The sequence below is a fragment of the Paenibacillus sp. JGP012 genome (assembly GCF_014203995.1).
Classification (GTDB): Bacteria; Bacillota; Bacilli; order Paenibacillales; family Paenibacillaceae; genus Paenibacillus; species Paenibacillus silvae.
In genome coordinates, this window is sequence record NZ_JACHKG010000036.1 from 1 (window position 1) to 48,705 (window position 48,705).

Here is a 48,705-nt window from a genome sequence, read left to right on the forward strand (position 1 = left end):
TGGAACCGCCACCTTTCGGAGTTTGTAGGGGTACAAACATTTTACCGAGGTTGCGGTTCTTTTTCTACCTTTTATTGGTTATTCAACACGCGTGAAATCATATATATAAAATTTTCTTTAGCTTCTAAGATTTCTTCTGGACTAAAGTTATAAGAAAAGTGCACAAGTTTGTTTCTTATCTTTTGAAACTTCTCCATTTTTTCTATTTCTTCATTTTTATTAAACTTAAATAGTCTTATACTTTTAATATAATTTTTGAGATTGTCAAAAGGCACTACTCTAAGTGAATTCCTTTGAAATTCTTCGTAAATTGTCTCAATATTTTTTTGGGCTTCTTTTTTTTCTAGTATCTTTTTTATAGATATTGCTCCATTGTTATAGGCCACAGCATACTTTAAAGAGAGCTCCACTGTCATTTGTACCAACACTGATGTTTTTACAATGTTGTTTATTTCACTAAAGTCAGAATTTATTATTTCTTCGATTGTTATATTCAAAAATCTAATGGCGTTTTGAAATATAGCATCTATTATTTCTTCTTCTTTGCACATCTTTTATTCTCCTTGAATTATAGTATTTATTATGTCTAAGTTTAGGGCAGTTACAGCTAACGTTCCTGTATTCATGAACCCCAAATGGGTTGTCTGCTGAAATCCCTCTCCGAAATCCTTCCCGCAGACCCAGGTTCCGTAAGGAGCCGCAGCTTGAATATTATGTTAGACGAATCTAATTCTTCTTTGAAATCACATAAAAATAATTTTTTATTTCTCTTCTCTGATATTTACCTGGTCCTGTTTCTATTTTTACTAAATCTCTTTCATCATTTTGAATCCAATTGTTGAAATACTTATCTATCTCATCAGGATACTTCTTTTTCCCCTTCTGTACATCGTCATTAATAAATGATTGATATTTAATAATTCCATTGTGTAAATCATCAGTTACTCTATTAGTAATATGTGTGAACGTTATAATTTGAATAACGTCAATCAGCCGGCCCAATTTTTCTGATAAAAGATCTACTCTCATTTCATCACTAATTACTGCATTCCAAACTTTCTTGCTTGGTACGTCATGACAATACCAATTTTTTAATTCTATTATCAATACTGGTTCAACATTTATATTGTTTACCCTCTCAAGAATTGCAATATCATATCTTTCGTTCGTATCATCAAGTAAACCGCTTTTATGTAAATACTCTCTCGATACTATCAGTTCTGGATAATTCTTTTGAAAATAAATAGCTAACTTATCCCGAAGATATAATTCACTTTTATTGGTCGCTGAGATGTACGCAAGTTCGTTGAAATCGTCTGAACTAGTGGTTTTAAATTCCTTAATTATTTCTAAAAGGGCATGTCGCACCTCGAAAATCCCTATTTTCCCCATATCTTCACTCCTATTAATTAGTTTCGTCTAACGTTCCGGTATTCACGAACCCCGAAGGGGTTGTCTGCTGAAATCCCTCTCCGAAATCCATCCAGCAGACCCAGGCTCCAGCGGAGCCGCAGCGTGAATATATTGTTATGTGGAGTACCTGGCTTCTTGAATCTACTTATAAATGATCGTTTCTGTATTTTCTTATGTGCTCTTCTAATGTCTCTCTTGCTTCTTCATATGTTCTAATCACTTCATCCACTTCGTTCTTTAATTCTTTATGTTCTTTCCAATATTCTTTCCCTACTCTGAGAACCGAACAAAATAAATCGCCTGTATACAATTCCCCTGATCTTAATGGGTTATCTATTAATCTCTCTAACGCTAGAGGTAAAAGAAAAGTTAGACTCATTTGTTGCCCGATCAATAGTCTTAAATCTTCATCACTCAATTCGCAAAGAGGTTTCTTTCTTAATTTATGCACTTGAATCACTAATGAGGAAGCAAAACTCGGTTCTCCCCAATATTTATCTTCAAGCTCTTCAAGGGTTTTGGTTAGATCCATTTGATGCATCGTTTCACCCTCTCGAATAACTAATTTCTGGTATTTCACATAACATCTAATTTATGTACTTCGTAAATACCACACATTCAAGGTAATATATGAACTACATATATGATAACCTACGAGGCGATATATGCGAAGAAAAATTTGGTGGAAAAGGGAGAAGTTTGTGTTACTTAATCTCCCATATCAATACGATCCAACGGGCTTTGAATACGCTGGATATTTTTCGTGCTGACATGCGTATATCGTTGCGTTGTTTGTGCACTCGTGTGACCAAGAAGCTCTTGTATATAGCGCAGGTCTGTTCCGTTTTCCAGCAAATGCGTGGCGAAAGAGTGCCGCAAAGCATGGGTGCTACACTTTTTTACAATACCGGCCTTTAGTCTGGCTTCTTCAAAAACCTTCTGCACGCTGCGCTCGGTAAGATGTCGATCCGAAGTTTTTCCCGGAAATAGCCAGCGATCGGGTCGATACGCTGCAATGTATTCCTGCACCATGTTCCAAGCAAGATTAGAAAGAAGCGTTCTCCGATCCTTTTGACCTTTTCCCTGCCTTACGATAATGGTCTGACGCTCAATATCCAGATCGCTATAGCGTAGACGAACGACTTCACCGACACGAAGCCCTGCCGAATAGGTTAGATAAAGAATCGTCTTATGCTTGAGATTAGTCACAGCTTTCAGCAATTGGGTAACTTCTTTTTCGGACATGACATTGGGCAGCTTCGTCTGCTTTTTGGGGCGTATGTATTGAATTTCAGCAGGATGATGGAGTACATATTTACAATAAAATCGGATCGCACTAATCGTCTGATTAACACTGGAATGAGAGATTCCACGCTCGAGCAGATTCAAACAATATGTCTGGACATGAGACGCGCTGATCTCTGTATTGATCTGAGGAAGACTGGCCACAAAACGTTCAATCTGATTACAGTATGCTTTAATCGTTTTGCGACTGTATCCTCTTAATTTCAGAGCTTGCTGCAAATCATCTCTTTTCCATTGTGTTTGCTCTCCACTTAACTTCCAGTTTCTCAATATGTCGCTCTCCACCCACAACTCCGCGGAAATCTCTACATCTAGCACATCAAAGTGCTTTGTAAACTCCTGAAGAGATACCTCTGAGTAGGGGATGATCCAGCGTTTTGCATCAGCCTCCCACCTTCTCCCTGTTACCTGACGAATTCGCTGAATATGCACCGTATTATATGGAATTTGCACATATAATGTATCAGCAGAACCTTTAGTTAGTATGATGGTGTTTTCTGCTTTATCTTTCATAAAAACTCTCCTTTGGCTCCATTAGATATATAAGTTCTATTGAATTTGGAAAATAAAAAAGGAAGATCATTTTCATCCCGTAAAGGAATCCAATGATCTTCCGATGCTTTCGGAAATATGGTCGCTGCACCTACATAGCAGCGGCTTCTTCTCCCAGCGGCAGCGTGTAATACTGCGCCTGCTGGTCTTCATGCTGCTGGTATACCACAACCAGCAGCGTCTGGCCTTTCGCGGCGAGCGGGCTGGCACCAGCTAGCACACGCTCAAGCCGGAACGGAAGCACGTCCAGTACGGCGTGCTTCTGCAGTTCCTTTTCGCCGAGTCCCAGATCGGCGAAAGCCCGGGCACCCATGACCGTCTGTGCGGTCATGGCCGAGGTCATCGGCAGCGCACGAGAAGCGCTGCCGTCCCCCATGTCCGCCGCTCCATCCGCGGCGGACAAAACCCCAGCGTCGCGCGCTGCAAGCGACGCTGCATCCCCGGCATGGCTGCCGATCACACCCGCCGCATCCGCGGCAGTGTTCTCTCCGGCAGCCGCCGAAGTTCCCGCAGCGGCCGCTCCACTCATGCCGCTGCTTTCCAGCCATGCCGAGCCAGAGGCACCGGCAACACGCGGCAGACGAACATCCTCTGGACGTTCAGCCAACATTTTCATATAACCCGCCCATTGGTCCTTCTGGAGCGCGTCGTCCCACCAGATTTTACGCGGCTTGTACTTGTGACCAAGGAAATAATCGAGCTTCATCAGGCCCAGCACGATATCCATATGCGGCGTGTTGCGGGACTCCAGGAAGCTGTGCAGACGAGTAAACAAATCCTCAAGCTGGTGACCGATCTTCTGCCAGCCCTGGCCTTCCCAGTAATCGCCGAACGCCTGGAAGAAATCAAACGGCGAATCAAACTCCTGCTCCATCAAATACTTGAGCGTATGATCCATCCGGTGTGCATTCCAGTATTTCTCCAGCACATCCTCCAGGCGTTTCAGGCGAACAATGTCGCTAAACGGCAGCACGTCACTGCCCAGAATCTCATACGGCGCGTGATCCATGTACGTATAGTTGTACTTCTCTGCATCCAGACGCAGACCCGTACCGCGAAGCATTTTGAGGAATCCGAGCTGCAGCTCTTCCGGCCCCAAAGCAAACACATCGTTAAACGTCTTGCGGAACGTATTATAATCTTCCTCCGGCAAGCCTGCGATCAGATCCAAATGCTGGTCGATCTTACCGCTGGCTTTGACCTTGTTCACCGTACGGCTCAGCTTGGCAAAGTTCTGACGGCGTTTCACTAGTTCATTCGTCGGATCATTCGTAGACTGTACCCCGATTTCAAAACGGAAAATACCCGGCGGCGCATTCTCTGCCAAATAGTCGAGCACCTCAGGACGCATGATATCAGCTGTGATCTCAAACTGAAACACCGTACCCTGATGATTCTCGATCAAAAATTTAAACATCTCCATCGCATAATCCCGCTTGATATTAAACGTGCGGTCCACAAACTTGATCAGCTTCGCACCCTTCTCGATCAGGTACAGAATGTCCGATTTCGTCCGCTCGATATCATAATACCGCACACCGACCTCAATACTGGAAAGACAGAACTGACAACTAAACGGACAGCCCCGGCTGGTCTCGAAATAAACAACACGTTTCCCCAGATCAGGGATATCCTCTTCAAAACGATGCGGTGACGGCAGATCGTTCAAATCCGCCTTTGGACGCGCAGGCATGAGAATGACCTCTTCCCCTTTGCGATACGCCAGTCCGTAGACAAAATGGAACTTCTTGCTTCCCTCCAGCTCCGTCAAGAGCTGATGCAGCGTTTCCTCCCCTTCACCCATGACGATAAAATCGACATTAGGAATCCGGTTCATCCAGTATTCGGTGTCGTAGGACACCTCCGGCCCGCCCAGCAAAATTTTCACCTCAGGCATAACCTTTTTTAAATTATCGATCACCTTGATCGTCTCTTCAATGTTCCAGATGTAACACGAAAACCCAATCACATCCGCCCCGCGCTGGTACAGATCCGACACAATATTCATGACCGGGTCTTTGATCGTATACTCCGCGAGCTCAATATCAAAATCCTTCTCACTGTACGCCTTCAAACACCGCAGCGCGAGCGAGGTATGGATATACTTTGCATTCAAAGTCGATAGAATTACCTTCATGATTCACAACCTTTGCCTGGACACCCAGACCATATTTTTTTTGGAAAAGTAAAGCTCCACAGCCATCCTGCCCCGGATGCTGTTCAGACAAACCTCTAATGCAAGTCCGAGCCCTATCTATGTCCGCCCTTGCACAAATTCAAACCAGCACCAGCATCCGCGTCAGCACGCGCATCACGCTCCAACGCACTCGCATAACAAGTTAACCAGTCCTTATGCTATAACCGTCCGCACCTCACAAACAAATCCCCAATTTGTCTTTCAAAGATTGGACACATCTTTTAAAAACACATACCACTCTCCGCCCGACCAAAACCACAATATATAGATCCCCATCCATCAAAGTCACTATATACTGTGCCGACATTCGTTCCCAACACTTTACCTCAATGTCCACCCTTTGAAAGACAATTTCACCCACTTTGTCTACTCAGCAGAGACGCACTTCATGAGATACATATCCTGATTTTTGAATTCGTTTCTATTCTGATCTTGGCTCTGTCTGGTCCTGTTACTGGTTCTAATTCTAGTTGTGCTTCTTGTTGTGCTTCTTCTTTTAATTGTTGCTTCCGGTTCTGGTTCTGTCCATATCTCTGTCTGTATCTAATTTCCCTTTCCTAAACTGTAGCCTTTTATCTAGGACGTGTCTTGAAACCTACTGAAGTGCATCTTTTACCGCCTTTTCGCCCCCTGCTGCGTCAGTTTCCCTTGACGTGCCCCGGCACACCTGCGGAAAACTTCCTGGTTTGGAACGAAATTTCTGCAAAATCTGCCTCCTTCAGAGTTTTCAGGCATGCCCTAGTCTTTAGGTCTAATATTTAGGTTCAGTCCTTAGTCTGCGATCAGATATCACTTATCTCTTGTCATTTATCCTTATCACTCATGACATATCACTATCATATATCACTCATATTCATAAAAAGCATCGTCGTCCGTGTCCACTTCTTCACCCGATTGCTTCTGGAAGAATTCCAGGAACGGCAGACCGTACTTGCGGTACTTAACCTCACCGACCCCTTTAATGGTCAGCATGTCACGTTCCGTCTGCGGACATACCACACTCATCTCGCGCAGGGTGGCATCATTGAAGATGATGTAGGATGGCACATGCTCTTTCGCGGCCAGATCACGGCGGATCAGGCGCAATTGTTCGAACACCGTTTCGTTCACGGCCGAAGGCATCGCATCACGTCCGCGGCGTCCGCCGTAGTTCGTACCGGAGGCTGTAGAAGCTGTTTTGCGTACGACACGCTGCATGACTTCGCGTTGACCTTTCAGCACTTCCACCGCCAGCGGCTGCAAACGTACTACCGGATATTGCCCCTCGGACAGCATCAGGTAACCCTCGGATACCATAACGTTGATGATCTCGGCAATTTCGCGCTCTGTGCGATTGCCCATGACCCCATACGTTGGCAAGGAATCGAAGCCGTAGTCCAGCACTTTTTTGGCACGAGAGCCTTTAAGCACCGAGGCCACTAGCGATACCCCATAGCGTTCACGCATGCGGTGGATGCAGCTGAATATTTTCTGTGCATCAATCGTCATATCCACCAGCTCACGGTCGTCTGTGCAAGAACTGCAAATGCCGCACGGCTTGTCCTCGTGCACCTCACCGAAGTAATCCAGCTGTGCACTGCGCAGACAACGCGTCGTATAACAGTAATCGACCATCTGCTGCAGCTTGCGGTAGTCGTTCGCTTTGCGGTCACCCTCCATCGGGTTCTGCTCGATCAGAAACTTCTGGGTGATGATATCCTGCGCTCCAAACAGCAAAATGCACTGACTCGGCTCGCCGTCCCGCCCTGCACGCCCGGCTTCCTGAACGTATGCCTCCATGTTTTTCGGCATGCTGTAGTGAAGCACGTAACGCACGTTCGACTTGTCAATCCCCATTCCGAATGCATTGGTCGCAATCATGACCCGGATATCATCGTACAAAAACTGCTCCTGGCTCTGGGCCCGTTCATCGTCCGTCATGCCCGCATGATAGCGTCCTGCGGGCAAACCTGCCTGCAGCAGACGCTGATGCAGATCATCCACGTCCTTCCGGGTCGCGGCGTATACAATACCTGGCTCGCTGGCATGCTCGCGCGCGTAGTTCAAGACAAAATCCTTTTTGCTCTCGCCGCGCAGCACGCTAAACGCGAGATTATCCCGCCCAAGTCCGGTCACATACGTCTGCGGGTCCTGCAGTCGCAGCAGCCGCAAAATATCACCCATGACCTCGGGCGTCGCCGTCGCCGTAAAGGCCGCAACCACCGGCCGCTCCGGCAAGCTATCCACAAACGGCGCTACCGCCAGGTAGCTTGTCCGAAAATCATGGCCCCACTGTGACACACAGTGGGCCTCATCCACAGCAACGCAGGAGATGGGCAGCTGCCCCATCTCATCGCGGAACCAATCCAGCTCCAGTCGCTCCGGCGCGACATAGAGCAGCTTCAGCTCACCGCGCTGCGCCGCGCGGATGCGCTCATTCACTTCTCTGCCGCTTAACGTACTATTAATATAAGCGGCGGCAATGCCCGCGGTCGTCAGTGCATCGACCTGGTCTTTCATCAACGAAATTAACGGGGAGACCACAAGTGTCAGCCCCGGATATAACAAAGCGGGAATCTGGTAACAGATCGACTTCCCGCCCCCGGTTGGCATAATGCCCAGCGTATCCTCATATTCGAGCAGGCTGGAGACGATCTTTTTTTGACCCTCGCGAAAATCGGGGTATCCATAATATTTTTGCAGAAGACCCTGCGCTTCTTCTAAAGAAGGGGTTTGCACACTCATGTAAAGACTCCTTACTTGTCACCGGTGTTCCTGCACCAGCTTGGTTCTATCCGATTCTGACATGCGAACACGACATGCTCGCCGCATCCTTGACAACAAAATGGCGTTCTCATGACTTGTCCGTCAAGCAAAACGCCGCTCCCTTTAGTTTAACGGGCCAGCCCCGAATGAGCAACCGCGTTTTAATGTAAAAAAGGTTGACCCTTTCGAACGCAATCAAACAGCCGCTTTTTATAACAAATCATTTGGATTAATTTAACTTATTTGTAATCTTTACAACAATCACTATGATATGATCAGGAATGAAAATGACAATAACGATGAAGCTTTAAGAATCAAGTTACAATCGTTGTACACGTATTAATTCACATCTTTCTTGTATTCTCTAATTCTATCTTTATTCATTTGTTTATTTATTTTTCAACTTCTACATTTCTTGTTCGAGCTTCTAAACCGCAAGGGAGGACTACTGTTTCCATGGAACATTCCGATCAATCCCAATCCAAATCAACATGGTCTAATAATTCTTCACGCAAACCTTGGGTTCGTAAGCATCCTGTTGCTTCAATAGTTTTTCTCGTGTTTGGGCTACCTATCTTGGCTTTGACGCTCTTCTTTACGCTTCGGCCCTACCTTTCCACATTTGATCGTGCAGATCAGGGCGAGCTGAGCAATTCGATGTCATCACCCACTGGGGAATACACTGCCGAACTATACGGTGTTCCCTACGGCGGTGCAGCAGGCGGGGTGACGATCTGGGTTAATGTGAGGAAAACAGCGGATACAGACTCTTCGGAGGCCAAAAGCATCTATCGCGCAGAGTTTCATGGCGGAAATCACCTCGAATGGGAAAGTGACAATACTCTCCGCATTGAAAACTGGAGCGAGTATAGTAACGAGACGGTTACCTTGAATATAAATGAAGAAATTTATGATGGATGGGGCTGGGCTTGCAGCAGCTTGCGCACAAAAGAGCAGTATGTACGATGCTTGACACCTGAGTCGTAAACAATGATAAGAACCCCGTTAACCTCTTCTCTCGTTATTACGGGGTTCTTATCGTTGCAAGTATTCGTAAAAAGACCACAGCGCTACAATTAACTTTACTATTAAACCACTTTCCTCTCTTTCAACTTCTGTTTCAATCTTAATTCCTACGAGTATTATCCTTCTCTCTCTTTCCTCTGTTTACGAATCATGGCTTCGAGCTTCTCCCGGTTACCAACCAAACCAGGATCATTCGGCAGGTATTCACGGGCTTTGCTGTTGTGGCGAAGCGACTGCTCCCAGTTGCCCAGATGCGCATAGCAGATCGAGAGCCGGGCATGTGGCAGCCAGGTCCGGCAGGCCGCTGGTACGGGGCGCATACCCGGATCGCGGCTGCTCACATCCACCGCCTGCATGTACCAGTAGATGGCGGAGATCACCTCCTGCCGTTCATGGAAGCAGGCGGCAATCGCGCAGCAGAAATCCGCATGCGGCAGGTCGAACCGGAACGACTGCAGCAGTGCGCCCAGCTTGCGGCCCGGCTCGCCAAGCCGCTCATAACATTCCGCCAGCCTTGCGCAGGCAATGAGCCGGTCCTCGCGGTAACCGCTAGGCTGCTCCAGCAGCTTCGCGTAACCGCGTGCCGCCGCCGCATAGCGCTGGCGGTCATAACATTCGCCTGCATAATAAAATAGCAGGCGTCCCTGGGCTATGCCCTCTTCGGCGATCCATTTGCGCAGGATGCGCACATTTCGCGCCGAATGGTTCCCCACCTCGCGGCGATGTGTGACGGCAATATCTGCCGTAATGACCTCGCCTTGCGGGAAGCGCAGCTGCTCGTGCAGCCGGCCATGCCAGCGGCACCCGGCATCCCGCTTGACCAGGCGAAGCCGGCGGTCCGCCACCAGCGGACTCCCCTCCGGCCCCTCGGCCAGCGTATAGCTCATCACCACACCCGCCGTCTCTCCACCGGCTGGCAGCTGCTGCTTCAAAACAGCAAGCTTCGCCCGTTCCGCGGGCAGCAGCACATCATCCGCATCGAGCCACAGAATATATTCCTGGGTGGCTCTGGCGAATGACTCATTCCGCGCCGCGGCAAAGTCCTCGTTCCACGCATACGTGTATACCCGGTCAGTGTACGTCGCGGCAATCTCCATCGTTCGATCCGACGAACCCGTATCCAGAACGATGATCTCGTCTGCAATGCCAGCTGCCGAATCCAGACATCGCGCCAGTGTGCGTTCCTCGTTCTTCACAATCATACATAAACTGATGGTGATCACGTTTCAAGCCCTCCCTGCAGCGGCTAACGATTCCAGATGACGCTATTTCATACATTTCAGGCATTTTAAAAATGTAACGATTCTGAGAAACGCTATTCTCACATTTCATGTGTAAATTCAGGACATTTTGCCTGATTTTTATGAAATAGCGTCACTAGGAATCGTTACAATTTTCAACCACGCAAAATGGTACAAATAAGGTGTCTGGGAATCGTTAAAATGCAATTGCTCTCGTAGTCCCTTAGTCTCTCGCTTACTTACCTGCCAACTCCTTCACTTACTCTCTTGTATGCTCACTACCTTCCATTCTCTTCTGCTCACTTTCTCTCGTGTCTTTTTCTTCTTGCTCACCTGCCCATACTAGCTCCCATTCATTTTTGCTCTTTCCGTTACTTACTTACTTACTTACTTACTTACTATCCCACCAACTACTATTCATGCTTGCTCTCCAATTACTTACTCATCGACTCACCAGCTATCATTCATTGCTGCTCTCCTGCTTGCTCCCTTCTTCTTACTCTTGATACATCCCCTTTAATCCCGAACAGGTTCATTTCTCAACCAACGTTCATGGCACTATACTTCCTCATTCCCCTGACGACGTAACCGTTTCAGTTGCTCCACCGCACTGTCCAGCGCTTTTTTGCGCTGTTTCATGGAGCGTAGATGCTGCTGCTCTACCTGGACAAAATGGGTATGATCCAGCTTCATCCAATCCAGCACCTGGTTCAGAGGCGGTTTTACGTCGAGCTGTATTTTCTGCCGTTTACGCGCCACACAACATAGATATTTATGATGTACTTCCAGTTTCATTACTTCAAAATACGGGATCAGACACATCGCCAGATTACTCGCATAGAACGTCTGTTTATGATCGTAGAAAGGATGGTAGCCGTAGGGAACGGTCACGATGAGTGTACCTTCCTCTACGAGTAGACGATGAATCTGCAGCAGCAATGTCTCCGGATGCGCAAAATGCTCCAGCACTTCTCCCAGCAGTACGGTGTCAAACGTTGTTCTCGCGTTCCATTGCGTGATGTCCAGCATGCGGAAATCCACATGGTTGCGGACAGGCTTGGATTCTTTAGCGAGTTCCTCTTGCGCATAACGGATACTTTCTTCCTCCAAATCCACACCTGTCACACGAAACCCTTCACGTCCCAGTAAAATAGACGTAATTCCCTGACTGCACCCCACATCCAGAATGCGTTTGCCTGTGGTCTCCCGGCACATCCAGTGCACGCGAGTCCTCGTCGCTTCATGAGAATCTTCGGAATTGATCTGTCCGTAGTAACGTTCGTTTACCCGATCATGATTCGCCATAGCCATCTCCCGTTTTCCCGTACACATTTTTCACATCTTGATCCACCCGTGCAGCGTCTTGGCTTCCATACGATTCACCGTTCTCGTTTTCTGCACCTTCACCCGAGGGAACGCTCTTGCGTTTCGTATCCGGATATTTTTCATGCTGTCCTTTTAATTCTGCCCCTGCCGAATCTGCCTCTCTCGTGACCTGACCGCTGTTACTATGACCTTCCAATCCTGCCGCTTTATGCTCTGTATCTTGAAAACCCTCTTTCTCTATCCCTTGTGCCACACGTTCTACATGATTTACATGGTCTGCAAGTTCCACATCTTCTACACACTCCACATTTTCTGCATGTTTTGACTGCTCAAATGTTTTCCCTCCAGCACCCTTCTCCTGTCCAAAGCTTTGTGTTGTCCCTCGGTCATGCAGTACCGGCTGACCGAGCACAACGATGTTGTCTCCGCGACATCCGGCCGTGGCGTTGCGTGTATCAAAAATCAGCGGTGCATGATCCGCCATCTCCTGGTAATCAAACGCGGAATGGTCTGTCGTGATGATCACCAGATCAGCCCATGTCCATAATTCGGGCGAAGCAGGCCGGGACTGGAGCATTGAACCATCATCCTGACGGAAAACAGGTACCATCGGATCGGTGAAAACGACTTCTGCACCCGCCGCGCTCAGCAGCCGGAAGACGTCCAACGCAGGTGATTCACGCAGGTCGTCAATGTCTTTTTTATAAGCCATACCTGCCAGTACAACGCGCGCTCCCCGCACAGATACACCATCCTGCTCCAGCAGCTCCACTGCACGTTGCACCACTCTCCCTGGCATCTGCCGATTGGTTGCATCCGCCAGCTGGATGAATTGCAGCTCCGATCCCTGACGGCTTGCAGCCCAGGACAGATAGATCGGATCGATCGGGATACAGTGTCCGCCGATACCGGGGCCAGGATAGAATGGCATATAACCAAAGGGCTTGGTTGCCGCAGCACCCAGCACTTCCCAGATGTTTACACCCATCTGTTCACAGGCTGGAGTCAGCTCATTCACGAGTGCAATGTTGACACTGCGAAATGTATTTTCGAACAGTTTGGCTGTCTCGGCAACGGTTGTCGAGCTAACCGGCACGACTTCGTTCAGAAAGGAGCCATAGAACTGTGAACCATAACTCAGACATGCGGGAGTCGAACCGCCGATGATTTTAGGCGTATTTTTCACACCATAATGCACACTGCCCGGATCGACTCGCTCTGGAGAATAACAGACATAGAAATGTTCACCTGCTGTCCAGCCGCGCGCTGCCTCTACAGGCTGCTTCACATGCTCTTCCGTTGTGCCCGGATACGTGGTGCTCTCCAGAATGACAAGGCTGCCTAGCTGAAGATAGGGGGTCATGCCCCCCACAGCTGATGAAATATAGGATATATCCGGCTGATGTGCATCCGTTAACGGAGTCGGTACACAGATTACAATGACATCCGCATCAGCGACTGCTGCATAATCTGTACCTGCCGTCAACAAATTCGCTTCCAGCAGCGTTTGAAGCACCTCATCTTCAATGCCAATAATATACGAATGGCCTACGTGGAGCTTTGCCACTTTGCCTGCATCGATATCAATGCCGTGCACCTGGTAACCGGACTGTGCCATCTCAACGGCCATGGGCAGACCCACGTAACCAAGACCGATGACAACAGCCTTCAGGGAGCGGTCATGAATGCATTGAAGCGTGGTCTTCTGTGGCTTCGGGTAGAGCTGCTTCAATCGCTGCTGCTTCCGGCCTCGGTGCTCTGCTGGAGCCTGTGCCTGCTTCTCCTTTTCTTCTTGACCTTTCTCTTCGGGATACAGGCTGTTCTCACTCATCTCTTCCACCTCCAAACGTTCCGCCTCCCTTCCGTTAGTCGATATATCCTCCTGCACGCAAAAACGCAGCAATCGCCGGTTTGTTCATCATTTCACTGTCAGAGCGATACTGGTCAAATTTCACACGTGGCAAATGATCATAATGATTCGTTAGTCCTTGATCGGGATGTTCCGGCAAAATGACATAATATTGCGCATCATACTTCCGTGTACGCGGTGCTTCAAATGGCGAGATCAGCACTTCGTGCAGCTTCTCCCCGGGGCGGATACCTGTCACTTTGTAATCGCCAGATGGGCGACCTGCCTGTTCCAGCATGACAGAAGCCAGTTCGGTCATGTTGCAAGCTTTCATTTTCATCACAAATGTCTCGCCGCCCACTGCTGCTTCAGCTGCTTTGAGCAATAAATGAATGGCCTCGGTGCGGGTGAGGAAAAAGCGCGTCATGCCTTCGTCCGTAATGGTCAGGCTTTTGCCTTCATCAATCTGGCGTCGGAACAGGGGCACCACACTGCCGCTTGTGCCCAGCACGTTGCCACCGCGGATGCATACAAACCGGCTTTTCTCGCTCAGCCAGTTGGCACGAATCATCATTTTTTCACCTAACGCTTTAGTCATGCCGTATACGTTAATCGGATCCACCGCCTTGTCGGTGGACACGTCAATGACCTTGGGAACCTTCATGCGAATTGCAGCCCGGATAATGTTCTGCGTCCCGATCACATTCGTCTTGAACGCTTCATCCGGCTGGTCCTCGCAGACCGGAACATGCTTCAACGCTGCCAGGTGGAAGAGCACATCCACGCCTTTGCACGCATCTTCCACAGCCGGATAATCCCGGATATCCCCAATGACGAATCGCAGACGCGGGTCATGATTGAATTCACGCTGCATCGCAATCTGGGCATATTCGTTACGAGAAAGGAGGCGAATCTCTGCCGGGTCCTGTTCCAGCAACACCTCGGTCAGCTTTTGACCCCAGGAACCTGTGCCCCCGGTAACCAGAATCGTTTGTCCTTTAATCATGCATATACCCCTCCCTGATCAGATCATGAATTCGCGTAATACCTGTGCCATCTCTTCGTGGCTTAACCGGTCTTTGGGTGGTACCTTTTTGACTGACGTATTGCTCGAATGTACAATGTTGACGTAATTGCGCGGCGTCAGCAGCTCATGCGGCAGATCGATGACATTACCATGCGTACCTCGGCCCGGCAGCTTCACCCGATACCCGGATGCGTACTCCGCTGTTTTATACAGGTAGACATAGAATTGCGGAGAACGATGAAACGCAGGTGCCATCTCGTTGTTCACGCTATCCCAGAGATAGCCGTTCTGGTTAATCAGGGCCATCGTTTGCGGCTGTGGCTGCACGTCATATAGCTGCTGTACAAAGGTCCGGTGATACAGGTCATCCGAATCGAGACGGGCAATATAGATGTGCTCTACCCCTTCAGCAAATGCCAAAATCGCCCGCACACTCTCAATATGGGTTCCAAAACGAATGTTGGCAGGCAGCGGCTCCTGTTCCGCGAGAATCTCCTGCATTAATTCTCCCGACTCCTTGGATAACTTCACCACCGTCAGGAAATCTTGATTCGTCTGAGCTTTAAGGCAGTGCAATGTAAATGTGCGAAAAATGCCCATCCGCCGCTCCAGCCATTCTCTCGTCAATCGCTGTGGGTCGAACCCATAATTGTTGAAATTAATCTCAATAACCACTTTCCTGGACATAATATTCCTCCTCATGAACTCTGCCATTTTCCTTCAGCGAATACAGATCATTTTCATAGTTTTCAACGTCGTTTCCATGCTCAACACAACCTCAGGCGGTCTAGAAGCCGATAATCCGACCGGGTCTCGCTTGCGAATCCTGCCGACTCTATAAAGTATGAAATGTTAATAGAAGCGGTACGGACATATGCACTGATTTTGAACGAATTAGATTGATATCCCTCCATAGTTTCTCCCTCCGGGTCGAACGTACAAAACATTTTCGGATTTGCATCATAGAATAGAGCAGTTGAATTTAAAAGGGGGCCTTATCCAGGCATGAATCCGATCTATCTTGAAATGGATGGTGTGCTTGACCAACTTGAGGCGGCGCTCAAAGAACAGCGCCCCTTCTCTCTTGTCCGGGTGGGCGATGGAGAGAATATTGTCATGTCCCAGGACGTCGTCTGGACCACGGAAGAGGTACTTCAGGAACGCTGGGCCATTAAGGCCAATCGGGGTCAAAAGGGGGTTCGCCTGCCCAATCTGCAGCTCAGGGATGAGGTTGCTGCTTCCCTGCAACGGGCCAGTATGGTGGGTGTGCTTCCACCCGCTGACCTTACAATTAATGCTCCGGATTATCTCAAAAGACCGCTAACTGACATGTTATTTGCGCATTTCGGCATCTATCCAGCGCTCACATGCCATGCCTGTGTGAATCGGGAAATGGTCCAGATGCCTCGCTTCTGGAGAATTCTTGCAGGTAAACGAGTGCTGCTCGTTACTCGAGAAATCGAGAAACTTCGAGCCGCGCTCGTGCAGGAACCTTATCATCTGAACATTGCGGCTGCTCTTCCCTTCGATAACTATGATCAGATGATGGAAACGCTGCAATGGATTCAGACGAACCAGCATTCCTTCGATGTGGCACTCTTCTCCTGCGGGGTCAACGCCGTTATACTCGCTGAGCGCACGGCAGCACTTGCGGGCAAAGTCGCCATCGACTTCGGCAAAGCCAACAGCATCATCTTGAATGGCCGCGCCAACTAATCGGCGGTCAGATTCCTACAATCTCGATTTGCCTTGGCATCACTTTCATATGTTTGGATAGTAAAAAAATCCCGGACTCACTTGAGCCGGGATTCCTTATCTTGACTTCTTTGTTGACTGAACTAGTTTGTAGATGCAATACCATAGAATACTTCTGGTCCGGTTCGTGTAGCTGTGGAGACCCCCGAAATGAATGAAGAATACACACTCTCCAGGGCAGGAGGGGCGGTCAGATCAGTTGCCGCAAACGAATGGAATCCGACCTCACCGCTTTCATCTACAGTACCTTCAGCCCGATAAATCACGTTCGCCGGAGCATAGACGCTCCCACGTACGATCTCAACAACGAACGAATCTCCAGGTTCACCGATAACGCCGATTGTACCATTCAAGGTAATAAGCGGATTGGAAACTCCCTGGGTCTGCAATCCAATAATGCCGAACAGTACCGGGGAATTTGAAATGGACACACCGGGCAGTCCTGCAAATGCTGAGTTCATTGAACTTCTCATGTCTAGAAAGGTACCCATGAGTAACACCTCCAATACTATAGGTTACGTTATTCTATGAGTCCCCACTCTCTCTTGATTGGATGAATGCCAGATTCCAGAACCTATTTTTATTTGTGCACTGTTAGTGGTATATTGAACTGCATAACGAAAATGAACGGATCGTATGCACACAAGCGGTACAGGCTGTTCAGAAGGAGATTACTATTCATGAATAAACGCAAACGTCCAACAGGCAAAACATCGGCCTCGGCCAAGGGAAAATCATATGCTGGCTCATCCACAGCACGTTCCAGCAAGTCTAACTTCTCATCTGCAAAATCAACAGGTGCTTCCGCATCACGCAATACGGAAGAGAATAAGAAGCCAATGGCTGCGAAATCGTCGGCCGCACCCAAGAAAGCCGGAGGTAATAAATCCAAAAACGCCAGCGCGTCCAAACGCCCGAGTAACGCCTACTATCGCAAGCAAGAACCACCACGCCAGTACAAAGTAACGGAACCGGATGAGCTGCTGAATTTCCTGTTGCAACATCTGAAGTCCGGACGTAATGCCGTCAAGTCCATTTTGGGACGCGGGCAAGTCTCCATAGATGAGAAAGTCGTGACCAAGTTTAATGAGCCGCTGCAGCCCGGACAGATCGTCTCGATCAGCAAAGAAGGAGCGGTTGCCGCGCCTTCCCTGACAGGCATCAACATTTTGCATGAAGACGACGACATCATTGTGATTCGCAAGGAGGCGGGACTGCTGTCCATCGCGGCTGACAAAAGTGACGACCTGACCGCCTATCGTCAGCTAATGGCGCATGTGCGCCGCAGCAATCCATTGAACCGGGTGTTTATCGTACACCGCCTGGACCGAGACACATCTGGTGTGATGATGTTTGCCAAGAGCGAAGAGGTGCAGCAGCAGCTTCAGCAAAATTGGAAAGAGAACGTACAGGATCGCGTCTATGTCGCTCTCGTTGAAGGCAAGGTAACGCAAGAGGAAGGCACCATCTCCTCCTGGCTGAAGGAAACCAAAACGCTGAAGATGTACTCCAGCTCCCGCCCGAATGATGGGCAACATGCGGTTACCCACTACAAACGTTTGAAAGCAAACCGTGAATTCTCGCTGCTTGAGGTTCGTCTGGAAACGGGCCGCAAAAATCAGATTCGGGTACACATGGAGGATATTGGACACCCGATTGCCGGGGATCGCAAATACGGTGCACGTACAAGAGATCTTGGACGTCTCGGACTGCATGCACGCCTGTTATCCTTCAACCACCCGACAACAGGCAAATTAATGACATTTGAGACGGATATTCCGAAGCCCTTCCTGTATCCATTCCGCGGAGAGACTACATCTGCACAATAACGTGCTCGTACGAAGACGGACTGGAAGTTATGATGCTTCACCACACCGCAGCTCTGTCCGTCTGAAAAGGGGGTTATCACGTTTGCAAAACCTGTTGATCACCGGGTATCGCGCCCATGAGCTTCAGATTTTTGGTCAGAAACATGAAGGCATTCCCTTCATCAAAAAAGCAATTGCTTCCCGCCTTACTCCTCTCGTAGAGGATGGACTGGAATGGGTGCTTACGCCCGGTCAATATGGCGTTGACCTGTGGGCCTGCGAGGTTGTGCTGGAGTTGAAACAGACTTATCCGCATCTGAAGCTGTCGATCATTACTGCTTTTCAGAACCCGGAGGAGCAGTGGAAGGAAGACAAGCAGGAATATTACCGCTCCATCTTGTCCGGGGTCGATTATTATGGTGCGATCAGCAAACAGCCTTATATCGGACCCTGGCAGTTCACCGCTCGTGACGACCTGCTGCTGCGCAAAAGTGACGGTTTGCTGCTTGTCTATGATGAGGATGCCGGCGAAGGCAGTCCGCGTTTTGTGAAGGAGAAGGCAATCAAAAAACAGCAGCACGAGGATTATCCTATTATCACGATAACTTCGGAGGACATCCAGTCTGTTGCAGAGGAAGAGCGCATGAGTGAATTTGCTTATGACGAGGATATGCCCTTCTAACACTGGATGGATGCTGCACAGCAAATGCTGTGCAGTTTTTTTTGTCATTTTACTGGACTCCGTTTTATTGGACTGTACCTTGTTATCGGACTGCACTCGGCTATCAAAAAACGTGATACCTTATTCTTAGACTGTGTGAATCCGTCTTTAAGTTGAACTCAAGCAGAGTCCCCCGCTCGCCACGAATGGGATACTCATGTTTTTTTTCGGGCAAGGTTGGGTATAAGTAGTATTAAAACTGCGATTTTTATGTCGTATGGGACAAAGGGGAACGTCAACCATGACTTTAACGCCAGAGCAGCGCATTCAGCTGCACGGGTTCAACAATCTCACCAAGTCGCTCAGTTTCAATATGTACGATATCTGTTACACCAAAACCAAAGAAGAACGCGAAGCGTACATTGAATATATCGATGAACAATATAATGCCGATCGGCTGACACATATTTTGAAAAATGTATCGGACATCATCGGAGCACACGTCCTGAACGTAGCACAGCAGGATTACGTACCGCAGGGTGCAAGTGTAACCATGCTGGTATCCGAAGGCCCCATCGTGGAAGTTCCCGAGGAATCCTTCGACGAATCTCCCGGCCCCCTGCCGGATAATGTAGTCATGCAGCTGGATAAAAGCCACATTACGGTGCACACTTATCCCGAATTCCACCCCAGCGAAGGCATCAGCACCTTTCGTGCAGATATTGATGTCTCTACCTGCGGCGAGATTTCACCGCTCAAAGCGCTGCATTACCTGATTCATTCCTTTGACACAGACATTATGATAATGGATTATCGGGTACGCGGATTTACGAGAGATACAAGCGGACGCAAGCTGTTTATTGACCATGAGATCAGCTCGATTCAGAATTATATTCCGGATGAGATCAAAAGCGGCTTTGATATGATCGACGTGAACGTCTATCAGGAAAATATTTTCCATACCAAATGCAAGCTGAAGGATTTTGATCTCGATAATTACCTGTTTGGATATACCAAGGACAAGCTCAGCAAAGCCGAACAGCAGGAGATCACCGAGTGGCTGAAGCTGGAGATGGACGAGATTTATTATGGAAAAAATATCAACCGCTCTCCTTGACAGTGTGCGTGCGAATTTCTTAAAATAGAGAGAACTGCTTGTACATGCGGTGAAGGAGGATCGAAGCATGATCGAAACCCAGACTTCCAAACGTAATGAATCTCTTTTACAGGCTTTAAACGCACGACATCAAGCCATCACCAACAACATTGCGAATGCAGATACGCCCAATTACAAAAGCACAACGGTCGAGTTTCAGGATGAGCTGAGACGAATTATCGAGAACGGCAAATCAGGACAGCTTCAGATGCAGCGAACACATGAGAAGCATTTTCCGATCAGCAATCCGAACGCTTCCATCGTCCAGTACCGTGTAATGCAGAACAATGAAACAGCGATGAATAACAACAACAATAACGTAGATATTGACCGTGAGATGGCATTACTCTCCGAGAATCAGCTCTTGTATAACTACATGGCTGATCGGGTCAGCGGACATTATAAAAAGATGAAAAATTTGTTGAATGATTTAAAATGACGGATTATCGCGACAGCCCCTTGTGGCTGTTTTTTTTGTGACTTAACGTCTTTGTCAACTGCTGCCTGCTTCTTCTCTCACCCGTTCTGCTGCAGAACCGGGTATGTTCGGTATTATGCTCGGGCTGTAGTATAATGGTAAAAGCAAAAATGTATATTACGTAAAAGAGGTGCTACATGGCTCGTCATTACAATGCTTTTCAAGGCTCCAAGGTCAGACTTACTGCACCGTGCCCCGAAGACCGTGTGCAGATTGCACACTTCACGGAACAGTATGAATATATGCGCAACATGGATACCGATATTGCTACTCCGCAAACATCAGATGAAACAGGAAGCTCTTCGGTCCGGAATGGTCAGGATTTCGAATTTGCACTGCGAACCATTGAAGATAACCGTTTCCTTGGCTTTGTTGCGATCTATCGGATTGAATGGAACAACCGCTCCGCCCAGCTCGCGATCGGAATCGGTGAAGCGCGTGATCGCGGCAAAGGATATGGCAGTGATGCACTTGCACTCATTTTACGCTACGCCTTCCATGAATTGAATCTGAACCGGATTGCTTTAGATGTAATCGAGTACAATGAAGCGGCAAGAAGAGCATACTTGAAGGCCGGATTCCGCGAGGAAGGAAGGCATCGGGCAGCCGTGCTGCGAGACGGTACACAGTATGATCTGATCTCGATGAGCATACTGGCAGCGGATTGGTCCGCTCAGACCGGATACCCGATTTCTTTTGGGCCGGCGGCCGGGTTCCGTGAGCATGATGAACATGGTGAGCATGTAAACTTGTTTTCTGATGCTCGAATGTCCCCCCCTTCCTTCCCCGATTCTGCAAGTTCGATCCGATCGGGTGGTGCCACTAGCAACTCAGATGTCTCTCCCCGAATCGGTGTAGGTGCCGTAATTCTGAATGAACGCGGCGAGGTGCTGCTTGCATGGCGTAATCGCGCACCCGAGCAGCACACCTGGAGTATTCCCGGCGGAAAAGTAGATGCATATGAAACGCTTGAGACAACAGTCATTCGTGAGATCAAAGAAGAGGTGAATCTGGATATCGCCATCGACGAACTGCTTTGTACAGCCGAAACGATTCGCCCTGAACAGCAGGAGCACTGGATATCCATGCTCTATTCCACCAGAGTTATCGGCGGGGAAGCACGCAATATGGAGGAAGGTGGTGCAGTTGGCGAGATCGGCTGGTTCCCGCTGCATGAGCTGCCTGCTCCGCTCGCCAGTTTTGCCATCCCGGCACTGGAAGCAGCGAAAAAGCGATATACAGGCAAGCCGTATAACCATGATGCGCAGTAAAGCTGCAAGAGATTTCGCCCCCGCCCTTCATTAAAGCAACACTTATAACCTTCATTAAGGCTACACTTATAACCGTCAGAATCTCATTGGAGCAGCAGTGCCCTTTGGAGCATGACGGTTTTTTTGCTGTATCATTGAATGAACTTGAATCTATATAAGTTATATATAAGTTGAACTGAAGAATTTACACAAGCCACTCCGATGACAGAATAACCTTCCAATCGCTGTTATCCCCAGATTTTTTTGATTCCCCCTTTCTAAACGGAAAATCCGGTGATAAAGGCGAACGCTTTCGCTTTTTCAGGTTTTTTCTGTCCTCTCCGTTAATGTGTAAAAAAATAGTTTAACTTATATCGTCAGTGAATGAATGAATTTCAAAAAAAAACGAGAACCGTTCGGTCGCTTTCCCTGTCTAATACGAAACAACATCCTGAAAGGAGGCCCCATGTGACCCCTGCCGAACTTACCCTCGCCGCACAAAAAGGGGATGCTGAGGCTTTTGCAGCCTTAATGGAAATGCATCAGAGCCGCCTGTACCGAATCGCCTATGCTTATCTGCATAATGAAGGAGATGCACTGGAAGCGATACAGGAATCCACCTACCGCGCATACCGTAATCTAAAAAAACTGAAAGAGCCCTCTTACTTCGGTACGTGGCTGATCCGTATTCTTCTCAATTATTGTGCTGACGAACGGAAACATAAGCATCGCTTCAGTCCCGTATCCGCAGTTCAGGAAACAGGCCGTTGGGACCGTCCCGAGGACCCCGATCTGGCCGCTGCTGTATCTGTACTGGAGCCGGAATACAAACAGATTATTATTTTAAGCTATTTTGAAGGTTTCTCACTCACCGAAGTCGCGGATATCCTCGACATTCCCGCTGGAACTGTCAAATCACGACTGCACCGTGCGCTGGGAAAGCTCCGCGATCAACTTGAACCGAAAGGAGAACTTTCCTCATGACCGATAAGCATAATGCATTTGAAAACCTGGAATCACGACTTCAGGCACGCAAGAATGAATATGATGCGATAAGTGTGCCAGAGGCAGCTGCAATCCAAGCGGTACAAGCTGGCATCCGTCAAGTCTCCCGTAAACGAAAAACCAGGCTGCGCTGGCTGACCAGTTCGATCTCGGCGGCTGCACTTGTGCTACTGTTTACCGGCTGTATCCGGGTATCTCCTGCTTTTGCCTCCTTTGTAGAGCAACTGCCTGGCATGGAAAGTGTCGTCAGCTTGATCCGTCAGGACAAAGGACTTATGATGGCTATCGATCAGTCCCTGTTGCAGAAGGTCGGGATCACCGATGAGCATGATGGGGGTTCTGTCACCGTGGAGGGTATTATTACGGACGAGTCACGCATGGTTATTTTTTACAAGATGAAAGGCATGAAAAATACGGAGAAATTTGATTATGACATTGATCTGCTCGATGGGAGCGGCAAACAGCTTCCGGTTAGTTTTGGGTATGCTACTCTCCATTCCGATTCGGATGCAGAAGATCAAGTGTATGAAAACTATATTGATGTCACCTTTCCCAACGAAACGTCCCCTCCGGATGTGTTAACCGTAGTATTCAAATCCAGAGACGCAGCTAAACCAGGTGTATGGAAAGTAACCTTGCCTGTAGATAAAAATCTGACCAAAGGAATGAAAAAGGTCATACCTGTTCATCAGTTGTTAGTCATCGATGGACAACGTATTCAGGTGAAGCAGGCTACGATGTATCCAACACGTGTAGTGCTTGATGTACAGCTTGATTCGAGCAACACCAAAAAAATCTTCGGTCTCAGCGATCTGCAACTGGTCGATGAACAAGGACGGGCTTGGAGAACGGACACTTCCATGGGTGAAGATACACGTTCCATCTATTTCGAGAGCATGTACTTCTCCAAACCCAAAAAGCTGACCTTGCAAGGTTCGGGCTTCTCAGGTCTGGATAAAAAGGAACTCGATTTCACCCTCAACCTGAAAACCCATGAGATTACTGGTGGTCCTCCTGGACTTCAAATGCTTGGCAGCAAGGTCGAAGGTAAAGATCTGACGATTGATTTCTCCGTGCCAGACAGCATGGAAAATAGCTTTGTGCTCTCCTTCAGTAAAGTGAAGGACAGCTCAGGTCATTCTTATCAGGTTCCAGGCTCTAGCTGGAGTCCCGGACACGGGAAAGACCAGAATCATACTACAGTTTCATCTACAATTGAAAATGGCGGAAAATTACATGGTGAGCTTCGGATGCAGATTTCTACCTACCCTTACCGAGTAAAAGCACCATTTTCACTTGAAATTCCTATTGATAATTGAAAGGTGGTCATACCATGAACCTACGTTCAGTCCGATATCCACAGCCGCTTTTGCAAGGCGATACGATTGGTGTAACCGCACCCTCCAGTGGTGTAAAAGAAGCCATGCATCACTACCTGGAAGACAGTATAGCTCAGGTGCAGCTCCTTGGCTTCAACGTCAAGGAAAGCTCTTCACTTCGCCACAATGCCAAATGTGTGAGTGCTCCCAAAGATACGCGTGCTGCTGAACTGAACGCCTTTATGCTAGATTCCAGCATAAAGGCTGTCATCCCGCCATGGGGCGGTGAATTTCTGCTGGATATTCTACCCTTGCTGGACTGGGATGCGCTAAAGCAATCACCGCCCAAATGGATTATTGGCTATTCGGATATCAGTACGTTCCTCTTTGCTTATACGCTGTTAACGGGATCGGCTTCAGCGCATGGTACCAATTTTATGGATATTCGGTCGGCCCAGCTGGATGCTGTGTCTGCCCGCTGGCTTGATGTGTTACAAACCAGCGCTGGGGAAGAGATTACACAGATATCCTCTACTCATTGTCAATCCGATTGGAACATGAAAGTGCCCGGCTTCAATCTGGACACACCATCGTGCTGGAAGCTGCTTGGAGCAGCAGAAAACTCAGCTTCCTCTGTTCGATTCGCTGGTCGGCTGCTTGGCGGCTGCTTGGACACAATCACTTGTCTTATCGGTACCCCGTTTGCACCTGTAGAAAACTACCTGCAGCAGCACTGTGCTAACGAAGGAAGCATCTGGTATCTGGAAAGCTGCGAGATGAATGCAAGTGATATTTATCGGCGGCTATGGCAGATGAGACAGGCAGGGTGGTTTACCGGGGCGAACGGTTTTCTCATTGGTCGGCCCGCCGGGTATTCCGACACAGCTGATTTTACATTTACGGATGCCCTTTCCAGTGCTCTTGGTGATCTGAACGTGCCTGTGCTGTATGATGTAGACCTAGGACATATCCCACCCCAGATCACCTTTGTTAATGGAGCGATGGGGCAAGTCAGTTACGAAAAGGGCAGCGGATCACTCAGGATGGTATTTGTGTAATCACCTTTTCTAGGCAGATGCATACCTTGTAGCAAGAAAGATTTTATTTCAAGGAAGGGTTGTGCATCATGTCTGAATCACCAACCACAACATCCGCCCGCGTTGTATATCAGGCCAATCAGCCAATGCTGCAATCGGTGCAAAGTGTACGGAATATGCTGCATCATACCGTTCGTCAGCATGTCGGCAAGAAAGTACAAGTTCAGAACATCGACGGTCAGGTCTGGGAAGGTGTCATCATTAATGCAGATCGCGGAATTCTGTATCTCCAGGTGACACCGATGCACGGTTATCCTGAACCGCGTGCTTTGTTTGGTCCAACCATTCTGCCGCTGGTGCTGTATGAATTGCTCGTGATTACACTGCTCATGTAATACAGAAAGCTTCGCCTTCATCCTTACGAGGAAGAGGACGAAGCTTTTTGGGGTTTACTTGAGGCCATTCTCCATTAATCCAGGCTGTACCCTTATTGCGCCGCACAGGCCCCTTCGGGCAGCTCGATGCACAATGTGGCCTGCGATTGCTTACGAGCGTGTGAAATGTGGTACAATGATGTCGATGCCTTATTTTATATGAAACGGAGCTTGATCCGGTTGAAATACATACATCATGAACCCGATTCTCCTGTTCACCCCGAACCGGAGATCAGTAACCAAAGTCAGCATGCTGCTGAACCAGAGGAGCACTCTCATGTGATTGCCATCTGTCTGCTTGCTGGCAAAATCATGCTGCAGAGCGGCGGCGAAACCTATCGTGTTGAAGATACGATGAAGCGTATGGCCGCAGCGCTTGGCCTGCCCCATTCACAAAGCTATGTTGTGCCTACAGGCATCTTTTTCTCGGTGGATGCCACCGAGCCAGCGAAGTTGATTCGCATATCCGAGCGTACGACCGATCTGGATAAAGTGTCTGAAGTCAACGCCGTCTCACGCCGGATCGGACAAGGCTTGCTTACGGTTCAGGAAGCACACGAGCTGCTGCTGGAGATTGAACGGAAACCTTCAGGTTACACGTATGCAGTTCAGCTGGCCGCTGCTGCCTTATCCAGTGCCTGCTTCACGATCATGTTCGGCGGAGGCTGGGGTGATTTTCTACCAGCGCTCATCTGCGGAGGCACAGGTTATGCTGCCGTTATTCTCTTTCACCGCTGGGTGCGTGTTAAATTTTTTGCAGAGCTAACGGCGTCCTTTGTCATCGGCATGCTTGCCTTTTTGCTCGTTTATATTGGAGCAGGCTTTGAACGGGACAAAATTATAATCGGTTCCGTGATGCCGCTCGTACCCGGACTGCTGATTACCAATGCGGTACGCGACTTGATGGCTGGACATCTGGTGTCAGGCTTGTCCAAGGGCGCTGAAGCTTTTCTGACGGCGTTTGCTATCGGCACGGGTATTGCCGTCGTGTTTTCACTTTTGATGTAAGACGGAGGTATGCAGGAAATGCTCCATTTTATCGAGCAAGCATTGACAAGTTTTGTTGCATCGGCAGCGTTTGGCATTATCTTCAATGCCCCCAGACGTATGCTGCTTCACGGCGGATTTGTTGGTATGATCGGCTGGATCATCTATATTGTGCTTGAATATGCAGCGGATGCTGTTCCCGCTACTCTGGCAGCAACAGTCGCCGTAGGTGTCATCAGCCAGCTGTTCTCTCGCATGTTTCGTGCCCCCGTCATCATTTTCAGCGTGGCAGGCATCATTCCTCTTGTGCCCGGCGGCCTTGCATATAACGCCATGCGCAGCTTTGTTCAGAACGATTACAGTGCCGCGATGGAGATGGCTGCCAAAGCACTGATGTTATCCGGTGCTATTGCCGTAGGATTGGTATTATCCGAGGTACTGAATCAGATGATTCGCAGCCTGTCTCGTTCAGGCCGCGTCAAATCCGCATCCAAATGAATAACAAACAACCCACTGTCTGCAAGCTTCGGCTTGCTTCAGTGGGTCTCTTTAATTTTCAGACCTGCATCATAATTTCAGTTACTGGATAAACGTATTCTTTACTCGCACCGATCTGAGAAAATACGGAATAAAGATGCAGCACGCAAGCAGGGATCGAACAATCACCTGAAAGGCCGGCTGTGCATCCAGCACATGCACTTCTCTTCCCATCTCCTGCTGCGCAATCAGAATCCAGGTAACTACACTGATGATCGCATTTACAATGTACTGTATGATCATCATACGGGGAAACAGTCGTTTCTTCCGATATAACAGAACAAGATTTATGATGACCAGTACAGACAGAAGGATGCTGCTGATGAAGCCAAACCACAAGATCGGTCGGATCACTTCGGTATATATTTGCGGATCAACCCCTCGACTGCCTTCCCACCTTGCAGGGTCCATAATTACTGTGACACTTGACAGGTCCGAGAGTAGAAATACCAGCGAAGCCCACAGACTAATCTGGATTAAAATCAACCAGCCACCCAGGCCGGAAATACCCGAACGTTTCGTACGTGCTCCACTTTTATACGAGTAAACATCCCGTTCTTCATTTGAACCAGCAATTGGACGGTTCATGTTAGCCTCCTTATAAACGATCTAGGAGCACCTATTATATCTCAACATCTGTATGAAACGCTATAAAAAGGACTTATTCACCAACCAGGTTGGCTGTACCACTTATTCCCTTCATTACTTCATCTATCTCATCATCTCTTCGCCCGTTTCATCACCGCCGCGAACAAGGCCGCTGCGCTCCCACTTCCTGACTTCAAATAATGCTGCGCATCCGTATAATCAAACCCCATCCATACAACACCAGTCCACTCTCGCGTATACCCGGCAAACCAAATATCCCGGTTCGCCCCTTTGGGCGCATTCGGGAAGGCCGCCTGTGTTGTACCCGTTTTGCCTGCTACTTGCTCCTGAGGCAGCTGGGCACGCTTTCCTGTCCCACGACTAACCACTTGCTGCAGCATATGGGTCATCTCCTGAGCCGTGCGTCTGGATATCACCTGTCTGTGTTCAGAGCGATGAGCATAGATCACCCGCCCGCGTGCATCTCTGATCTCACGTATAAAATGTGCCTTGTTCAGCCTGCCTTCATTGGCAAAAACAGCATAAGCCTGCGCCAGCTTCATTGGTGAAATTCCCTGATGCAATCCACCGAGGGCAATGGAAAGATTCATATCCTCGGCCTGTAATTCAATCCCCAGTCGCTGGGCAAACGCTTTGGCTTCGCTCAATCCGATTTGATTCAGCAGCCATACGGCCGGTGAATTAATAGACTGCTGCAGCGCTTCGGACAACGATACCGTTCCTCGATATCTGCCGCCCACATTGTCTGGTTGATAACTGCCATATCTTATCGACCGGTCAGGCAGCATGCTCTTTGGTATGAATCTCTTTGATTCCAATGCAGGACCATACACAATAACAGGTTTAAACACCGAGCCAGGCTGTCTCGCATCAATCAGCGCACGATTGATATCCCCCTTCGCGGGATTTCGGCCACCCATCATGGCCTTTACTTCACCATTATGCTGATCCAACAGCACCATACTGGCCTGTACCTGCTGATCTTCTCGATCATCCGGAAACCAGACGGTTTCGGCAAAGGTTTCTTCCATGGCCCGCTGCGCGCTTGGGTTTAATCCCGTTTGTACAACCCAGCCTGCGGAGCGAACCTCGGCTTCACTCTTGCCTGTAAGAAGAGCAGCCTCCTGGATTACTGCATCCACGGCTGATATGTACGCAGGTCCGTGCCCATCCGATGCTGGAGTTGATGACAGGTTCAGCAACGCTGAGCGTGGAGGTTTGTATTCGACAGATGCAGCCTCCTGCATCTGGCTTTTGGTAATGATCCCCTGTTTATGCATTAAAGAAAGCACTACACTCCGGCGCTCTTTGGACAGCTTTTCGTTATCAATCGGATTGTAGATGGAAGGGCCTTTAGGCATGCCCGCCAGCGTGGCGATCTGCCACAGTTCGAGCTGCTTCAGATCCTTCACACCAAAATAACGCAAAGCTGCTGCCTTGACTCCATACTGCTGCTGTCCCATATAAATCTGATTAAGATACATTTCCAGAATGTCATCTTTGGAAAATTTCTTTTCCAGCTCGATTGCGAGAGATAACTCGTTTATTTTGCGGATCATCGTTTTGTTTCCGTTCAGGTACAGATTTCTGGCCAACTGCTGTGTTATAGAGCTTCCACCCTGATTCCAGTTCATATGTATCATATTTTGTACCACTGCTCTGCCCACACCAATGACATCCAAACCAGAATGACGATAAAAGCGCCGGTCTTCCGTAGCTAAAAAAGCCTGAACCAGCATCTCTGGCATGTCCTGCAGACTTGCATACGCTGAATAGCCTCGACCTGATACCTTCAACCGTGTTATTTCCCGTCCATTTTCGTCCAGGATGATCGTTGAGGATACCCCCTGCACTACTTTTGATGAACTACGGACTACCATGTTACCGTATGTGTGAAGGTAAACATATAACATCACCAGCAGAACGGCTGCAATGACGCCAACATCATACGTTCGGTATACCCAGCGCTTGACTTTCGCACTTAACATTTTGCTTCCTCAGCTTGAGCTTGTGTGAAGTCTTGTTCCTGCTGCTTGTTGCGATTGCTCCAGTCGGGGATTTCAAGCGCATGCCGGAGCAGGTTTGTCTGTTCATACGCCATTTTTGCCCAATGCAGCACTTCGCGATCCTTCCCGCCCGGCCCGTTCATCAGCTCCTCCAATGCTGATTGAATGCCGTACAGTGTAAGCTCAACAGGCAAGGCCGTACGTTTACTTGCCACCTGAGGCTGGACATGAGTGACAGCTTCGGCTTCTTTGGGTCTCACACGGGAAACCTGAGGATGCCCGGCTTCCTTTGCCATCAGGGCGGCGATCCCATTGATCTGATCACTTAACTGGCGCAGTTCACCGCTGCTCAACACTCGGATTGGCTCAGGAATCCGTCCATTTGCAAGCTGCTGCGTTCCCCGGACAAGCTGTCCAACATCATCAGCGATTTTCTGTGAGCGAATCCAGAAAAACAACGCAAACAACCCTCCACCTGCCACCAAAAGTATCGGCTTCTTTCCAATGACATTAATGCACCAATGCACCAGTAGAGTAATCCACGCAACCTCATGGAATACGAAACGATACACCAAAATCATCAGCTGGTAACTAACAAAAAGAAGCACGGTGCTCAGAACCGCACTTGCTCCGCAGATATATATGTATTTCATTCGAACTGTGTTTACTCTTGTATCCATATTCGGTATCCTCCCTCATGCTCCAGCAAATGATAGAGGTAGCATACCGAATACTTCTTAAAAGGACTTTGTTAACTTCTTATCAAATTCTTAATTTTCATCCAAACGGATCCATAAAACCTATTCCGCTTCTCCAGCATGCGATGCTGGTGGAGTAATAGCCGGAAAACGGGTCACAAAATCGGTGCGACCATGTTCACTGGTTGCAGCAATGCTCCCTTGGTGCAGTTCGATCATTGATTTAGCGATGGCTAACCCCAGCCCTGTACCTCCAGTATCACGAGAACGTGATTTATCCACGCGGTAGAAACGTTCGAACAGATGTGGCAGGTCCTGCGCCGGAATCGGTTCTCCGTAATTGCTGATACGTACAACGGCCTCTCCGTCTTCAAGTGAAAGTCCAATTTCCATCAGCTTGCCCTGTGCCCCGTAACGAATGGCATTGCTGAACAGGTTCTCATAAGCTCGCACCAGTTCCCCTGGAGCTGCCTGAATCCATAAGGGCTGCTCGGCCCCAACCATTGTATAAGTCATACCTGCCTCCTCCAGCATGGGAGCAAACTCTTCGGCAAGCTGCATGAGGAAGGGGTTCAGATTCAGCGGTTTCAAGGATAAAGGCAGACTCCCTCCACTGACCCGCGTATACTCAAACAAATCATCAATGAGCTTGCGTAAGGTCAAAGATTTCTCATAGGCGATGCTGACGTAATATCGCATTTCCAATTCGTCCTGATATCGATCCTTCTCGATATATTCCAGAAAGCCAAGGATCGAAGTCAGCGGTGTTCTCAGATCATGTGATATGCCTGTAATCAGATCATTCTTGGCAGCTACTGCACTTCGTTCTTCCTGCAAGGATCGCTGCAGCTGTTCCGCCATCTGATTAATACTCGCGGCAACCACGCCGAATTCATCGGAAGTTTTCACCTCGATGCGATGTGAAAGTTCACCTTTGGCTACCTCCTGAATTCCAGCCGTGATCTCATCCAGCACAACCATGACTTTACGGGTAAACAGGAAGAAAAACAGCACAAAACTGATGATCCCAACAGCAATCATCAGCGGAACGGAGCCAATATGATTTACCAGCCATCGAACGGCTTGCCCCGGGATCGTATAATTCGGATAACGCTGAGTTTCCAGAATCGACTCGCCCAGCTTGGATGCTCCATACAGAATGACTGCCGTTAACACACCGCTCAGCAGAAATGCATAAATAAACTTCCATCGTACCGTGTTGATCAGTTTCGAATTCATTAAAGAAACTCCCTGTTTGTATCTTTCATACTGCTTGTATCTTTCAAACTGCATAATTAAATCAAATTACTGTGGTTTAATCATTTTGTATCCGACACCCCACACGGTCTGAATAAATTTGGGATGTTTGCTGTCTGGCTCAATCTTCTCACGGAGTTTACGAATATGGACCATAACAGTGTTGTTGGACTCCATAAACTCTTCCTTCCAGACCTGCCGATAAATCTGCTCCATGCTCAGTACAGAGCCCTGATGACGGGCCAGCAGTTCCAGCACAGCGAATTCACGGGGTGTCAGATGAACAGCTTTCTCATCTACCCATACTTCATGTGTATCCGTGTTGATCACCAGATCATCAATGACCCATTCGTACTCCCTGCTCTCTCTGCCATCATTAAATGTGTGATACCTGCGAAGCTGAGATTTGGCCCGCGCTACGAGTTCAAGCGGATTGAACGGCTTGGTTACGTAATCATCAGCCCCAATGCTCAGACCTGTGATTTTATCGATATCCGTACTCTTTGCAGACAGCATAATAATCGGCATCTTCTGCTGCTCCCGAATCTTCATACAGGCTTCAATCCCGTCCATATTCGGCATCATGACATCCAGAATGATCAGATCAATCACTTCGGTCTCAAGCAGCTTCAGCGCCTGTATTCCGTCATTTGCTTTCAAAATCCGGTACCCTTCATTGCTAAAATAAATTTCCATCAGTTTAATAATATCCTGCTCATCATCGACAAGCAGTATTGATGCTGGTTGTGCCACGGCATAGTTCCTTTCTGTCTCACAAGTGTTACAAGGCTTCATGCAACGTTCATTCCATCTTATCTGTTCACAGTATACCACCTTGGGATCAAGTTGCGAAAATCATCGTGATCTTCACGTACACGGTCAATTTTCATCATCATCTCATCCGTCTCTTCCGGCTTTACGTGCTGAATCCACACCACGGAAGATACCAGAGCCATGGCCATATACAGTGAATACATTCTCCAGAATTCTTCATTTGGTTCATTACCATCAAAATACCCCTGTACCTGTCCGATCGAATAGGGAACACTGGTCTCCGTCGCAAATAAACCCAGCTTCAGAAATTCATGTACAGGGTCTCCCTGGTCTGCACGATTAAAATCGATCACACCGGCCAATTCTCCCTGGTTTATGACGAGATTGGCGGGATGAAAATCATCGTGCTGAAAATAATCAGGACGTCCTTTCATGCAGTCCAGATGGTCCTCAATAAAGCTCAGAATGGCTTGATCCTGCTTCATAACAACAGAACACTCTCTGTATTTGTCCACGTAACGCCGATGTTTCCTGCTTTTGCGGCTGTACCAGGACTCGGCCTGCTTCTCTACAGGCAGCCTATGAATATTTTTCAGCTGCGCTCCTGCCTGCATGCCGATGGACCACTGCTGCTTCTCATTCAGGAGAGGCAGCGCCTCAGAGGCATCCTCGCCCTCCAGATAACTCAGGATCATATACCCGTTGTTCTCATCCAGCTCCCCGATGCCAAGGGGTGCAGAGCACAAAACTCCCATCTGTCTTAACCGTTCCAATAGGTGAACCTCTGTTTGCTTGGATTGCAGTTCACTGTGAGGAAAAACCCGAAGCAGCACCTTCCCCAGATGAGGAGTAACAACTTTAAACTTGTGATCCAGGGAATATCCTTTTGAGATACGTTCAACCTGTACCGCGTTCTGAAGCTCAGGTATGCCTTTCATAAACTCAATTAAATTGACACTTGAAAATGGATGATGGTCATGCTTGAATTCCGCCATTTGCAGCCCTCCATTGATCATTGTATGATGTATAAAATCACCACGATGGATTAGTGACGCTGTATATGCCTTGTTCGCAAACCCTATATTCTAATCAACACAGCTTATATGTATTTGGTTATGTATTCGTTCAAACAAACATGGCCGTCTGAGGCTCTCTGCCGGTGAGTGTCAACATAGTGTAGAGCTGTCCCCTGTGGTGATACATATGCCCCATCATCTCAAGCAGCCACTCCAAACGAGTGTAAGAAGCACCCCAATAGGATGTTGTGACCTGGAGCAATTCTTCTGTCGTAAACTGCATATACCGTTGATACAGACAGTTCCGATTCTCAATAAGCGCATGCTTGATCTGCTGAAGAGTACACACACGATTTTCATTATAAAAATCAGTCATTTCTTGCTCGGACGCACCTTCGGATATGTACAAGTCTGCCCGACAGACTAAAGCCAGGTGGGAAAGCAGCTCTCCTATCGTTCGTTTCCCTTCGATCGGTGCTATAGTTAAATCTTCCTCACTTAATTGATCACAGATTTCCATTAAAGATGTAACAGCCGTATCGATATGTTTAAATGCAGACTGAATCAACGTCACCACTTCCTTTTAATTACATTATACAGAACATATGATCTCATTTCAAGCCAATGAATCCATTTTATATATAAACTTCTCCCTTCCCCAGCTAACATTTTTGCATAAAAAAAGTCCCTGCTCCTTCATATAGACGGAAGCTTGGGACATTTTGTTACAAATTCTGAATATTTATTCACCTAATATATGGAATACAACAATGGGTTAGACTCAACATTTTACACGCGGCCAATCAGCTTGAATAAATCAAGCAGCATGTGCGGTCAAATTGACCAGCCTCCAGGTCCGCACCTCGAACGAAAAATTGAAGCTCACCGCAGTCCAGCCAATGAAAGCCGATGGCATCATGCGTATCTATTTTTAACAGCAGCAATGTATCCGACAGCTCTTCCCAGGTCCGTTCCTCATCACCACCGTAGTGCGCTGTCAGCTTGTTCATACATTCCCGCTCATCGCCATTGTAAGCCTCACCGAGCTCGATATAACTTAATGCCTGGTGCTCTGCATCGGGATGCTGCCCCTCCGGATAACCAAACATACCACCCCAGTTCAGCGGGCTTGGATGATTCCAATCCGATTCAAATTCCAGATAACGGTCAAACAAACTGCCCTCGGCAGCTTCAACAGCAGCCTCTTCCCCGAATTCAATCGCTGGAGCTGCTTGTCGTTCATTTAATGCCGATGCGTCTATATACGGATATGTAGGAACCTCAAGGTTAGGCAATACCGTAACGGCATGAGCTACCGTCGGTTTTCCCCCCAGCGCAGTGTCCCCTTCAGGCTCGCGTCTCACTAAATGATGTGTTGAAGGTTCATAGATCACCTGATGTTCAATCGGGTAGCCAGCTTGCACCTCGCCAATGAAAAAGTACAGCATGCCCCGCTCCGGCAGCGTTCCGCGTCCGTCATTCGGCGTGTATGGAGTCAGATCCACCATATTCAGCTGGGCCAGAAAAGTCATCGGCACCCCGTTCTCTGTCAGCGGCCAGTCCAGATCCTCCGGCAGATCAGGATGCCCGCCTACACGCGAATTCCCCGTTCTGCGATATTGATCCGTTGTGGATACATCCAGACGAATACCCCAGCGTCCAGCATCCAGCACCAGATCGGCAACAGCACCGAGACCGTATTCTTCTTCGAGGGTTTTACGAGCTTTTCTAGTCAGACGTTCACATTGTTCCGGCTTAATCATATAGATCCTCCCTTTTTGACATTACACCTATGCTGAGACTTATTCACGCTCACACCTGTATATTCTTCCGCCTTGTCTTTTTTCCCTGCTTTCTTGTGTAAAAAAGAGGCTGACTCCGTCAGCCCCTATCACTTCATATACTCATGTTATCGATTTGAATCAGGAAACTTCTCCTGATACGCAAGCATATGCTCCTCGCCATCCAGAAACTCATGCGACTGGTGGGCAGCCATCACCCCGTGATAACTGATATCGAGGCCAAGTTCCTCCTCTTCCTCTGTGGAACGGACAGGAACAAGCTTGCCAATCAGCTTGAGTCCAAACCAGGTCATCGCAAATCCCCACAGCACCAGCGCAGTCAGCCCCAGCACCTGAACGCCAAGCAGCTTCCAGCCGCCGCCCATGAACAGCCCGCCATCCGTAGCGAACAGCCCTACTGCGATTGTTCCCCACATTCCCGAGACGGCATGTACAGGAAAAGCGCCGACCGGATCATCAATCCGCATGCGATCCAGCCAGCTGGTGGCGGCCATCATCAGCAGACCGGAGACCGCACCGATGAATATCGCAGCCAGATCACCTACAAAAGCACATCCAGCCGTGATGCCAACCAATCCCGCAAGTGAACCATTAATGACAGATGGCGCATCCGAACGATTAAAGCGGAACAAGGTGTATAGTAACGTAGCCGCACCACCTGCTGCCGCAGACAGCATCGTTACGATAGCTATGTGACCGATTCTGACATCAGTTGCACTCAAAGTGCTGCCAGCGTTAAAGCCAAACCATCCGAACCACAGCAGGAAGGCACCGACTGATGCCAGCGGCAGATTGCTCGGCAGTGCGATCGCACTCACACCAAGCGGTGTGTATTTGCCTTTGCGCGGCCCGATAATAATCGCTGCGGCCAGCGCAGAGAAGCCGCCCAGAGCATGGATGACTGCCGATCCTGCAAAATCCTGCATGCCCAGCTGACTGAGCCAGCCACCGCCCCATGCCCAGTGTCCGCCAATCGGATAGATAATCGCTGTCATTAGAATAATATACAAAAGGTATGCCCTGAAATTGATCCTTTCGGCTACCGCCCCGGACACAATGGATATCACCGCAATCGTAAAAGCCGCCTGAAACAGCCAGAAAGTCTCCAGCGATACCGGCACATCCAGATGGGAAAGATCTCCGTTCAGGAAAAATCCTGTTACACCCACGAAACCACCTGCATCTGAACCATACATCAATCCAAACCCGATGGTGTAAAACAATAATGTACCGATTGTAATATCGGCAAACACCTTCATAATAATGTTCACACTGTTTTTATATCGGACAAACCCGGCCTCCAGCAGGGCAAATCCGCCCTCCATCAACAAGATCATCGCTGCACTGAGTACAACCCAGACGGTGTCGATCCCGGAGCTTAACGTCTCCAAAGTCATGCCTGTACATCCTCCGTTTCACTAAGCTGTCTGATTTCGCGAATCGTCTCGGGTGTAAGCTCGATCTCTTCCTGATGATGCTGTTCAGCGAGTTGAATGCGTTCCACAATCAGATCCAGCTCACGAATGCGTCTGCGAATCTGCTCCATCTTGCGAAAACGCTCCTTCACCTGCACCATATATTCCACCGCCTGGTGGTGAGAAGCCGGACGCCCTGCAAACCATTTGCGTACAGGCGACAAGGACTGGTACGCCACTTCCTCGGCTCGCCGCTTCTGTTCAAACTGTTCAATCTTCTGCTTGAGTGTGTCGATCTCATTTTCTTTTTTGACCTTCAACCGTTCGATAAGGTACAATAGATCGGACGATGATATTTGCAATACTGTATGGTGATACACCTCGTCGATTACTAACATATCATGTCAGGACTCCTTACATATCAAGTTACTTGTTACCGATTATAGTTTGCCGGGGAGTGCCCGTCAATCTTTTTTTCGTTTTACAGACGACGATGTATACGATTCAGCATACCCAATTCAAGGGTATGTTTTTTGTTTTCTCCAAAAATTCATCTAACAAGAGGAAATATAGGTGAAGTTCGCATTTACTCCTTCTATGTTCTATGCTGATTAAACAGGATCCCATATGTTCCGTTGCACATATACAAACCGTAATGTTTATTGTAATAAACCTACAGAGAGGATGTTAATGATGTTTGAACGTAATGACGAAATACGCAATCAAATCTGGGAGGCTATCTCTGGATTAGATGAAGATCAATTGAATCAGAAGCCTTCACCCGAACAGTGGAGCATTATACAAGTGCTGCGGCACTTGAATCTTATGGAAAATGTAATCACCAAGCAAGCTCGTCTTGCATTGGAAAAAGAACAAAATGTGTCCATTGAGAAAAAACCTTATGAAATGTCTCTGGACCGCAGCCGATCCGTTGAAGCCCCTCCTCATGTGCAGCCACCAACTGACCCTGAGGCACTTGCGGATATTCGCAACGATCTGGCTGCGTCCCATCAAGCACTGGAACAGTTTGCACGTGAGCATGATGTTGCCCTGCTACGCAGCAAGTCGTTCCCTCACCCGGCTTTCGGCGAGATGGACCTTGCGCAGTGGATTGATTTCACAAGCTATCATGAGGAGCGCCATCTAGGGCAGATTCTGGAGATCAAGCAGCAGCTTGGCTTCTGATATCATAAAACGAACAAAACCTCCGCAAGCCACGTCATCGTGGATACGGAGGTTTTCCTATGTTTACATTGAAGCCGCACGCAAGCGGCTCCAGTCAGATTTTTTTACCCAGAATGACCAAATCCCGATTCACACCGTCCAGCACAGCCACCTCGGGATAGAACCCCCACTGTTCAAAGCCATGTTTGCGTAATAACCCCAGACTCGGCTCATTGTGCCCAAACACAAAACCAAGAATCGTCGTTACCCCCAGTGCAGGACATGCGTCAAACACCGTCTTCAGCAAACGTCCTCCTGCGCCGATTCCGCGGCAATGCTGATCCACATACACACTTACTTCTACCGTGCCATTGTAAGCAGGTCGCCCATAAAATGAACTCAGACTGGCCCATGCCACCACCTGCCCATCCAGCTTCATTACCCACAATGGACGACGATCCGCCGTATGCTCATTGAACCATGGCAGGCGCTGCTCTACCGTCACCGGCTCCAGATCTGCCGTTACCATGCGGCTTTCGATCGTTGAATTATAAATGGCTACAATACCGGGCAAGTCTTCAAGACGCGCGTATTCGATCTTTACCTTTTCCAGTTCCATTCCGATTCCTCCATCAACTTATACAAGTCAAACTAAAGACTTTACACAATCCACTCCGGTGATAAAGGCTATTATAATGGAAAACGGAAGCTGGCGTACAGCATGTAAAATACCCCGACATCCCAACATCCAATGAATCTGTAAAATGGTAACCCTTGTTCAGATCACTCCGGCAGTCCCTGAACGGTATTCCCCCGCGTCAACTCCTGGCTCTGATCCGCCCAGCGAATATTGAGCGAACGCGAAGTGAACAGGTCTGGACCATCAGATACCTGAAAGTGCAAATGAGCTTCACTAGAGTTGCCCGAATTACCCAAATCACCGATGTGATCACCCTGCTTGACTTTATCCCCTTTTTTCACGGCTACGCTGCCTTTTTTGATATGTCCAGTAATGCTATATTCCTGATTGCCATGGTCAATCACGACATAGTTCCCCGCCGGTTCTTCCGGATTCATCACGCCAGGTACATTATCCTCGATATCATTTTTGATCTCCACTACCGTACCATCCGCAGCAGCATAGAGCGGCTGACCAAAAGCATAATAGCTGGCATTATCCTTGGCGTCTCCCTGATAACTCGCCCCGTCTTTCGTCTGAACAATATCGAGTGCATAGCGCTGTGTTTCATGCTCGTAATGATAATTTTCCAGAACACTATGACCTCCCCAGAAGACATACATCTCTCCTTTCATCGGGAACTGAAATTCGGTTTTGGTTAACTTGTTATCTGTATCCGGATGAGATTCCAGTAGAGTAATGCTTAATCCGGCAATCTGATGATCTTCTGTAAAATAGGCGAGTATCCCCTTGGTTCCTGTATCGTCTGTCCACGCATGTTCCGTCAAACCATTCATCTCAGCATCTACCACCTGCTTCCACGACTTCACTCCTTTCAAAAAGCTGTCAGCAGACGCCTTGAAATCCTCTAAGGATACAGCTTGCTTCATGTCAGGAGTAAACTGATTATAAATTGCATCTTTGGAACCATTCGTCAATGTATCCAAGAGATTATCTGGTGTTACCTGTTGAGCTGTTGAACCATCATTTTGTTCTTTGCTTGTAGTGTCACCGTTATCCTTTTGATCCTGATCCTTTACCTGTTCTGTAGCTTGCTTCTCAGCCTGCACTGCTTCATCAGAGGTAATTTTGTTACTTGTACAAGCAGAGAGTACAGCAAACGCTGTCGCCGTCAGGAGCAGCAGTTTCCATTTCTTATTCATCATTCAACACCCTTTCTATTTATCTTTTCTTTCTTCTGTCAAATCTACATCATGAGTCTTATGCTTCGTCTAACCCTCACTTACATCTAGTTAAATTTATCGCCAGACTTTAAACGTCATAATTAAGGTTCTGTTAAGACAACAACTCTTCCAAGCTGTCCCAAGAATGATATGATATGAACAATATACTGAAAAGGAAATACAAGGGGGCAGTTTAACACCATGGATCACGTCTCGCTGCTGCTTGTTGACGATGAACAAGCGATTCTGCATATGCTCAAAACCGTGCTGCTCAAAGAACAGTTTTTCGATATCGACACGGTGACTACAGGCGAAGCTGCACTCGAGGCCTGCAGCAATAAAACGTATCATTGCATCGTGCTTGATATCATGCTTCCAGGCAGAAGCGGCCTGGACATTTGTCCTTTTCTACGGCAAATTACGGATGCACCTATTCTGTTTCTGACCGCCAAAATAACAGACTATGACAAGCTTACAGGCTTCGCCGTTGGCGGTGATGATTATGTTGTCAAACCATTTAATCCGCTTGAGGTGGTCGCACGCATCAAGTCGCTGCTGAATCGTTATCTGCCTTCCAAAGCTTCAAGCGTCCAACAAAACAACCAGGAATACGTAAAAACGTCATCCTCGAATACACCACAAGGGGTATATAATTACGGTCGTTTTCAGGTGCATGAGCTGGCCGGAGAGCTTCGTGTCGAAGGAAAGGCCGTCACCTGTCCGGCACTCGTGTTCCAACTACTGCTCTTTTTTTGCAAGCATCCTAACCGAATCTTCACCAAATCAGAACTGTATGAACGCGTATGGGGCTCCGAAGCCATCAGCGATGATAACACCGTTATGGTGCACATCCACCGTATTCGGGAACGTATCGAAGCAGACCCGTCCAATCCGGTATTTCTCGTCAATGTGCGCGGTCTGGGATACAAGCTGGTTCAAGCTGGAAGTGCAGTGCAGACATGAGTATTCGCCGCAAATTAATGACCCGGTTTATCGGCATGCTTACGGGTACTGTGCTCCTGATTATTTTGTTAGGCTCACTTGTCACCTTCTGGGTTGTACAGAAAACCAATGAAGTAAATTTGGTGGATGATTTTGTAAACTACGGCTTGGATCAGCTTATTAATACCGCGGAGATCCTGCCGGATAACACCATACGCTACGATTCCAATCTGTTGAAGCAGGTGGATAAAAATAAGGGATGGCTGCAGGTTCTGGATGAAAAAGGGGCTGTAATTGACGATTACCACGTCCCGCCTGATGTCCCGAGCTCCTACAAACCTGGTGAATTAATCGCCTATTGGGTAGCGGAAAAAGCGTTCCCGTACCAACTCTCCATGCTCATCAGAGAGAAGGACGGGAAGAATTTCACATTGTTATATGGCGAAAAGAATGTTGCCAAATCGTTAATGGATCAGGTCCGTGCAAAGCTCTTGTATGACCACGGAAAACTCACTGTAAAGCCAGTTGAGCAGCAGGCTTTTCGAAAATCAAATGCCTATCTTCAAGTTCTGGATACCTACGGGAAGGAGATAACCTCCTATAATAAGCCGGCTGTGGGTGTGCCTAGCGAGTACAGCATTCAGGATCTCGTTCTTAAAGTCCGTTATCCCAATCGTTCTGGCATCTCTGTATCAACGTGGTATGACGAACAACATGAAACGACCTGGCTGCTCAGTGTACCGGTTGATCCATCCGTCACCGAGAAGAGCAACCCCTACGCTTTTATTGTGGAGCCGGCATTGATTGTCTTGATTTTGTCCATCATTGTGCTGCTGGTTTTGCTGGCATTATGGTACGCCAATCGCTTCGGTTCCCCGATGCTGCATATGCTGCAGTGGCTGCAGCTTCTGGAGAAAGGACATTACGATGAGCCAACAGGGGTCTCGGGAATTCCTCGAAGTCAGCGTCGCAATGGAAAATGGAAGCGTAAATATCAAGTGTATGGCGAGGTGCTTCATTCCATGCAGGCCTTATCCCATACTCTCAAGCAGAATGAAGAACAACGGAAACAGACAGATTCTCTTCGAGAGGAATGGATCGCTGGCATCACGCATGACCTCAAGACACCTCTTTCTTCCATCCAGGGCTACGCTCATATGCTGGAAACGGACAAATACAGCTGGACGACAGAGGAAGTCCGGGAGTTCGCAGGTATCATGATAGACAAATCGATGTACATGGACAGGCTTGTGAATGACCTGGCGATGACCTATCGGCTGCGGAGCGGAGGATACCAGCCTGAAGTCATACAAAGTGACGTAAATGCGCTGCTTCGTGACCTTGTGTACCGAGCCGAGCGTAATCCCGCCTATGGGGAGAAGCGTATTCTTTTTCAACCTGCTGACGAGCCTGTATACGGGCTGGTGAACATACCTTCTTTTGAACGAATCGTAGATAACCTGACCGCTAATGCACTGCTCCACAACCCGCCAGAAGCTACTCTTGTTGTTCGTGTGCTTAAAGGTGAACGAGACGGTGAATTCACGATTGAATTTGCTGACAATGGTCAAGGCATGAGCCCCGAGATGGTATGGAAGCTGTTTGAACGATATTATCGGGGTACGGATACAGGCACTTCTGACATTGGGTCCGGGCTGGGCATGGCGGTCACCAAGGGTCTGATCGAAGCGATGAAAGGACGCATTGAGGTCCGCTCTGTACCAGGGAAAGGAACCACTATTCGGCTGATCTGGGATTCATAATTGCCTGATTCAATCTAGCACTTGACCTTTCCATTTTCAGTCTATATAATCGACACTCAAGTAACACCTGTTCCAAATGGTAATATGAATGTTGTACATTTCTGGATCACCGTATCTGAATTTTTCCTAAAGAATTCGATTCGCATGGTCCATTCATATTTGGCAATGACCAGAGACAAGATTTCGTTTGCGTGCTGCCCAGAGAGAGAAGGGATTGGTGAGACCTTCTTCAGCGAACGGACCGAAGTTACCCCTCTGCAGCCGTGGTCTCGAACCTCCGTTTAACTGCTAACCGCGCCTTCGCGGGAAACCTCAGTCCAAGCGGTCAGTAGAGTTCACCGCCTGATCCCCGTTAACGGATTCCAATGAGGGTTATGATGTTTCTAATCCCGGCGGCTGGCCGAGGATGGCTGCACCATAACCAAATTAGGGTGGAACCACGAGCCAAGCGCACTCGTCCCTTTTCCGGGACGGGTGTTTTTTGCGCTTCCATCACACATATTGGAGAGTGGTTCACATGAGTCAAGAGAACAAACAAAAATTTGAAAACAACACTGTATCCCCGGGCAATCCGCAGTCTGAAGTACCAGCAGCGTTAATCAAAGTACGGCTGCAAGGCGGAGATATCCGCTCTTATAATCAGGGCATTACTGTAGGTGAGGTTGCCTCTTCGATCAGCACAAGTCTTGGCAAGCAGGCCATCGGCGGTATTGTGAATGGTCGACATGTTGATCTGAGCGAAAAGCTGGAGCAGAGCTGCGAATTGATCATCGTGACTTTGGACAGCGAGCAAGGTATATACAGGTATCGTCACAGCACAGCTCATGTGCTGGCGCAGGCACTGAAGCGATTGTATGGGGCAGACCAGGTGAAGCTGGGCATCGGTCCTGTCATCGAGGATGGATTTTATTACGATGTGGATCTGGAGCAGTCCTTATCCATCAGCGACCTCGAAGCAATTGAGCGGGAAATGAACAGGATCATTCAGGAAAATCTTCCGATTCACCGCAAGGTGGTTAGCCGGGCGCAAGCTTTGGAGTTATTCGAAGCCGTTCAGGATCCTTACAAGCTGGAGCTCATCAGGGATTTGCCGGAGGATGCTGAACTGTCAATCTATGAGCAGGGTGAGTTTTTCGACTTGTGCCGCGGCCCTCATCTACCTTCCACTGGCCGCATCAAGGCATTTAAGCTGCTGAATGTGGCAGGTGCATACTGGCGCGGCAATTCGGACAACAAAATGATGCAGCGAATCTACGGCACTGCTTTTCCGAATAAAGCCCAGCTGGAGCAGCATCTTCATCTGCTCGAAGAAGCGAAAAAACGGGATCACCGCAAGCTTGGCAAAGAGCTGGAGCTGTTTATGTTCTCGGAAGAAGCACCCGGCATGCCCTTCTATCTGCCCAAAGGCATGACTGTCCGTACAGAGCTGGAACAGTTCTCACGAGAGCTGCAGCTGCAGGAAGGATATCAGGAGGTCCGCACTCCGCTCATGATGAACAACCGTCTGTGGGAGCAGTCCGGTCACTGGGAGCACTACAAGGACAACATGTATTTTGCGGACGTGGACGACGCCACTTTTGCATTGAAACCGATGAACTGCCCGGGACATATGCTGATTTTCAAAAACACACTGCATTCCTATCGCGAATTACCCATTCGCATGATGGAATTTGGTCAGGTTCACCGTCATGAATATTCAGGTGCCCTGAATGGCATGATGCGTGTGCGGACTTTTTGTCAGGACGATGCCCATCTCTATGTGATGCCCGAACAGATTGAAGAAGAGATCAACCGGGCCATCTCCCTGATAGGACGGATGTATGACATTTTCGGATTTGACTATAAAATAGAGCTGTCTACACGCCCGGAGGATTCCATGGGCTCGGAAGAATTGTGGGATCAGGCGGAGCAGGCGCTGCGGAGCGTGCTGGACGCCCGTGGTGTGGAATACCGCATTAACGAGGGCGACGGTGCGTTCTACGGTCCCAAGATTGACTTCCACATTCTCGATGCGCTCAAGCGTAGCTGGCAATGCGGAACAATCCAGCTTGATTTTCAAATGCCCGAAAAATTCGATCTGACATACATCGGTGAAGACAGCCTCCGGCATCGTCCGGTCGTGATCCACCGGGCTATTTACGGCTCCATCGACCGTTTTATCGGCATTCTTACAGAGCATTATGCAGGCGCATTCCCGCTCTGGCTTGCTCCTGTGCAAGTGAAGCTGATCCCCGTATCGGATCATTATGCAGACTATGCACTTCAGGTGCAAAGCCAGCTGCGGGCGTCCGGAATACGTGTGGAGACAGATTTGCGCAGTGAAAAGCTCGGATACAAAATTCGCGAGGCCCAGCTGCAGAAGGTACCGTATTCACTGGTGCTCGGGGAACAAGAGAAACATGCCTCGTCTGTCTCTGTCCGCGCTTACGGTCAGGGGGATCAAGGCATGAAGCGTGTTGATGCTTTAATTGAGGAGATTCTGCAGACTGTGAAGCACAAGGCTTAAACAAAGAGACTTCTTGCAGACTGTTAGCGCAGCGTGACGTGAGTCATGTGGGATGACCGGTATGCTTGTAGTGACCAGGCATGACTTGAGATGATACGGCGGGGCTTGTGGTGATTAGGGATAACTTGAGTATAGTGCTGCGGGACTTGTGGTGAGCTGGCGGGACTTGAAGATGACGTGCATAATCTGCTTTCAAATGACAAGGGGCATACTATCACGCATCCCAGGTCAGATTACAGCCTTTCTTCGGGTTTCAATCCGACCTGCTCTTCACTCCACGTCCATAACCGTTCAGCAGCCGTTTCATCCAGGGCGTGGTTCTTCAGGCGCTCTTCCTTCTGCCGGTAGAAGTAACGTCCGGTCACTCCGACGACATCCGGACTTGTCGCCAGATAGATCGCTGTGCGAGCCCCTTCCTCCGGCGTCAGGAAAAAGGGAAGCTTGCTTGCAAAAGCCATAACGCGAGTGCCGAATCCGGTGTTGCGGTCTACCCCGATGCTGGTGCCTACCGCGCCCGGATGCAGGCAATTGGCTGTAACGGAGGTTCCCGCAAGCCTGCGGGCAAGCGAACGGGTAAAATATACGTTAGCGAGCTTGGACTGGGCGTAACCTTTGATCGGGTTATATCCTTTGTGGAAATGCGGATCATCAAAATGAATTTTTCCGGCTTTATACGCACCAGACGAGACATTTACAATGCGCCCCTGCTTCGCTGCCTTCAGCGGTTCAATCAGAAGCAACGTGAGCAGAAAATGTCCCAGATGGTTAATACCGATGCTCTGCTCGAATCCATCCGATGTCTCCTTGCGTTTTATCATCACTACACCTGCATTGTTCACCAGCACATCGAGCTGATTATGCCGCTCGCTGAAGCTGCGGGCAAACTGGCGTATGCTGTCCAGCGAACCGAGATCACAGAGCATCAGCTCAATCCGGGTAGAGCCAGACTGGCGCAAAGCCTGCTGAAGCGCCTCCTGTCCTCTCTTTTCGCTACGGCAGGCCATAATGACATGATATCCCTGCCTTGCAAGCTCGATGGTAGTTACCAAACCCATGCCTGAGTTGGCTCCCGTAACAATTGCAGTCTGAATAGACATATGGTCCTTCCCTTCTGAACCGGAGGTTCTGTGAATTGTTTTTGCCCCGAAAGCGTGTGCGGAATTTTGTTCCAAAATATGAGATAATAAAGCGATCCTTTAATATATAAGTTGAACTAAAGATTTTACACCATCCACTCCGATGACAGAATAACCTGGAGAGTAGCGGTTATCCCCAGATTTTTCAATTCCCTTTACAAAGGGGAAAATCCGGTGATAAAGGCGAAGCGTATGCTTCCGATGCAGCTTTCTTGCAGAAAGCTTTTAGCTCCGCTTTTTCAGGTTTTTTCTGTCCTCTCCGTTTACGTGTAAATATAGTTCAACTTATATAACTCATTATCGTTATCTCTTTAACAACCAGCATCATAGTAAACCCTTGATGGATGTACCGGAGCTATGACGATCTATAGCAACCACTATCATAGAATCCATTTAAAAGCTTTCATCATAGCGGTTTCTTGATGAACCAGAGTTATCGCGATCCCTTAATGAGCATAATTAAGGTCATCTTTTTTTACACCTATCATCAGATCGTTATCCATTCACATCTCGGTATTCATGGGAGGACAAGTCGTATGCTGACCCAAGAGGAATTCAAACACGTGAAGAAACTCGCCAAGCTTGAGATCCATCTGCTCGAACAGGAATATCACGATATTCTGAACCATGTCGATTCCGCTATATATGAACACGTCGAATGGCTGGATGAAGAACAAGCGAGCGAGCTTGTCCGTAAACGAAAAAACAGAAGATACGCTTCGCTCACCGTGGAATTATGCTCGATTATGGAGCAGATGCTGCTGCAGCTCTACAAACGTACGTATCAGAAAAGGTTTAATTCGACCCAGCTCATGAAAACTCCTGCATACCGGGCACGCACTAACATGGAAATACTTGAGGCCGAGCTTGGCAAACAGCATATCGTTCTGAAGGTGGGCAAAGAGCAATGCAGCACCGCACTTCATCAGGCATTCCAGACCAGGAACCGGCTGATTCACGAAAACTTTTCGTTTGTAACTGTCGTCAAGGAAGGGAGCAATGAGGAAGAGACGTTTGAATGGATTCTGCATGCGGTGAAAAAATACAGGAAACATCTCAAGTATGAAGGCTTGGCATAAATGAATGAGAGAAGGCTTGATTTAATAAAGTGAGGAAGCTTGGTGTAATAAAGTGTAAAGGATGAATGAAGCCTTCATGTCGTTATCTTGAAAATACTACATTTATTAAAGGAGGTGTTCCGGATTCATATCCGGAAAAATATATGAACCAACCGATCCCATCCATCACCGTGTTACAGCTGCATATTCCAACACCAACAGGCAAGAACCCGATCCATCCCGTCCTGCTTCGTGACGAAGACGGCTATACCCTTGTTGACACAGGCATGATTGGTCAATTTGCCGAGCTGGAGGCTACACTCGAAAACCTGAATGTATCTCTCTCCGATATCAAACGTGTGATCCTGACTCATCAGGATATGGACCATATCGGTAATCTGGGCGCCCTGCTGGATGCCATTCCAGGTCTGGAGGTCTGGGCTCATGCGGATGAAATCCCGTATATTACCGGTGCACAGCCTCTGATCAAATTCACGCCGGAGCGCCGGGCGATGCTGCCCGCCCCTGTCCTGGCGCTTGCCGATCAACTGCTAATGCAGCTGCCTGAGATTAACATCAGCAGAACGTTAGCCGATGGAGATATCCTGCCGCTGCAAGGCGGGACACAAGTCATTCACACACCTGGGCATACACCAGGTCATCTGTGTTTGTATTTTGGCGAGCAGCAATTCCTGCTTGCTGCCGATGAGCTGCGTGTCGTTGACGACGAACTGGTCGGCCCCGCACCACCAGCAACACCCGACATGCCCGAAGCGCTGCGCGGTCTGAAAAAGCTCACAGGCTTGAAGCTGAATAAAGTCCTCTGCTACCATGGGGGAGAATATACGCAGAACCCTGAGAAACGCATTGCCGAGCTTGCGGAGAATCCCGAAGAAGCTTGAGCATGGCGCGGTTAAGGGTTAGTGATTACACGCTTAATGACCATTAGAGCGTGATCCTGCTATATCGTTATGCTCACCACTCCAGCAATGATGATGGCTGACTAAATCGTAATGATGTTAGATCGTGATCATCACTTACCAGAGCTCGATGAACGCTCGATTTCTCACTGTTAGGTTCTAACCCACCTGAAAGAAGCTGTCCCACGTCAGACATTGGCGAAGGGCAGCTGCTTTTGTTTTCATTTTGCACGATGAGAGAGTATCTGACGCTTGGGCCCTTCGCTGTTGTCCATTCGTACTTGTACTTTTTCTTCTCGCCTTTCGGCCTCCGATCTCTGCCCTTCACTCTTTACTCGCCGGCCTCCACTTTTCGACCTTCACTCTTCGTCCTTCGCTCTCCGACCTTTCTACTCTCGCTCTTCACCTCTTACTCTCCGACCTCCGACCTCCGCAGAATTCTAACGATTCCCAGAAGCCTTATTTGGCCTGATTCGCCACTTTTTATTTTTTAACGATTCCTGTGGAGCTAGAATAAAAAGTGGACACCCGTTAACGGACAGAAGGATAATAAGACTAACGGAGGTGTGTCCAATGGGAGAACAACGGCAACGGTATAATGAAGAATTTAAGAAACAAACGGTAAAATTCATCCAAGAACAGACCAAGACACTCGGAGACTTAGCCGA

Annotated in this window: 44 protein-coding genes and 1 pseudogene; 20 read left to right on the forward strand and 25 right to left on the reverse strand. The window is 48.4% G+C overall.

The window, feature by feature from the left end; translation table 11 throughout:
• Nucleotides 1–71 precede the first annotated feature (71 nt).
• The 6 genes from HNR77_RS26230 to recQ all read right to left on the reverse strand — a co-directional run bounded on the left by HNR77_RS26230 (nt 72) and on the right by recQ (nt 8,191).
• The gene (locus HNR77_RS26230; protein ID WP_184190585.1) at nt 72–551 is read right to left on the reverse strand and encodes a hypothetical protein; all 480 of its coding nucleotides are present in this window, start codon (nt 549–551) and stop codon (nt 72–74) included.
• Nucleotides 552–726: 175 nt separating this feature from the next.
• Nucleotides 727–1,392, reverse strand: a complete 666-nt coding sequence (locus tag HNR77_RS26235) for a hypothetical protein (RefSeq protein WP_184190587.1) — start codon at nt 1,390–1,392, stop codon at nt 727–729.
• A gap of 166 nt (nt 1,393–1,558) precedes the next feature.
• Nucleotides 1,559–1,954, reverse strand: a complete 396-nt coding sequence (locus tag HNR77_RS26240; protein WP_184190589.1) for a contact-dependent growth inhibition system immunity protein — start codon at nt 1,952–1,954, stop codon at nt 1,559–1,561.
• Between the two features lie 167 nt (nt 1,955–2,121).
• Nucleotides 2,122–3,231: a tyrosine-type recombinase/integrase gene (locus HNR77_RS26245; RefSeq protein ID WP_260410922.1), complete on the reverse strand. Its 1,110-nt coding sequence runs from the start codon at nt 3,229–3,231 to the stop codon at nt 2,122–2,124.
• Between the two features lie 130 nt (nt 3,232–3,361).
• Entirely contained in the window at nt 3,362–5,407 is a 2,046-nt protein-coding gene (locus HNR77_RS26250) for a B12-binding domain-containing radical SAM protein (RefSeq protein ID WP_184190591.1), read from the reverse strand.
• A gap of 903 nt (nt 5,408–6,310) precedes the next feature.
• Nucleotides 6,311–8,191, reverse strand: coding sequence for a DNA helicase RecQ (gene recQ, locus HNR77_RS26255; RefSeq protein ID WP_184190593.1), 1,881 nt, complete (start codon nt 8,189–8,191; stop codon nt 6,311–6,313).
• A 477-nt stretch (nt 8,192–8,668) separates the two neighbouring features.
• Here recQ and HNR77_RS26260 point away from each other — a divergent pair, with 477 nt between their 5' ends.
• Nucleotides 8,669–9,199 (forward strand): DUF5412 family protein, encoded by a 531-nt coding sequence (locus tag HNR77_RS26260; protein ID WP_184190595.1) that lies wholly within the window; start codon nt 8,669–8,671, stop codon nt 9,197–9,199.
• 155 nt (nt 9,200–9,354) lie between these two features.
• Here HNR77_RS26260 and HNR77_RS26265 read toward each other — a convergent pair whose 3' ends face one another.
• The 5 genes from HNR77_RS26265 to HNR77_RS26285 form a co-directional block, all read right to left on the reverse strand.
• The gene (locus tag HNR77_RS26265; RefSeq protein WP_311768680.1) at nt 9,355–10,461 is read right to left on the reverse strand and encodes a glycosyltransferase family 2 protein; all 1,107 of its coding nucleotides are present in this window, start codon (nt 10,459–10,461) and stop codon (nt 9,355–9,357) included.
• Nucleotides 10,462–11,037: 576 nt separating this feature from the next.
• Nucleotides 11,038–11,784: a class I SAM-dependent methyltransferase gene (locus HNR77_RS26270; RefSeq protein WP_184190596.1), complete on the reverse strand. Its 747-nt coding sequence runs from the start codon at nt 11,782–11,784 to the stop codon at nt 11,038–11,040.
• Entirely contained in the window at nt 11,771–13,636 is a 1,866-nt protein-coding gene (locus tag HNR77_RS26275) for a nucleotide sugar dehydrogenase (RefSeq protein ID WP_260410925.1), read from the reverse strand. Before HNR77_RS26275 ends, HNR77_RS26270 begins: the two co-directional genes overlap by 14 nt.
• A 34-nt stretch (nt 13,637–13,670) precedes the next feature.
• The gene (locus HNR77_RS26280) at nt 13,671–14,660 is read right to left on the reverse strand and encodes a polysaccharide biosynthesis protein (protein ID WP_184190598.1); all 990 of its coding nucleotides are present in this window, start codon (nt 14,658–14,660) and stop codon (nt 13,671–13,673) included.
• Between the two features lie 18 nt (nt 14,661–14,678).
• Nucleotides 14,679–15,368 (reverse strand): glycosyltransferase, encoded by a 690-nt coding sequence (locus HNR77_RS26285; protein ID WP_184190600.1) that lies wholly within the window; start codon nt 15,366–15,368, stop codon nt 14,679–14,681.
• A gap of 318 nt (nt 15,369–15,686) precedes the next feature.
• Here HNR77_RS26285 and HNR77_RS26290 point away from each other — a divergent pair, with 318 nt between their 5' ends.
• Nucleotides 15,687–16,397 (forward strand): GT-D fold domain-containing glycosyltransferase, encoded by a 711-nt coding sequence (locus HNR77_RS26290; RefSeq protein ID WP_184190602.1) that lies wholly within the window; start codon nt 15,687–15,689, stop codon nt 16,395–16,397.
• Nucleotides 16,398–16,519: 122 nt separating this feature from the next.
• Here HNR77_RS26290 and HNR77_RS26295 read toward each other — a convergent pair whose 3' ends face one another.
• On the reverse strand, nt 16,520–16,909 hold the full coding sequence (locus HNR77_RS26295; RefSeq protein ID WP_311768681.1) for a hypothetical protein: 390 nt from the start codon (nt 16,907–16,909) through the stop codon (nt 16,520–16,522).
• Nucleotides 16,910–17,116: 207 nt separating this feature from the next.
• On the opposite strand from HNR77_RS26295, the gene HNR77_RS26300 reads away from it, so the two are divergent.
• The 12 genes and pseudogenes from HNR77_RS26300 (at nt 17,117) to HNR77_RS26355 (ending at nt 27,069) form a co-directional block, all read left to right on the forward strand.
• Entirely contained in the window at nt 17,117–18,265 is a 1,149-nt protein-coding gene (locus HNR77_RS26300) for an RluA family pseudouridine synthase (protein ID WP_184190606.1), read from the forward strand.
• Between the two features lie 82 nt (nt 18,266–18,347).
• On the forward strand, nt 18,348–18,926 hold the full coding sequence (locus HNR77_RS26305) for an SLOG family protein (protein WP_184190608.1): 579 nt from the start codon (nt 18,348–18,350) through the stop codon (nt 18,924–18,926).
• Between the two features lie 280 nt (nt 18,927–19,206).
• Complete coding sequence (speD, locus tag HNR77_RS26310; RefSeq protein ID WP_184190610.1) at nt 19,207–20,022, forward strand: adenosylmethionine decarboxylase; 816 nt, start codon at nt 19,207–19,209, stop codon at nt 20,020–20,022.
• Nucleotides 20,023–20,089: 67 nt separating this feature from the next.
• A complete protein-coding gene (gene flgB / locus HNR77_RS26315; protein ID WP_184190612.1) occupies nt 20,090–20,500 on the forward strand; it encodes a flagellar basal body rod protein FlgB in 411 nt (136 codons plus the stop codon).
• Between the two features lie 176 nt (nt 20,501–20,676).
• Nucleotides 20,677–21,162 (forward strand): annotated as a pseudogene (locus HNR77_RS26320) (GNAT family N-acetyltransferase); the annotation flags it as partial.
• A gap of 180 nt (nt 21,163–21,342) precedes the next feature.
• A complete protein-coding gene (locus tag HNR77_RS26325) occupies nt 21,343–21,810 on the forward strand; it encodes an NUDIX domain-containing protein (RefSeq protein WP_397367619.1) in 468 nt (155 codons plus the stop codon).
• Nucleotides 21,811–22,257: 447 nt separating this feature from the next.
• Nucleotides 22,258–22,773, forward strand: a complete 516-nt coding sequence (locus tag HNR77_RS26330) for a sigma-70 family RNA polymerase sigma factor (protein WP_311768682.1) — start codon at nt 22,258–22,260, stop codon at nt 22,771–22,773.
• On the forward strand, nt 22,770–24,113 hold the full coding sequence (locus tag HNR77_RS26335; protein ID WP_184190616.1) for a DUF4179 domain-containing protein: 1,344 nt from the start codon (nt 22,770–22,772) through the stop codon (nt 24,111–24,113). The genes HNR77_RS26330 and HNR77_RS26335 overlap by 4 nt, the downstream gene beginning before the upstream one ends.
• Nucleotides 24,114–24,127: 14 nt before the next feature.
• Nucleotides 24,128–25,171 (forward strand): S66 family peptidase, encoded by a 1,044-nt coding sequence (locus HNR77_RS26340; protein WP_184190618.1) that lies wholly within the window; start codon nt 24,128–24,130, stop codon nt 25,169–25,171.
• Nucleotides 25,172–25,239: 68 nt separating this feature from the next.
• Nucleotides 25,240–25,545, forward strand: a complete 306-nt coding sequence (locus tag HNR77_RS26345; protein ID WP_184190620.1) for a hypothetical protein — start codon at nt 25,240–25,242, stop codon at nt 25,543–25,545.
• 219 nt (nt 25,546–25,764) lie between these two features.
• Nucleotides 25,765–26,592 (forward strand): threonine/serine exporter family protein, encoded by an 828-nt coding sequence (locus HNR77_RS26350; RefSeq protein WP_397367611.1) that lies wholly within the window; start codon nt 25,765–25,767, stop codon nt 26,590–26,592.
• 18 nt (nt 26,593–26,610) lie between these two features.
• Complete coding sequence (locus tag HNR77_RS26355; protein WP_184190622.1) at nt 26,611–27,069, forward strand: threonine/serine exporter family protein; 459 nt, start codon at nt 26,611–26,613, stop codon at nt 27,067–27,069.
• A gap of 81 nt (nt 27,070–27,150) precedes the next feature.
• Here HNR77_RS26355 and HNR77_RS26360 read toward each other — a convergent pair whose 3' ends face one another.
• The 10 genes from HNR77_RS26360 to HNR77_RS26405 all read right to left on the reverse strand — a co-directional run bounded on the left by HNR77_RS26360 (nt 27,151) and on the right by HNR77_RS26405 (nt 37,083).
• A complete protein-coding gene (locus HNR77_RS26360) occupies nt 27,151–27,696 on the reverse strand; it encodes a DUF2569 domain-containing protein (RefSeq protein ID WP_184190624.1) in 546 nt (181 codons plus the stop codon).
• Between the two features lie 131 nt (nt 27,697–27,827).
• Nucleotides 27,828–29,705, reverse strand: a complete 1,878-nt coding sequence (locus HNR77_RS26365; RefSeq protein WP_184190625.1) for a transglycosylase domain-containing protein — start codon at nt 29,703–29,705, stop codon at nt 27,828–27,830.
• Nucleotides 29,699–30,403 (reverse strand): TLC domain-containing protein, encoded by a 705-nt coding sequence (locus tag HNR77_RS26370; RefSeq protein WP_184190627.1) that lies wholly within the window; start codon nt 30,401–30,403, stop codon nt 29,699–29,701. The genes HNR77_RS26365 and HNR77_RS26370 overlap by 7 nt, the downstream gene beginning before the upstream one ends.
• Before the next feature lie 120 nt (nt 30,404–30,523).
• Entirely contained in the window at nt 30,524–31,660 is a 1,137-nt protein-coding gene (locus HNR77_RS26375; RefSeq protein ID WP_184190629.1) for a sensor histidine kinase, read from the reverse strand.
• A gap of 66 nt (nt 31,661–31,726) precedes the next feature.
• Complete coding sequence (locus tag HNR77_RS26380; RefSeq protein WP_184190631.1) at nt 31,727–32,473, reverse strand: response regulator transcription factor; 747 nt, start codon at nt 32,471–32,473, stop codon at nt 31,727–31,729.
• A gap of 17 nt (nt 32,474–32,490) precedes the next feature.
• Nucleotides 32,491–33,447, reverse strand: coding sequence for an aminoglycoside phosphotransferase family protein (locus tag HNR77_RS26385; RefSeq protein ID WP_184190633.1), 957 nt, complete (start codon nt 33,445–33,447; stop codon nt 32,491–32,493).
• 130 nt (nt 33,448–33,577) lie between these two features.
• Entirely contained in the window at nt 33,578–34,036 is a 459-nt protein-coding gene (locus tag HNR77_RS26390) for a DinB family protein (protein WP_184190634.1), read from the reverse strand.
• Nucleotides 34,037–34,271: 235 nt separating this feature from the next.
• Nucleotides 34,272–35,231, reverse strand: a complete 960-nt coding sequence (locus tag HNR77_RS26395) for a DUF1963 domain-containing protein (RefSeq protein WP_184190636.1) — start codon at nt 35,229–35,231, stop codon at nt 34,272–34,274.
• A gap of 146 nt (nt 35,232–35,377) precedes the next feature.
• Nucleotides 35,378–36,667 (reverse strand): ammonium transporter, encoded by a 1,290-nt coding sequence (locus HNR77_RS26400; protein WP_111268235.1) that lies wholly within the window; start codon nt 36,665–36,667, stop codon nt 35,378–35,380.
• Nucleotides 36,664–37,083, reverse strand: a complete 420-nt coding sequence (locus HNR77_RS26405; RefSeq protein WP_184190637.1) for a hypothetical protein — start codon at nt 37,081–37,083, stop codon at nt 36,664–36,666. Before HNR77_RS26405 ends, HNR77_RS26400 begins: the two co-directional genes overlap by 4 nt.
• A gap of 295 nt (nt 37,084–37,378) precedes the next feature.
• Between HNR77_RS26405 and HNR77_RS26410 the strand changes: the two genes are divergently transcribed.
• Entirely contained in the window at nt 37,379–37,870 is a 492-nt protein-coding gene (locus tag HNR77_RS26410; protein WP_184190639.1) for a DinB family protein, read from the forward strand.
• 94 nt (nt 37,871–37,964) lie between these two features.
• On the opposite strand, the gene HNR77_RS26415 is transcribed toward HNR77_RS26410, so the two are convergent.
• Nucleotides 37,965–38,468, reverse strand: coding sequence for a GNAT family N-acetyltransferase (locus HNR77_RS26415; RefSeq protein WP_184190642.1), 504 nt, complete (start codon nt 38,466–38,468; stop codon nt 37,965–37,967).
• Between the two features lie 164 nt (nt 38,469–38,632).
• The gene (locus tag HNR77_RS26420) at nt 38,633–39,691 is read right to left on the reverse strand and encodes a M23 family metallopeptidase (RefSeq protein WP_184190645.1); all 1,059 of its coding nucleotides are present in this window, start codon (nt 39,689–39,691) and stop codon (nt 38,633–38,635) included.
• Nucleotides 39,692–39,913: 222 nt separating this feature from the next.
• Between HNR77_RS26420 and HNR77_RS26425 the strand changes: the two genes are divergently transcribed.
• The 3 genes from HNR77_RS26425 to thrS all read left to right on the forward strand — a co-directional run bounded on the left by HNR77_RS26425 (nt 39,914) and on the right by thrS (nt 44,923).
• Complete coding sequence (locus HNR77_RS26425) at nt 39,914–40,675, forward strand: response regulator transcription factor (RefSeq protein ID WP_184190646.1); 762 nt, start codon at nt 39,914–39,916, stop codon at nt 40,673–40,675.
• Nucleotides 40,672–42,417 (forward strand): sensor histidine kinase, encoded by a 1,746-nt coding sequence (locus tag HNR77_RS26430; protein ID WP_184190647.1) that lies wholly within the window; start codon nt 40,672–40,674, stop codon nt 42,415–42,417. The genes HNR77_RS26425 and HNR77_RS26430 overlap by 4 nt, the downstream gene beginning before the upstream one ends.
• A 517-nt stretch (nt 42,418–42,934) precedes the next feature.
• Nucleotides 42,935–44,923 (forward strand): threonine--tRNA ligase, encoded by a 1,989-nt coding sequence (gene thrS, locus HNR77_RS26435; protein ID WP_184190650.1) that lies wholly within the window; start codon nt 42,935–42,937, stop codon nt 44,921–44,923.
• Between the two features lie 233 nt (nt 44,924–45,156).
• Here the strand turns inward: thrS and HNR77_RS26440 are convergent, their stop codons facing one another.
• Nucleotides 45,157–46,020 carry an SDR family oxidoreductase gene (locus HNR77_RS26440; protein ID WP_184190652.1) on the reverse strand — a complete coding sequence of 288 codons (864 nt, stop codon included), beginning with the start codon at nt 46,018–46,020 and terminating at the stop codon, nt 45,157–45,159.
• Between the two features lie 575 nt (nt 46,021–46,595).
• Here HNR77_RS26440 and HNR77_RS26445 point away from each other — a divergent pair.
• Together HNR77_RS26445 and HNR77_RS26450 are read left to right on the forward strand one after the other, a co-directional pair.
• Nucleotides 46,596–47,138 (forward strand): hypothetical protein, encoded by a 543-nt coding sequence (locus HNR77_RS26445; RefSeq protein ID WP_184190654.1) that lies wholly within the window; start codon nt 46,596–46,598, stop codon nt 47,136–47,138.
• 143 nt (nt 47,139–47,281) lie between these two features.
• Nucleotides 47,282–48,019: an MBL fold metallo-hydrolase gene (locus HNR77_RS26450; protein WP_184190656.1), complete on the forward strand. Its 738-nt coding sequence runs from the start codon at nt 47,282–47,284 to the stop codon at nt 48,017–48,019.
• The last annotated feature ends 686 nt before the right edge of the window (nt 48,020–48,705 follow it).

Excerpts from the sequence above, each read along its gene's own strand:
- HNR77_RS26400 (WP_111268235.1), bottom strand. The coding sequence starts at position 36,667 with ATGACTTTGGAGACGTTAAGCTCCGGGATCGACACCGTCTGGGTTGTA.
- HNR77_RS26355 (WP_184190622.1), top strand. The coding sequence starts at position 26,611 with ATGCTCCATTTTATCGAGCAAGCATTGACAAGTTTTGTTGCATCGGCA.
- HNR77_RS26410 (WP_184190639.1), top strand. The coding sequence starts at position 37,379 with ATGTTTGAACGTAATGACGAAATACGCAATCAAATCTGGGAGGCTATC.
- flgB (WP_184190612.1), top strand. The coding sequence starts at position 20,090 with ATGATCGAAACCCAGACTTCCAAACGTAATGAATCTCTTTTACAGGCT.
- HNR77_RS26395 (WP_184190636.1), bottom strand. The coding sequence starts at position 35,231 with ATGATTAAGCCGGAACAATGTGAACGTCTGACTAGAAAAGCTCGTAAA.
- HNR77_RS26230 (WP_184190585.1), bottom strand. The coding sequence starts at position 551 with ATGTGCAAAGAAGAAGAAATAATAGATGCTATATTTCAAAACGCCATT.
- HNR77_RS26275 (WP_260410925.1), bottom strand. The coding sequence starts at position 13,636 with ATGAGTGAGAACAGCCTGTATCCCGAAGAGAAAGGTCAAGAAGAAAAG.
- HNR77_RS26370 (WP_184190627.1), bottom strand. The coding sequence starts at position 30,403 with ATGGATACAAGAGTAAACACAGTTCGAATGAAATACATATATATCTGC.
- HNR77_RS26385 (WP_184190633.1), bottom strand. The coding sequence starts at position 33,447 with ATGGCGGAATTCAAGCATGACCATCATCCATTTTCAAGTGTCAATTTA.
- HNR77_RS26425 (WP_184190646.1), top strand. The coding sequence starts at position 39,914 with ATGGATCACGTCTCGCTGCTGCTTGTTGACGATGAACAAGCGATTCTG.
- HNR77_RS26290 (WP_184190602.1), top strand. The coding sequence starts at position 15,687 with ATGAATCCGATCTATCTTGAAATGGATGGTGTGCTTGACCAACTTGAG.
- HNR77_RS26245 (WP_260410922.1), bottom strand. The coding sequence starts at position 3,231 with ATGAAAGATAAAGCAGAAAACACCATCATACTAACTAAAGGTTCTGCT.
- HNR77_RS26235 (WP_184190587.1), bottom strand. The coding sequence starts at position 1,392 with ATGGGGAAAATAGGGATTTTCGAGGTGCGACATGCCCTTTTAGAAATA.
- HNR77_RS26335 (WP_184190616.1), top strand. The coding sequence starts at position 22,770 with ATGACCGATAAGCATAATGCATTTGAAAACCTGGAATCACGACTTCAG.
- HNR77_RS26365 (WP_184190625.1), bottom strand. The coding sequence starts at position 29,705 with ATGTTAAGTGCGAAAGTCAAGCGCTGGGTATACCGAACGTATGATGTT.
- speD (WP_184190610.1), top strand. The coding sequence starts at position 19,207 with ATGACTTTAACGCCAGAGCAGCGCATTCAGCTGCACGGGTTCAACAAT.
- HNR77_RS26340 (WP_184190618.1), top strand. The coding sequence starts at position 24,128 with ATGAACCTACGTTCAGTCCGATATCCACAGCCGCTTTTGCAAGGCGAT.
- HNR77_RS26375 (WP_184190629.1), bottom strand. The coding sequence starts at position 31,660 with ATGAATTCGAAACTGATCAACACGGTACGATGGAAGTTTATTTATGCA.
- HNR77_RS26420 (WP_184190645.1), bottom strand. The coding sequence starts at position 39,691 with ATGAATAAGAAATGGAAACTGCTGCTCCTGACGGCGACAGCGTTTGCT.
- HNR77_RS26450 (WP_184190656.1), top strand. The coding sequence starts at position 47,282 with ATGAACCAACCGATCCCATCCATCACCGTGTTACAGCTGCATATTCCA.
- recQ (WP_184190593.1), bottom strand. The coding sequence starts at position 8,191 with ATGAGTGTGCAAACCCCTTCTTTAGAAGAAGCGCAGGGTCTTCTGCAA.
- HNR77_RS26405 (WP_184190637.1), bottom strand. The coding sequence starts at position 37,083 with ATGTTAGTAATCGACGAGGTGTATCACCATACAGTATTGCAAATATCA.
- HNR77_RS26380 (WP_184190631.1), bottom strand. The coding sequence starts at position 32,473 with ATGAAGCCTTGTAACACTTGTGAGACAGAAAGGAACTATGCCGTGGCA.
- thrS (WP_184190650.1), top strand. The coding sequence starts at position 42,935 with ATGAGTCAAGAGAACAAACAAAAATTTGAAAACAACACTGTATCCCCG.
- HNR77_RS26285 (WP_184190600.1), bottom strand. The coding sequence starts at position 15,368 with ATGTCCAGGAAAGTGGTTATTGAGATTAATTTCAACAATTATGGGTTC.
- HNR77_RS26430 (WP_184190647.1), top strand. The coding sequence starts at position 40,672 with ATGAGTATTCGCCGCAAATTAATGACCCGGTTTATCGGCATGCTTACG.
- HNR77_RS26415 (WP_184190642.1), bottom strand. The coding sequence starts at position 38,468 with ATGGAACTGGAAAAGGTAAAGATCGAATACGCGCGTCTTGAAGACTTG.
- HNR77_RS26440 (WP_184190652.1), bottom strand. The coding sequence starts at position 46,020 with ATGTCTATTCAGACTGCAATTGTTACGGGAGCCAACTCAGGCATGGGT.
- HNR77_RS26250 (WP_184190591.1), bottom strand. The coding sequence starts at position 5,407 with ATGAAGGTAATTCTATCGACTTTGAATGCAAAGTATATCCATACCTCG.
- HNR77_RS26295 (WP_311768681.1), bottom strand. The coding sequence starts at position 16,909 with ATGAGAAGTTCAATGAACTCAGCATTTGCAGGACTGCCCGGTGTGTCC.
- HNR77_RS26260 (WP_184190595.1), top strand. The coding sequence starts at position 8,669 with ATGGAACATTCCGATCAATCCCAATCCAAATCAACATGGTCTAATAAT.
- HNR77_RS26345 (WP_184190620.1), top strand. The coding sequence starts at position 25,240 with ATGTCTGAATCACCAACCACAACATCCGCCCGCGTTGTATATCAGGCC.
- HNR77_RS26240 (WP_184190589.1), bottom strand. The coding sequence starts at position 1,954 with ATGCATCAAATGGATCTAACCAAAACCCTTGAAGAGCTTGAAGATAAA.
- HNR77_RS26445 (WP_184190654.1), top strand. The coding sequence starts at position 46,596 with ATGCTGACCCAAGAGGAATTCAAACACGTGAAGAAACTCGCCAAGCTT.
- HNR77_RS26300 (WP_184190606.1), top strand. The coding sequence starts at position 17,117 with ATGAATAAACGCAAACGTCCAACAGGCAAAACATCGGCCTCGGCCAAG.
- HNR77_RS26360 (WP_184190624.1), bottom strand. The coding sequence starts at position 27,696 with ATGAACCGTCCAATTGCTGGTTCAAATGAAGAACGGGATGTTTACTCG.
- HNR77_RS26280 (WP_184190598.1), bottom strand. The coding sequence starts at position 14,660 with ATGATTAAAGGACAAACGATTCTGGTTACCGGGGGCACAGGTTCCTGG.
- HNR77_RS26270 (WP_184190596.1), bottom strand. The coding sequence starts at position 11,784 with ATGGCGAATCATGATCGGGTAAACGAACGTTACTACGGACAGATCAAT.